The organism is Deltaproteobacteria bacterium, assembly GCA_019912665.1.
Lineage (GTDB): Bacteria > Desulfobacterota > GWC2-55-46 > GWC2-55-46 > GWC2-55-46 > UBA5799.
Map to the genome: position 1 here is coordinate 1 of JAIOIE010000018.1, position 57302 is coordinate 57302.

Sequence of the window (57302 nt, forward strand, 5' to 3'; positions counted from 1 at the left end):
TTCGCGGAGATCGAAAAGCCAGAGCTTGCCGCCGCGGTCTCGGGCCGCATAGATTCCCTCTTCGAAAACTCCCTTGCAGAAACATTGACGGAGACGGAGCGCTCCTTCCAGATGAGCTTCGTAAGCATGACAGAGGCCATCATGTCCGCCATCCAGCTCGTCTCGGTGGTCGTCATCGTCATAATCATGGCGGTCGTGGCGAACACCATGGCAATGTCCGTAAGGGAGCGCATGGGCGAGTTCGCGGTCATGAAGGCGCTGGGCTTCGGAAGCTGGCATGTAACCCTCCTCGTGTTCGGAGAGTCGCTTGCCATAACCGCTCTCGGCGCGGCCATCGGGGCCGCACTCACCTTCCCGGCGGCCGCTCTTTTCAGGGCCGAGCTCGGGCAATACTTTCCGGTATTCATAATAAAGCCGACGACTTTCTGGCTGGACGCGGCAGCCGCATTAATAGTCGCCGTCTCGTCTTCCGTCATCCCTTCATACAGGGCCTCGACAGTCCCCATAACTACGGCGTTAAGAAGGGTGGTATAGCGTATGCCGGTCCCGCTCTCATACAGCCTGAGGTCGCTTTTAGCAAGGAAGCTCACGACGGCCCTCACGGCAGGCGGCATGGCCCTCGTAGTCTTCGTCTTCGCGGCCATAACAATGCTCGCCGAGGGGCTCGAAGCCACCCTTGTCGACACCGGCTCAAGAGAGAACATGATAGTCGTAAGGAAAGGCGCGCCCTCAGAGGTACAGAGCACCATAAGCCGGGACCAGGCGGCCATAATCGAGACATACCCGGGCGTGGCGTCCGGACCCGGCGGCAGCAGGCTCGCCGCAAAAGAAATAGTTGTCCTCATCTCCCTTAAGAAGCGCGGCACCGAAAGCCCGTCGAACGTCGTAATAAGGGGGATATCGCCCGCGTCCCTTGAACTCAGGCCCCAGGCAAGGCTCATTGAAGGCAGGATGCCAAGGGCTGGCACTTACGAGATAATATCCGGAAAGGCGGTATCAGGGAGGTTCGAGGGGGCAGGCACGGGAGAAAAGCTCTCATTCGCCATGAGGGAATGGACAGTCGTCGGCATATTCGACGCGGGCGCGACCGGGTTCTCCTCCGAGATATGGGGCGACGCCGACTCACTAATGCAGGCCTTCAGGAGGCCCGTCTACTCTTCCGTGGTCTTCAGGATGGAAGACCCTGAAAAGCTCGATTCAATCAGGAGCGCTATAGAGGACGACCCGAGGCTCAGCCTCGACGCCAAGCGGGAGACGGATTTCTACTCGGAACAGTCCAGGGCCCTTTCCCTCTTCCTCCGCGTCCTGGGGACGAGCCTCACCGCCATATTCTCGATAGGCGCGATAATCGGGGCCATGATAACCATGTACTCGGCTGTCGCCGGGAGGGTCGGCGAGATTGGGACTCTACGCGCCCTCGGCTTCGGCAGGGGAAGCATACTGGCGGCCTTCCTCGCCGAGTCCCTTGTCACAGGCCTCGCAGGCGGGGCGGCAGGCCTCACCGCGGCCTCGTTCCTCCGCTTTCTCTCATTCTCGACCCTCAACTTCCAAACCTTCTCGGAGCTCGCATTCTCGTTCACCCTCACCCTGAAGACAGCCGTTCTCTCCATAACCGTCGCTCTCCTCATGGGACTCGCAGGAGGGCTCCTCCCGGCGCTAAAGGCCTCAAGAATGAAGATAACGGACGCGCTCAGGACCGGATAGGCCGGCTGAAAACTTGAGAGGGCCTTTTTTGTAAAAAAGGTCCTCTCAAACTCTCTCCAAAAACTTTTAGTTCTTCCTGAGAGAACCCCCTTAAAAAGGGGGTTCTCTCAGGAACTTAAAGTCTTTGAAGGGGGTTTGGGGGAAACTTTCTACAGAAAGGGTCCCCCAAGCTTTTAGTCCCGGCCTATCGGCCGGTGCTTCCGAATCCGTTTTCGCCCCGTGTTGAGGTTGAGAGGTCTTCGGCGAGCTCGATTGTTACCTGGGGGACCGGGAGGAATACCATCTGTGCGACTTTGTCGCCTGGCCTGAAGGTGAACGCAGCGCCGTCCGGGGAGGCGTTGCCGTTTACTGCCACAACGCCTATCTCGCCCCTGTAGGAGCTGTCCACGACGCCTGCCGTCACGATGAAGCCTTTTGCGCCGAGGCCGCTTCTGGATTTTATCTGGCCATACCAGCCGTGCGGTATCTGCATGGCTATGCCGGTTTTTATGACCTTTGTGCCGCCGGGGGGTATGGCCGCCTCCTCGGATGCGAAGAGGTCCCAGCCCGCGTCGCCGTCGTGCGACTTGCACGGCGCCTTGGCAAGCGGGGACAGGAGCTTTATCCTGACCATGAGTGTGGCTTTTTCCATTTTTTCTCCTCTCAGGGTCTAAATTGATATCATATCTGCGTGACCGGGCGCAAAAGTATTTGTAATCGGTCCGCGCTTATAATAAAATACCGGGACTATGGAAAACAAGAAGACAAAGACGCGGCAAGAGCTTGAGGCTTATCTTAAATCACTTCTGCAGTTCATGCTGAAATCCGGACAGGCTTATGACATGGGCTTCGAGGGCGAGGCCCAGAGGCTTGCGGTCGCGCTGAAGGCGGTCCTCGACGACAAAGATGGAAAAGGCTCCCTTTTAGACAGGCTCGGACTTGACCTCTACTTCTACGACAACTGCCCGGACTACGACGAGAGGCTCGCGCTGCCCATGAGCGGACTAGCGCTCTTTGCGCCATCGAGCAAGGAAAAGAACAGGTACGTCCCGCGCCTCGGCAGGAACCCTGGTGTGGCAATGAACAAAGCCAGTTTCAGCGAATGGTGGAGCAAGCCGGTCATCGTGGACAATGAAAAAGGCGTCCGCCTCACAAGGAAGGACATCGTAAACGCCGTCTCAAATACCGAGGCCAAGGGCGCGAGGCCGGTCCTTAACGAGGACTTCAACAAGCTCCTGAAGGAGAACCCCATAGGCTGGGTAGACGATAAGGCCGGGCTCAAGAAAGAGCCCCTTCTGGGGATGGAGTTCGCCAGCGCCCGCCATATCGCGTTTGAGGTGCTCATCTCATTCGAGGAACAGCTCCCCCATTACTTCGAGGGACTGTACCCGAACTGACCCGCATTATCCAATTTACAGACTAGCCATATAAAAAAGGGGAGCTTCTTTCGAAGTTCCCCTTTTTTATATGCGAGCATTTTTATCCACGTACTACGCAGATAGAGGCTGCCTATCTATCCGGGATGCCTCAGGACTTTTTGAGGAACTTAAGGAAGCGCTTGAGAAGCCCGGCCTTCTCTTCCTTCTGGGCCGGCTGCCCCTTGGCGGGCTCAGAGGCTTTAGGCCCTTTTTCCTGCCTCGCGAGTGCCATAGCGGCTGCTTCGACCTGCCTGGTATTATATTGCCTGCCCCCAAACGGCCTCTTCGTGTTTTCCTGGCCGGCGGGCTTGGAGCCCTGTTCCGTTTTCCTGGGCGGCCTCTGTCTCCTGCCCTGGCCCTGTGGTTTACCCGGCTCGGTTGCGGTCAGGGCATGAGGTTTACCCGGAGTATTTTCTTTCTGAGGGGCTCCCGGCGGGCGGCTTCCTTTCCTGCGGTTTCTTGGTCGGCTCCTTTTCGGACGGTCGCCTGGCGGACGGCTCCCGGGCTGTTCCGGCTGGCCCTCTGGCTGAAGCGCCTTTTCAATTTCAACGGCCTTCACATCGGCCGCAGGGCCTGCGGCTGCCTTCTCATGAATGCGCTGCTGCGGAGGGCCTTTCCTTTCATGGCGCTTATCCGGTCTCTTTCCGTCCCTCTGGAAGGACCTGTCGCGTCCGCCCGAGCCCGGCCTTTTTCCGCCGCCCCCTGCCCTCTCGGGCTGCCTCTCCCTTCTCGGCCTCTCCTTAAGGACGAAGTCCTTGACCATTTCCTCTTCGTCTATCCATTCGGTCTCGAGTTTGCGCTCAATGTACTTCTCTATTTCCGGGAGGTTCAGGACATGGTCCTCGCAGGCGAGGCTGTATGCCTTGCCGCTTTTGCCCGCCCTCGCGGTCCTGCCGATGCGGTGGACGTAATTAGCCGCGTCGTCCGGGAGGTCGTAGTTTATGACGTGGGTTACTCCCTCTATGTGGAGGCCGCGCGCGGCGACGTCCGTCGCAACGAGTACGTTTATCTTCCCGGCCTTAATGCCCTCTATTATCTTCTCGCGCCGGGCCTGGGTCACGTCCCCGGTAAGCACCTTGGCAGGGATGCCGTTCGCCACGAGGTTTATGCCGACCTTCTCGGCGGTCGATTTCATGTTCGTGAATATGATGGCGCGCTCGACATCGGGACGCTTGAGGAGCGCGAAGAGGACCGGGAGCTTTTCCTCGTTCGAGACGTAGATTATCTTCTGATCTATCGCGCTTACGGTCACCTGCTCGGGCTCTATCTCGACCATGACCGGGTCGGGTTTCATGTAGCGCGACGCGAGCCTTCTTACGTTCGAGTCGATGGTCGCGGAGAAGAGCATGGTCTGGCGCGGCTTGCTTCTGGGGAGCTTGCTCGCTATGTACATGATGTCCGGGGCGAAGCCCATGTCGAACATACGGTCCGCCTCGTCTATGACGAATATCTCTATGGAATCTAGCGAGAGGGTCCTGGACTTATAGAGGTCTATCATGCGGCCCGGTGTGGCGACGACCAGCTCGACACCTTCCTTAAGCGCGTTCACCTGTTTGCCGTACTCGACTCCGCCGTAGACGGCGACCGACCTGAACGGCAGATGCTTGCCGAGCTTCTCGGCGTCGTCGATTATCTGGCTGGCAAGCTCGCGGGTGGGGGCCATGACAAGGGCCCTTGGCTGCCCGGTCGTATTGGGGCCGGCTGCCATGATCCTGCTGAATATCGTGAGGAGGAAGACCGCGGTCTTTCCTGTGCCGGTCTGGGACTGGGCGATGACGTCCTGTCCTGTAAGGCACTTGGGAAGGGATTGCTCCTGAATGGGGGTGCAGTGCTCGAATCCGGCATCGCTAATCCCTCTAAGGATGTCCGGGTGCAGAGCTAAACTTTCAAATTTCATCCGTTCTTTTCAAATCTCCTTTTGCTCGGCGCATTGGTGTCCGCCGGTCTGACTGCATAAAACAATATAATATTACACCATTTTAAGCGTATTGGAGTCAAGGATTAGTTTCAGGGTAGGATAGGCGGCCTAACAGCTTGCTGGAAACTCCGTTTTATCCAGGCTGCTCCGGATGCGAGGCCCAGTTGGAACAGGGGAGCAAGGAATGAGGCGTACTTTTAGTCTACGCCGGAGTGTCAAGCGACGTAGCCTACGACGCAGATGGACTTTTTCAGCAGCCTGCTAAAAATGAAAAAGCCGGCCCGGAAACTCCGGGCCGGCTTTATTTCGAATCTGGAGCGGGCGATGGGAATCGAACCCACGTCTAAAGCTTGGGAAGCTTTCATTCTACCATTGAACTACGCCCGCGGGATTTCGCTAATAAAAATACATCATGCCTGCCATCGAGTCAAGCCCATTTCCGAGCGCACGGCTCTTATTTTCACCACCACTTCTGTTCGCATTCCTCGCCGTCGCCGGGCTGCTGGACGAAGGTCGTTTCCACCAGCTTGCCGCTCACCCAGCCGACCTGCCCGCCCTGCTCATCGGACGATTTGATCTTGACGAAACCCTCGCTCTTTTCGAGCACCTGCACCAGCGCGCCGGGCCTGAGAGTGCCTACTATCTTAACCATGCCCGGCGAGTCCCACATGAGGATCGAGACCCTGCCCTGGACCCAGCTCGTCGAGAAGAAATCCATGTCGCGGATAACACCGTGCTCAACGCAGGCAAAGGCCCCTGTGGACATAATTACGCTCAGGACTATCGAGAGGACGACTTTTTTCATGATGTGTTCTCGCCGTAGCCGACCCAGAAGCCTCAGCCCGAATCTTTCTCAATTGTAACTATTATAACATTCTTACATTTTTTTACCTCATTTGTCCACTGTTTCCCGAAAATTCGAGGATTTTGATGCTCCCCGGTTGCTTGCCCGTAATTTTCAGCTCTGATATACTCAACTGGATTCCAGGTATTCACAGGAAAGGTCAATAGGTATGCCCCCTGAATTCCTGAACCTCATAGGCGGAAAATGGTCGGCCGCCACGTCGGGGAGGACCATCGAAAGCGTAAACCCTGCCGACACCGGCGATACAGTCGGCCTTGTCCCGGCTTCCGGAAAAGGGGAGGTCGACAGGGCGGTGGCGGCGGCAAGGGGGGCCTACGCGGGATGGCGCCTTACCCCGGCCCCGAAACGCGGGGAGATACTCTTCAGGACCGCAGAGCTCCTTCTTAAGCACAAAAATGAGCTCGCCCGGGTCGTCACAAGGGAGATGGGGAAGATACTCCCCGAGGGCATGGGGGACGTGCAGGAGGCCATAGACATGGCCTACTACATGGCAGGGGAAGGTAGAAGGCTATCAGGCGAGACCGTCCCTTCCGAGCTATTCGCGAAAGACTGCAAGTCGCTCCGCGTCCCCATAGGCGTATTCGCGCTCATAACCCCCTGGAACTTTCCCACGGCCATTCCCGCGTGGAAGATATTCCCCTGCCTGATAGCCGGCAATACAGCCGTATTCAAGCCGTCGAGCTACACGCCGATCGCCGCGGGAAGGCTTGTTGAGCTAATAGCCGAATCCGGCCTTCCGCCAGGGGTCCTTAACCTCGTCCACGGGACCGGGGATGAAACGGGAGAGTACCTTGCCACCCACCCCGGCATTGACGGGGTATCGTTCACAGGTTCGTCCGCCGTGGGCGAGAGGCTTGCGAAACTCTGTAGCGGCCTTGAAAAAGAAATATCCTGCGAGATGGGCGGGAAAAACCCCATTATCATCATGGATGACGCGAGGCTCGATCTCGCGGTCGAGGGCGCGCTCTGGGGCGCCTTCGGCACCTCGGGGCAGAGGTGCACGGCGGCAAGCAGGCTGATCGTCCACGAGAGGGTTTATGACCGCTTCCTCGAGATGTTCCTCGATACTGCCCGGAGGCTCAAGATCGGGAGCGGGCTCGACCCCGTCACCCACATGGGGCCTGTCATAAACGAGGCGCAGATGAAGAAGGTCCTGGGCTATATAGAGATCGGCAAAAAAGAAGGGGCTAAGCTCGTGCTTGGCGGCAAGAGGCTAAGCGAAGGTGACTATGCTAAAGGCTTCTTCATAGAGCCCACCGTGTTCGCGGACGTGGACCCAGAGATGAGGATAGCCCAGGAGGAGATATTCGGCCCGGTCGCATCGGTCATAAAGGCAAAGGACCTGAAGGACGCCATACGGATAGCCAACGGCGTGCAGTACGGCCTTTCGTCTTCGATATACACCCAGGACGTGAATAGCTCCGCCATAGCCGAGCGCGACCTCGACGCTGGGATAGTATACATAAACGCGCCTACCATCGGGGCCGAGGTGCAGCTCCCGTTCGGCGGGACGAAGAGGAGCGGGCTCGGCAGGAAGGAGGCGGGCGGAAGGGGCGGCTCGCTCGACATGTTCACTAAATGGAAGGTCATATACAGGGATTATAGCGGCCGCCTGCAGAAGGCCCAGATAGACAAGGAATGAGGCGGGCGGGGGCGGCAAAATGGCAATCCCCAGGCGGACGTATCCATTTTCTTAAACCTCTTCAACCACCTCCCCTTTTTTGCTATAATCCGAAAAAATCAGACTGGAGGGGGGGTATGGACCCGGTGCATTTCACAGGCAAGGAAGTTCTCGACATGGCTATCAGGATAGAGGAAAACGGGATGCGTTTCTACGCTGACGCGTCAAAGGGCGCAAGCACAAAGGAATTGAAGGCGCTCTTCAAGGCCCTTTCCGAGGAGGAAGGCACTCACATAAAGCTCTTCCTCGAGCTGAAGAAACTTTTGACCGAGGACACATCAAACGGGTTCGACCCCTACATCGAGGAGGCCCAGCAGTATCTGAAGACAATGGCCGACGGCGAGGTCTTCACGAACCCGGAAGCGGGCAAGGAGGCGGCAAGCTCCGTAAAGAGCGAGGAAGAGGCCCTGAGGATGGCGATAGACATGGAGAAGGATTCGCTCCTCTTCTATTACGAGCTTGAGAGGATGATAAGGGAGAAGGACAGGAAGGTAATAGATTCACTGATAGACCAGGAAAAGGAACACGTAAGAAAGCTTACCTCCATACAGGCGAGCCTCTTCGGGAGATAACCTGCTCTTTTTCAGGCAGGCCTTCTAACAGTTGCTGAAAAACTCATAATCACATTCAGGCTGCTCAAAAAGCTTAGGATTCAAGGAGTCGTAAAATGAGGGATGAGGCGTACTTTTATTGTACGCCGGAGTGTCCAATTTTGAAGACGACGCATTCAAGGCTTTTTCAGCAGCCTGCTAAACCACTTAAGGAGAGTTCGGATGGTACAATACGTTAAGACCTACTCCTGTCCCACATGCAGCGGGCTCGCAAGCGGCAGGGGCCACCTCTGCCATCCGAGGACAGAGGGCCTGCCGTTCCTGTGCGAGTTCTGCGGTAAGGAAACCTCGGACGCGAGGCACGTCTGCCCCAAGATGGTCGACGAGATCGAGTACATCTGCAAAAAATGCGGCAGGCTCGCCATCTACGATTCCCTCCTCTGCGAGCCCCAGCCGATAGACACGGAATGAAAGCAGGCCGGGTGCCTTGGCATCCGGCTTTTTTTCCTCTCCTTCCATAATACTGAGCACAATCCATGCGCGACAGGACCGCTTTTATTGATTAAGCGGGGGATCGGAGGCCCATGGGGAACGACCTTAAAGAGCGGGCGAAGAGACACATAACCCCCGCCCTTGTTTTCCACACCGATATAGAGGTCAAAAGGGCCGCAGGGCTCTATGTCGAATCGACAGAGGGGAAGCGGTACATGGACTTCTCATCGGGCCTTGCGACCGCAAACCTGGGGCACTGCCCTCCCGAGGTGCTCGAAGCCGCCAAGCGCCAGATGGACTCCCTCATCCATTCGGGCTGCATATTCAGGTACTCGTCGCAGGTGGAGCTTGCCGAGAGGCTAACGGAGATAACGCCCGGCGCAATCGACATGTTCTTTTTTTCCAATAGCGGCGCGGAAGCGATAGAAGGGGCCATAAAGCTCGCGCGCTATGCTACGGGCCGCCAGGGCATAATCAGTTTCGTCGGAGGGTTCCATGGGAGGACCATGGGCGCCCTGACACTTACGACCTCTGCCGCCAGGTACAGGCGCGGCTTCCACCCCCTTCTCCCGTCCGTCTACCACGCGCCCTACCCTTACTGCTACCGCTGCCTCCTTGGGCACGTCAGAAAAGACTGCTCTCTCGAATGCTACGAATATCTCGAGGGCATCCTCAGGCACCAGATATCGACGGAGGACGTGGCCTGCATGGTAATCGAGCCGGTCTTGGGCGAGGGGGGATATGCACCGCCGCCCACGGAGGTCATCTTCAGGTTGAGGGAACTCTGCTCAAGGCACGGCATCCTTCTCATAGCCGACGAGGTGCAGAGCGGCTTTGGCAGGACCGGCAGGTGGTTCGCTTCCGAGCACTTCGGCCTTGAGCCGGACATAATCGTCATGGCAAAGGGCATAGCCTCGGGTTTTCCGCTGAGCGCCTTCGGGGCTTCTGCAAGCCTCATGTCAAAGTGGCCCCCCGGCGCGCACGGCACCACCTTCGGCGGGAACCCGGTCTCGGCCGCTGCGGCTGTAGCTACAATAGACAGAATAAAAAAAGACGGCCTCCTTGAGAATTCCGCGAAAATGGGAGATTACGCCCTTTCCCGCCTGAACGAAATGAAAAAACGGCACACTATAATCGGCGACGTGCGCGGGCTCGGCCTCATGATAGGCATCGAGTTCGTAAAAGAGGACGGAAGCCCTGATAAAGATGGGCTCGAAAGGGTCATGGAGCGGTGCCTTGATAACGGGCTCGTGATAATCGAGTGCGGCCCCGGTAAGAACGTCGCCCGCCTCATGCCGCCGCTCACAGTGACAAGGGAAGAGATGGACGCGGCCCTTTCCATATTCGAGGAGGCCCTCCCTTGACCGGGAAGGCAAGAGGCCGGAGGAAGCGCATAATCATCCTGGGGGCCGCCGGAAGGGACTTCCATAACTTCAACGTCCTTTACAGGGACGACCCTTCGATAGAGGTCGTCGCCTTCACCGCCGCCCAGATACCATTCATAGAAAAAAGGACCTATCCCCCTTCCCTTTCAGGCCCGCTCTATCCCGAAGGCATAAGGATATATCCGGAAGACGAGCTTCCGGAGCTTATCAAAAGGCACAGGGCCGACGAGGTGGTCTTCTCATACAGCGACGTCTCGTACGAGTATGTCATGAGAAGGGCAGCGCTCGCCATATCGCTAGGAGCTGGCTTCATCCTGCCCTCGGCAGAGGCCGCGATGCTAAAGGCAAAAAAGCCGGTCATCTCGGTTTCTGCCGTGCGGACCGGGTGCGGCAAGAGCGGGGTGACGAGGTATATCGGTAAAAAAATCCTTCAAGCCGGTAAAAGGCCCGTTGCCATACGCCATCCCATGCCCTACGGCGACCTTGAAAGGCAGAGGCTGCAGAGGTTCGCGACCCGCGAGGATTTGATAGAGGCACAGTGCACGATTGAGGAGTTCGAGGAATACGAGCCGCTGATCGAATCCGGCCTCGTTGTATACGCAGGGGTCGACTACAGTGCGATCCTGGACGAGGCCGAAAAGGAAGGCGACATCATCCTCTGGGACGGCGGCAATAACGACCTCCCCTTTATCAGGCCGGATTTCGAGATAGTCGTCACGGACCCGCTCCGGCCAGGCCACGAGCTTCTTTATTACCCTGGAGAGGCGAACCTCCGGAGGGCCCATGTCGTTGTCATCAATAAGGCCGGGAGCGCGGGGGCGGACGTGGAGCTTGTCGCCTCGAACGCGAGGGCCGTAAACTCCCGCGCTACAATCTTGAGGACCGATTCGGCAATAACGGTCGAGGGAGAGATACGGGGGAAAAAGGCGCTGGTCGTAGAGGACGGCCCCACCCTCACCCACGGCGGCATGGCTTACGGAGCTGGAATGGCCGCGGCCAGGGCATTCGGGGCGGAACCCGTGGACCCGAGGCCCTATGCAGTCGGCACAATAAAGGAGACCTTCCGCAAATATCCGGTCCTTCAAAACCTCCTCCCCGCAATGGGCTATTCGGAGGGGCAAAAAAAGGAGCTTCAGGAGATAATAGAGAAGACCCCTGCGGACCTGGTGCTTATCGCGACCCCTATAGACCTTTCCCGTGTCATCCCGATAACGAAGCCCGCCGTGCGCGTCCGCTACGAGATAGAGGAAATGGACAGTCCCGGACTCTGGGACGAGGTGCGCGCCTTCCTTTCAAAGCTCGGATGAAGGATTTTCTGCTTATATTCGCCAGGAGATACATAGCAGGGACCGAAAGGCGGGACGCGATATACGCGGCAGCGGCTTTGAACGCGCTCGGGTTAAAGGCGACGATAGACAGCCTCGGCGAGAACGTAAAAACCATCGGCGAGGCCGAGCGCTCTGCCGAAGAATACCTGGCCCTCCTCGCCGACATAAAAAAATCCGGCGTAGACTCTCATGTCTCCCTCAAGCTCACGCATATGGGGCTCGGCCTCTCGACGGATATCGCATGGAAGAACACGGAGAGGGTTGTAAAGAAGGCCGCAGAGCTCGGGAACTTCGTCCGTATCGACATGGAGGGTTCTGCATTTACGCAGGCGACAATAGATATCTTTCTCGGACTAAGGGAGAAATACCCGAACGTCGGAGTCGCCATACAGAGCGCCCTTAAAAGGAGCGTGGAAGACGCAAGGCGGATTTCCGCTGCAGGCGGAAGCATCAGGCTCGTAAAGGGCGCGTACAAGGAGCCTCCCTCTATCGCCTTCGCCGACAAGAAAGACGTGGACAAGAGCTTCGAACTTATCATGAAAGAGCTCCTCATGACCCCTACCCGCCCCGCCATAGCCACCCATGATGAAAAGCTCATAGAGGAAGCCAAAAGGTTCGCCGAGGAAAAAGGCATCCCGAAGGGCTCTTTCGATTTTGAGATGCTTCTCGGCATTAAAAGGACGCTCCAGAAGAGGCTTTCTGGCGAGGGATATACCATGAGGGTCTATTTGCCCTATGGCAGGGACTGGCTCCCGTACATGCTGAGGAGGCTACGGGAAAGGAAGGAGAACGTCTGGTTCATGCTGAAAAATATTCTCGATTGAAATATCCGGATATCCGGCATATACTCTGGCATTTGGCGGTTTATTCGGATCAGCAGCTCAAGTGTTGGGTGATTTGTCAGAATGGAGCTGTTTTAATTTCTGGAGACTTTTTATAAATGAGAGAGATCACTGACTGGCTCTGCCGGGTCGAGGCTGCCGCAGCTGAAGCATACGGGCTCTCGGCCGCAGTGTTTTCGGAGGACGAGGAATTCGTCCACCTTCTCCTCAAGCTCAGGGCAGACGAGCTTGAGCATTACAAGGCCGCCAGAAAGGCTTCGGAGCTTATAGCGAACGGCGCGAGCCTGCCCTGCATACTATCCCTTGACCGCTCAGATATGGAATACGTAGAGGACTTCCTCCTCTTCCTCAAGGGCAGGATAAAGGCAGGCAAGATGTCGAAAGAAGGCCTGCTTCATTATATCATCACGATAGAAACCAAGGAATGCAATGACTTCATGCATTACGTAGTCAATTGGCTTTTCAGGGAAGGCCACCTGGACAGGAACGCGGAAGAGCTCGTGGTCGGGCACAGGAAGCAATTGGAGGAATACGTCGAGACCCTTAACTGGGACTCCCTCGTCCAGAGGCTTGACACGGGCCTCTCGCCGCTACGCGGCAAGAGGCTCCTAGTGGTCTCCCGCGACGGACTGCTCGAAGAGGGGATAAAGGCCATCTATTCGGGCGAGGAGGTAGTTTTCGACCGCGCCCTCGACGTGAAGGAGGCCCTGGAGAGCATCGGCAGGCACGGCTACTCCGCAGTAATGGCCGATGACGACGTATCCGGCCTTGACCTGAAGCTATTCTCAGCGGCCACAGGGCTCCGCCCGGAGCTGAAAGACAAATTGATCGTCCTTACGCGAAAACCGGCTTCAGACCCCTCGTTCATGTTAAGCGGGCTCCGGGTTCTTCGCAAACCTGCCAGGGTCCAGGAGATAAAAAACGCCCTGAGCGAAATAGTCTGAAGCCCACCCGCTCGCGTCCCGAGCCGATGCCATTTTCCCCTACTGCCTCCGGGTGTATGTCATCTCCATCATCTTCTCTTCCTTTCCTCCTACAGGCGTGCCGTACATCTCGAAAGTCACGGTATTGTCGTCCACGAGCCTGCATGTGGAACGCCATTCAGTCGGGCCCTTTACGGGGTCGTCGTAGCGGCTTCTCTGCGTGAATCCCTTGCCGTCTTTGTCGATAGGGCCCTCGAAGAAGTATATGGCCGTGCCCATCGAGTCCATCCAGGTGGAGACGAACTTCTTCGTGTTATTGTCGTATCCCGTAAAGCCTATGCCGTTGAAGGTGCCGCCCATCCACTCGCCCGTGGACTCCTGCTGCAGGAACCTTCCGCCCAGTATCATTTTCTGCTCGCTTGTGCCGCTCGTCTCCTCGGGCGGCATCCCCGGCTCCCATGTCTTCGACTTTACATTCCAGCTCCCGGCCATGCGGGAAAGCAACGCATGAGGCGCTCCGGGGGTGCCGAGCTTTATGTAAAGCTCCTTCATCGCCTCGGGGTCCATCTTCCTTTCAGGCTTTCTTTCGGTAGCCATAAGAGGCCTCCTTTCAATGCATACCTTCACATCATAATTTGAGGATAATGCGGGATGGGAGCGTGTCAAGACTGGGAACATATGTCATTCTGAGCGGAGCGAAAAATCTGGTGTGAGGGGATTTTTAGCTTTTGTAGTAGTTGTAGGGTGCGCTGTGCGCACTATGTCCTTTTTGAAATTTTCGACATGACATTAAAAGAAGTGGAGAGGCGGCTGGAAAAAAGGATTCAAATGGTGCGCACAGCGCACCCTACGGAATTATGAGATAGATTCCAAGCTTCCAAACAGTTCATCATCTGACTGCGCTGAAAAAGAAATACCTTTATTCTGGAAATAGGCTCTCCAACAACAACATTATTCATAAATGTGTGTAGTTGCAGAGCAGTCTCGTCCATCAATATTATTTCATAATCCGGGCAATTATCACGTCGTCGCAAATGTAGATTGTCAGTTTCATCTATATAAACGTCAACCATGGATGTTTGGGAATTTTTCACCTTTTTGGTTTTAGGTATTCGTTTTTGTTTCTTATTATCTCTCAAAACCAGATGCTTACTTGAGTTTGCTATTTCTGATGCTGCGACTAATTCTGAAACCAGATTCCAGACATCATGATGTAATTGCTTTTTGTCCATATCAGTTATTTTGAAATATTCAAAAATAAAATCTTTAATCGCATGAGAGGTGATACAAAAATTATATAAGTGATCAGCTTTATGCAGCGGATGCCTGGAATGGAAAGCCCTGTACCGCTCCCTCTCCAATTTAGCAAATAAATCGGATGGCGTCTTAAGTGTCGGAGTCAATGACATAATTAATCTATGATGGTTTAAGCCGCAGCGCTCTATTGATCGCAGATATACATCTCAACTCAAGCTACCCCCTCCCGCACTCCTCCTTGCTTCCTTTTATCTTCTCTATCGTGTGGTTTAGGGCGGGCATGACTACCGCGAGGTTTTCGCGGACGGCCCTGGGGCTTCCGGGGAGGTTAATTATGAGGGAGCATTTCCGTATCCCGCAGACCGCGCGGGATATCATTGCGTTGGGGGTCTTCTTGAGGCTCTCGGCGCGCATGGCCTCCGACATTCCGGGGAGCTCCCTTTCGATTACGGCCTTGGTGGCCTCGGGGGTCACGTCCCTGGGTGTCACTCCGGTGCCGCCGGTAGTGAGGATGAGGTCCAGATTCAAAACATCGGCGTATTCAATGAGCTTGGCCTTGATTATGTCCGTCTCGTCCGGGATGACCTCATAGGCCTTTACCTCGGCGGGGAGCGTCTTTATCATGCGCTCGATCTCAGCGCCGCTAAGGTCCTCCCTTTCGCCGCGCGAGCCCTTGTCGCTCATCGTGAGTATTCCGACTCTTACCATAAATCTCCTGATGTTGCTTAAAAACTCAACTCACACGCAGGCTGCTCAAAAAGCTCACGATGCAAGGAGTCGAAAAATGAGGAATGAGGCGTACTTTTTTGTACGCCGCAGTGACGAATTTTGAAGACGACACAGCAGATTGGGCTTTTTCAGCAGCCTGCTAAGGCGTCTCCGAGACCCAGACCTCGCCTTTTGAAGTCGTCTCGCTCTTCCAGATGGGGGTCGTCCTCTTAAGCTCGGTTATGGCCCACTCGCAGGCCATGAAGGCGTCGTTCCTGTGCGCGGACGCGGCCACGATAAGGACGATGTTCTCGCCTATGTCTATCTTCCCTATCCTGTGGACTATGCCCATCTCGATTATATTGAAGTTCTTTAGGGCCCTCTCCCTTATGTCCGCGAGCTTTTTCTCGGCCATCACCGGGTAATGCTCGAAGGAAAGGCCGGTTATGGTCTCGCCTTTCGAGAAGTCCCGCGCGGCGCCTAAAAAAGTCACTACCGCGCCTATGCCCTTTGAGGCGGCAGTTACGCGGCGCACCTCTTCATCAATCGAAAAGTCCTTTTCCTGTATCCTTACGAGTTCGGACATTTATTAAGCCCCGTTTCCGCTGTCATTGCGAGGAGATTTAGCTCCGACGGCAATCTCAAGGCGCTCCTTTTTACAAAGAACGAGATTGCTTCCCGCCACGCTTCGCTAGCGGCTTCGGCTCACATGCCGCAATGACAATACGAATATGAATGACCATGAATGAACCGGCTCTGGAACCTTTCAGGCATCACCTCGCCTGAAAAGCGCTCGAATGACAACTACCGGATTCTTCGCTTCGCTCAGAATGACAACCGGCGTCCTACCCGCCCGAGAAGGGCGGCAGGAAACTCACCTCGTCGCCGTCCTTCACAACCGCGCCTTTTTCAGCGAACTCCTGGTTTATGGAGACGAGCACCGAGCGGCTGTCAAGCAGCCCCTGAAGGGCCGGGAAGTCCCTTTTTATGATGGACTTGAGCTCCTCAAGCGGCAGAGGCGAGCTTATGTCGTATTCCTTTATCTCTGTCTTCGCAAGCCCCTTGAGCATGGCGAAGAACCTTACTGTCACCATTGCTGACCCAGTTCCTTGACTTCGGGTTCATGGACCCTGTTGAGGTCCAGCTTGATCCTGTTCGAGGCCTTTGAGAAGAGCTCCGTGAAAGAGTCGCCCTCTCTAGGGAAAGTCGCATACCCGTAGAGTATGTCCGCCCTGCCCTCTGAAAAGGCGCTCTTAAACGCCGGCTCGTTCGCAATGACCGCGGATATGGAATGGAGGAGCCTTGTTACCTTTTCGTCGGTATCGAGGAAAAGGAAGCCGAAGGTCTCCTCGTTAAGCCTTATGACGATGTCGAAGCTCCTGGTCTTTTTCCTTATCTCTCCTATGAGCTTCGTCTCGAAGTCGGATTTGCCGGGGCCCATGTCCTTGAGGCCCGCGACCCTTATCGTAGCAAGGACCAGCCCCCTGTCGAACCTCCTTGCGCGGTTAAGCTCCTGCTCGACCTTCTCCTCGAAGATGGTAAGGGGCGCAGGGCCCGTAGCCTCGGCCTCCTTTTTGGCCTCCTTCGGCGCCGGCGTGTGCATGTTTGCGAGCGACTTTTCGGCATACACGCAAAACCGGGCGAGTATCTCCAGGTCCTGCTTCGAGAAGGCGCACGCGAATATCGAGTTGTCCCCGGTCTTGTTGAAGAGCGAAAGCACGGCGATTATCTCGTCACCTATCATTATGGGCTTCGAGAGGACCGACCTTATGTACGGGCTCACCTCCTCGGAAAACTCGCGCATGACCGGCTCTCTCCTCCGTAGGACCTCCATCACCGTCTCCTTCTCGAACGGAAGGAAGTAGTCCCGGACGGCCGCGTCATCGAGTCCGTAGGTGGCGGCCGTCTGGAACCTCTTGGAGCCTGCCTGCTTTATCCGCAAGAGCGCGCCTTCCGCCCCGAGTATCGCCGCAGGGGTGGTTGCGATTATGGTGACGAGCTTCTTCGGGTCCTTCATGGATATCATCTCGAGGCCCGCCTCGTCCACCGCGAACATCTTCCTTGAGCGGAGCTTGTCTTTCTCGCTCTGCTTGTGCTTCCATATGCTCTCGGCAAGGAGGGTCCGTATGTCCTTCAAGAAGGACTCGTGGTAGACCGAAAGCCCGCCGTGGGATATTATCTGGCCGTTGAGCGTGCCCACGAGCCGCCCCTTTGTTATCATCGGCAGCGAAAGATAGACCTTCTTTATATGGCCGTGCTCGGTCCTGTCCACGAGGAAGGTGTCTACGATACCGTCGAGAGAGGCGCCCTCGATGCCCTCGCCCGGACGGAGCGTCAAGAGCCCCAGCCCCTTGGTGTCCCTTATGCTCGAGGCCTGGAGCATGAGCCTTCCGGAATCGTCGTCCAGGACGTAGATGAAGCAGGTAAGGCCCGGCACTATCTCCACAAGCCGCTTGCACACGGCGCTAAGGCGCTTCTCCATGGGCTGGTTGGAGGACATGAGCGAGTCCACTTCTTTCCAGAAGGTGAACTTGGCTGAGTCGACCCGGAGCTTCTCGTACTCGTTCGACCTCTGTATGACCTCGGCGGCAAGCCCGGCAAGGCTCGTGAGAAAGTTAAGGTCCTCCTCTGTAAAAACGTGCGTCGATTCGCTCGAGCTTACGTTTATGACCCCGATGACCTCGCCGTTTACGACGAGCGGGACGGACATGGCGCTCTTTACGTCGCTGCGGTCCATGGGCCGCGAGAACTGCCCGGACTTGGCCTTTCCACTCAAGAGCAACGGCTTTGCAGTGCCCGCCACCTTCCCGGAGACGCCCTCGCCCACCGAGACCCGTATCTTCCTCACGACCTCCTCGTCCATGCCCTTCGCGATCTCGACCCTGAGCATCTTCTCGTCGTTCATGAGCATAATCGAGCCGCGCTCGGCGCGGGTGGACTCGGTAGCGAGCTTCAGGATTACTGAAAGGAGCTCTTTCCTGTCTATGGTGAGCCTTACGGCGTCGACTATTTCGCGGAAAGAGGTGAGGAGGTTTGCCTGCTCGTGCACCTTGTCATGGTGGTGCCCTTCGTGGGCAGTCGAGGCCCTCACCCCCCATATGAGCCTGGTGGAAAGCGGCCCGAGCTTTTCGACGTCCCTGAACTCAGGGGCTTCGAGGAACTTCTCCGTCGCCTGGTCCTGGAGCGCGTTCACGATTACGTCGAGGTCGGGTATCCTTTTGAGGCTTTCGAGATCGGTCGTCGTCTCGACGTTGAACCTCGATGCTATGCGGTATCCGAGCTCCTTCAATTTAAAGAGCATGGCGTTCTTGTTCGGGTCGGCGATGAGGCGGATGCGGGTCCGCTGGTCCCCGAGAAGGATGGGCAGGAGCTTCAATCCTTCCTTGTTCGCGCCTATCAGGGCTATGTTCTTGACCTCGGCGGACATACTCAGGCCTTCTCCAGTATCTCAAGCTCTATGAGCCTGTTCATGAGCCTTATCGACTCCAGGTCCCCCACGTTCCCCCCGGCCCGCGTGTCCTTGCCCCTGGCCTCGTCAAGCCTCCGGAGGCCTTCGAGTATGAGCCCCTCCGAGGACTCGTTTATGGTCCTGTCGTGCGTGACCGCGTCAGGCTCCACCTCGAACTCCCCGTCTTTCCACGCAAGTAGCTGGAAAAAGCCGTCCGCGCCGATGGTGTCCCTGTAAACGGAGTGGACTATCTGTCCGTCCTTCAGATAGACCCTGCCGTAGCCGAGTTCCGAGCCCAAGTGTATCGCGACCGTCTTCCGCTCCGCGTTGAAGATCTGGATGATGTCAACGAGGCTCATGTCCCTGAGCCTGCCCTTAACGCCCACGCTCGCCTCCCGGTCCCGGACAGGACCCTTCTTCCCGGATTTATTTTACCTTAAAACCCTTATTTTTTCTACCCTTCGCGCCGGGGCCTATTCCCTTACCTGGCCTTCGCCGTAGATTATGAATTTGCGGGTAGTAAGCTCCTCAAGGCCCATTGGCCCGAAGGCGTGTATCTTGGTAGTGGATATGCCTATCTCCGCGCCGAGCCCGAGCTGGAAGCCGTCCGAGAACCTCGTGGAGGCGTTAACGAGCACTGTGGAGGAGTTGACCTCTCGCAAAAACCTCTGCGCGTTCCCGTAGTCCTTCGTAATGATGGACTCGGTATGAAGAGAGCCGTACCGGGCTATGTGCTTTATGGCCTCGTCCATGCCGTCGACCACCTTTACCGCGAGTATCAGGTCGAGGTACTCGGCTCCCCAGTCCTCTTCAGTTGCCGGGGTAGCGTCTTTCAAAATCTCCCTCGTCCTTTCGCAACCCCTCACTTCCACCCCGGCCGCTTTGTACTTCTCATACATGGCGGGAAGGAACTTCGGGGCTATCTCCTTATGGACAAGGAGCGTTTCCATTGCGTTGCAGACGCCGGGCCTCTGGACCTTGGCGTTGAAGGCTATTCTCTCGGCCATACCGAGGTCGGCCGATTCGTCGACAAAGACGTGGCAGACGCCTTTATAGTGCTTTATTACGGGTATCTTCGAGTTCTCGACGACGAACCTTATAAGCCCCTCTCCGCCCCGGGGTATTATGAGGTCTATTTCTTCCTCGAGCTTGAGCATCTCGAGGACGGCCTCCCTCTCGGTCGTGGGTATGACCTGTATCGCGCCCGAAGGCACGCCAGCTTCAGCGCAGGCCTCATTCAGGACCTTCGCGATGGCGTTATTGGAGTTTATGGCCTCGCTCCCGCCCCGGAGTATCACGGCGTTCCCGGACTTAAGGCAGAGCCCGGCTGCGTCGGCGGTCACGTTAGGCCTGGACTCGTATATTATGCCTATCACCCCTATGGGGATGCGCATCCTTCCGACCATGAGGCCGTTGGGCCTCTTCTGCATCCCGGTTATCTCTCCCACCGGGTCCGGCAGGGCCGCGACTTCCTTTAGCCCGGCCGCCATGGAACCGATGACCTTGTCAGAAAGGGTGAGTCTCTCGACCATGGCCTTCTGCAGGCCCTTGGCAGTGGCGGCCTCCACGTCCTTCCGGTTTTCCTTCTTTAAAAAATCCGAGGCGTTCAAAAGCCCCTCGGCCATTTTCACAAGGGCCCGGTTCTTTGTGGCCGTATCGAGCCTCGCAACACCGTAAGAGGCCTCTTTCGCGGCCCTTGCGATCCCCAGGACACCATCCTTTACAGACATGAAAATCTCCTTGAGAAAAGAAATGTAACCAGTTAATTTTTCTCCGGTTTTCCATTCCGCATGAGGGGCCCTGGAAGCGCAAGCACATAAATCGCGCTCTATGCCGTTACGATACTATCGGTAGGAACCCCTCAAAGGTTAAGGGAAAACACGAACTTAGTTTCAAAAGCCATTAATAGAGGCAGCAGGCAGCCTTCAGAGCACTACGAGGTTATCCCTGTGAATAACCTCATCATAGATCTTATAGCCGAGGATGTTTACCACCTCGGCGGTCTTGAGGCCCTTTATCCTCTTAATCTCGGATGAGCTGTAATTAGCGACCCCCCTCGCGAACTCCATCCCCTTTTGGTCCACGCAGTGGACGACCTCGCCGGATTCGAATGAGCCGTCGACCTCCCTTATTCCGGAAGGAAGCAGGCTTCTGCCCTTATTGAGGAGCGCATCCCTTGCGCCGTCGTCGACGAAGACCCGTCCGGTGGGCCTCGCGGAGAAGGCTATCCAGTGCTTTTTGCTCGTAAGCCTGTCCTCCTTGGGGAGAAAGAGCGTGCCCTCGTCCTCGCCGGCCATGACGCGGGAGATTACCTCGGGCTTGTTCCCGTTCGCGATGATCGTCGCGGCCCCGAAGTGGGCCGCAAGCCTCGCGGCCTCGCACTTGGACCTTATGCCGCCGGTTCCGAGCCGGTTCGTGGAATTTACCATTGAGTCGGTCCTCAAGGCGTCCACGTCCTCGACTACATGGACCTTGCTGGCATCCGGAAAGGCCTTTGGGTCCTTGTCATAGAGCCCGTCTATGTCGGATAAAATGAGCAGGAGGTCTGCCTCCACGAGGTTCGTGGCAAGGGCCGAAAGGGCGTCGTTGTCGCCGAACTTTATCTCCTCCACGGCAACGGTGTCGTTCTCGTTTATGACCGGGACGATGCCGAGCCTGAAAAGGGCCGTGAGGGTGTTACGGGCGTTAAGGAAGCGCTTCCGGCTCCCGAGGTCGTCATGGGTCAGGAGCACCTGGGCGGCCTTTTCGCCCACCCCGGAAAAGGCCGCGTCATACATGGCCATGAGCGAGCCCTGGCCCACGGCAGCGGCTGCCTGCCTCTCGGGGATGGCGACCGGCCTCTCCTTCATCCCGAGCCTCCTCATGCCGAGGGCGATGGCGCCTGAGCTGACCACAGCGGCTTCCCTCCCCGAGGACTTGAGTTCTTTTATTCCGGTTGCGAGCCTCGCGAATATCTCGATGCCGTCAACTGGCGGGGCGGCTATTACGGCGCTCCCAACCTTGATTACGACCCTGCGGGCCTTCTTTACTATCTTCTTTCTCAGGTCCTTCACTTTGCCTCGGATGCTACCCCGCCCTTCGAATCCGCTACCGCCTTACCCACAAAATTGACAAGCTCCTTGAGGCCCTTGCCCGTGGCGGCTGAGATGGAGAACACCTTTATACCCAAACCGTTAAAAAATTTCAATAACTCCGGGACCTTCTCTTCCGCCTCCGGCATGTCGGTCTTATTGAGCGCAACCACCTGGGGGCGCTCCGTAAGCTCGGCCTTGAAGGCCCTTAGCTCCCGGTTCACTATCTCGAAGTCATCTTTAGGGTCCCTGCCGGAAGCGGGAGAGAGGTCCAGCATATGGATGAATATGCTCGTGCGCTCGATGTGCTTCAAAAACCTCACGCCGAGACCTTTGCCCTCGTGCGCCCCCTCTATGAGGCCCGGGATGTCAGCCACGACGAACCCGCCGAAATCTCCGAATTTCACTATGCCGAGGTTCGGGACGAGGGTCGTGAAAGGGTAGTCGGCAATCCTCGGCTTTGCAGCCGAGATGTGAGAGATGAGGGTCGATTTCCCCGCGTTCGGGAAGCCTATTATGCCGACGTCGGCAAGGAGCTTGAGCTCGAGCTTAAGGTTCCTTTCCTCGCCGGGCTCCCCTGGCTGGGCGAACCTCGGCGTCTGGTGGGTGGAGGTCGCGAAATGGGCGTTCCCCTTGCCGCCCCTGCCGCCCCGCGAGACCAGGTACTCCTGGCCGTCCTCTACGAGATCAGCCAGCACCTCTTCGGTGTCCGCGTCCTTTACGACCGTGCCCACGGGCACATTTATCCTCAAGTCAAGCCCGTCCCTGCCGCTGCACATGCTGCCCATGCCGTGCTGGCCCCGCTCCGCCTTGTATTCGCGCTTGTACTTGAAATCAAGGAGGCTCGCAAGCCTGCCCTCGGCAATGAGGATGACGTCCCCGCCTCTTCCGCCGTTGCCGCCGTCAGGGCCGCCCTTTGGCACGTATTTCTCGCGCCTGAAGCTTACGCAGCCCCTTCCGCCGTCTCCGGCCTTTACATATATCTTTGCCTCATCGATGAACTTCATTTTTTATTCCGTTTTTGATCCCCTTCGGGATGATTACGATTTGCCGATATTCCCCGCCAAAGCTGGAAATCAAGAAGCGCCGAAATGCAAAAAGGGCGGATGGAAAGGCTGAAAAAGCCTCTCCTTTCCGCCCCTTGAATGATTTTCCAGTCGTCCTTTTACTGCGGAAGGATGTTTACGACCTTCTTGGCTCCCCTGTCCTCGAACTGGACTACCCCGCTTACCTTGGCGAATATGGTGAAGTCCCTGCCCATGCCGGCGTTCGAGCCGGGATATACCTTGCTCCCGACCTGCCTCACTATTATGGAGCCCGCGGAAACGGCCTGGCCCGAGAAGCGCTTTACGCCCCTTCTCTGGCCGTTCGAATCCCTTCCGTTCCTTGAGCTTCCGCCTGCCTTTTTATGAGCCACTGTAAAACCTCCTGAAAGCCTTTAAAATATCAAGACCTGATTTCCTGTATCTTTATGCTGGTGAAAGGCTGCCTGTGACCCTGGCGCTTATCGTAGCCCTTCCTCCTCTTCTTCTTGTAGATGATTACCTTCCTGTCCTTGTCATGGGTGAGTATCTCGGCGACGACTACCGCCCCTTCTACCCTCGGGGAGCCGACCTTTATGCTCTCTCCCTCGCCGACCGCAAGCACATCGGAAAGCTCGATTCTCGCACCGGGCTCTCCGGAGAGCTTCTCCACATTGAGGACGTCTCCTTCTGAGACCCTGTACTGCTTTCCGCCTGTTTTTATGACCGCATACATCTTCGAATGCCCTCCAGGAATCTATTCCAAACCATTTGAATGTTAAATAATAACGGTTTTGGAAAGCCGTGTCAAGCCCTTTGTCACGGAAGTTGCCGCCTTGCAAAATATCATAAAATCGGCAAGAATCACTGGTATGGACCGGGGCGGAGGAGAAAAAAAATACATCCTGGGGCTTAACCGGAACGTCTTCTATACCGGTGTCGTGAGCATGCTGATGGACGTCTCGTCCGAGATGGTCTACCCGCTGCTGCCGCTTTTCCTTACCACAGTCCTCGGCGCGACAAAGACAGCGGTCGGCATAATCGAGGGCATAGCCGAGACGACGGCCTCCATCCTGAAAATCTTCTCGGGCTGGCTCTCGGACAAGCTCGGCAAAAGAAAGCTCCTCATGGGCGCCGGCTACGGCATATCCGCCGTGAGCAGGCCGCTCATCGCGATCGCAACGGCATGGTCGCACGTCCTCGGGGCTCGGTTCATAGACAGGGTCGGAAAGGGCACGAGGACCGCCCCGCGGGACGCAATAATAGCGGACTCGACTGAACGGGAAAAGCTCGGCCTCGCGTTCGGATTCCACAGGTCGATGGATACCATAGGGGCCATAATAGGCCCTGGCATCGCGTTCCTTTTACTCCTTGTATTCGTAGGAAACCTGAGACTCGTATTCTTTCTCTCGACCATACCGGCCGTAATATCCGTCCTGGTCATAATATTCTTTATTACCGAAAAGAGGCGGGCACGGGAAGAGGCGGCAAGTCTCCCGAGGTTCTCAATTTCCGACTTCGACGGCCCGTTCAGACGCTACCTCGTCGTGGTGGGGGTTTTCTCGCTCGGTTACTTCGCGGACGCCTTCGTGATACTCAGGGCCGAAGACCTGGGCGTCAAGAGCGCCCTCATCCCCATAATCTATCTCGCGTTCAACATCGTATACGCGCTCTCCTCGACGCCGATGGGCGCGCTGGCTGACAGGATAGGCCTCCGTCGCATGGTGCTGGCGGGCTTCGTTTATTACTCCTTTATATTCGTCCTGATAGCCTTCTCTACCGAAGCTCTCCACATATGGATACTCTTTCCGCTCTACGGCATATACAAGGGCATGAGCGAGGGGACCCTCCGGGCCTATCTCGCTACTCTCGCCCCGCCGGAGCGGAAGGCCACGGCTTTCGGCGTGTATCATACGGTCGTCGGGCTCATGCTCCTCCCGGCGAGCGTAGTAGCAGGCTACCTCTGGGACACCGTGGGCCCGGAAGCTACGTTCCTTTACGGAAGCGGCATGTCAGCCTTAGCCGCCCTTATTTTCGTGGTATTCAGGCCTGGGAAAAGACAATAGGGCTGGATTGGCTGCGTTGGGAACAGGTTCAGTGCGGGAAAGGTTTACCTCGCGGAGCTTGCCTTTTACGTCGCCGAAGAGAAGCACTCCTTTTGCGACGGCCTGCACAGGCAGCATCCCGTTCGTGAAATTTATCTCTATCTCGCCGTTTTTGGATCCGAAGAGGTCCTTGTCTATCCGGGCATCCGCCAGGTAGTCGGAGGTCCTCCTTTTCCTTTTCTTCTTAAGCTCCTTTTCAGGCACTATCCTTATGCTTATCTCGGGGAAACGGCCGTCCCTGGGGAAGCTAGCGATATTATAGACTCGCCCTTCCTCTATCTTCCCGTAGGACCCGAACCTGAAGTTATAGAAGGCGGCTATCGGGTCGTCAACGAACATGCCCTCCGGTATGTCTGCCGACCCCTCCTTCTCCTTTTTCCCGCCCTTCCAATAGTCCCAGCTCACGGTCCTTTTCACGTAATCCACGGTATGGACCGCTCTTTTCTTGTCCTTCCCGTCTATCTCGACCTCTTTATCAAAGCTCTCGGTCACGAACCTTTTGCCGTCGTCGGCCATCCTCAGCGTGGCGATATACTTATCCCGCCTGTGGCGCAAAATCGTTCCTACGAAGCCGGAGGTCTGGGCCGTAAGGGTTGCGGTGTATAGGCCGCCTTCCCCTTCCTCTATCTTGAGCCTGCCTTCAGCGACGTCGTCGAATATCCAGAAACCTATTTCATAGACTAGCTCTTCGCCGGCAAACGCCTGGCCGATCGTCTTTTCGTTTCCGGATCCTGCATGCAGGGGGGCGGCTATCGAGGCCAGGAGAAGTATAAAGAAACTTAAACGGAAAAAGTATTTAATTGAATGACGCATGGGTTTTATTTTAAGGAATTTCAGAAGGTAAATCAAGCAAATACAAACACGAGCCCCGTCCGGGGTTGCGCTGGCCGGTTCTTGACATATAATTGTTGGAAGGGATGCTTCATTCCCATGCATTGGTATGGGAAATCCGCTTCCCGCCAACCTGACGTCAAAAAACCCGAACGAGGAGGAGAATGAGATGAAGAGGTCAACTCTAACAGCCGTAGCCGCATCGTTTTTCCTGACCGCATTCGCGGCAGTGCCGGTAATCTCAAACGCGCAGGAGATGGCCCAGCAGCAGCAGAGACAGCAGCAGATGCAGCAGCCTATGACCCAGCAGCAGGCCGTGCAGCAGACCCAGCAGGCGATAGACAACCTCAAATCGGCCCTCAGGACCTTCCAGCAGCAGCAACAGGCTGCCAAGGATGATGAGCACATCAAGGAGGCGGTGAGCAGCACTGAAGAGGCAATTGAGAAAGCCGAAAGCGCGCTCGAGCACGCCAGGCTCTACCAGCCCCAGGCAGGCCAGCAGCAACAGCAGCAGCCCCGCGCAACCCCCGGCTCGGAGCGCGGCACGACCGGCGGCGGGATGTAAAGGCGGCCACCGGCTTTGAATTCAGGGCGGCAGGATACGCCCTGAAGCAAGGCACCAACGGGCAATAATTTGAGGGGACGGGCAAAAAAACCCGTCCCTTTCTTTTTTCTAATCCCAAGGACTCAAAGCTGCCTGCCTTCTTCCAGACCGCAGAGGCCTGTTCCATCTGCAAATGGGCGCAGGCCTTAGCTCATCCCGGTCTTTCCCTAATGCCCCCGCTTCTTTAAAGAAATTTTGAGATTTTTCCCGCAATCAAGAAAGCGCAGGAATAAAAAGCGGAGCATATATGTGAATATGTGAGCATTTTTATGCACATCCTGACGCAGAGTCCGGGGAAAAGATCATTTTCAGAGGTTGCCTAAAATCATTTACATTACGGCATAAGTCATAGTATATTAAGCGTTATCCAGCCATGGCGCCCATCGTATCCATAGTCGGTAAATCCGGGAGCGGCAAGACAACGCTCCTAGAGAAGGTCATCTCCGAGCTTACACGGAGGGGCTACAGGGTCGGCGTATTGAAACACGACGCGCACGGCTTCGAGATAGACCACGAGGGCAAGGACTCCTGGAGGCACAAGCAGGCTGGCGCAAGGGTAGTCGCGCTCTCTTCTCCGGAGAAGTTCGCTGTAATAAAGGACGTCGAAAAGGAATGGCCGCCCGAGAGGCTCATCGCGTCCTATCTTTCCGGGGTGGACGTGGTCGTCCTCGAAGGCTTCAAGAAATCGCCCTTCCCCAAGATAGAGGTGGTGCGGAAGGCGAACTCGTCGAGGCCGGTCTGCGGAAAAGACAAGTTGCTAATGGCCTTTGCTTCGGACTTCAAGGTTAGCAGGCGGCTGCCGGTCTACAAGCTCAATGATTTCAAAGGTATATCCGACCTCATCGAGGAGAGGATAATAAAGGGGCACAGGGACCCAGGCGTAAGCCTTTTGGTTAACGGGGTCAAGGTTGAGCTTAAGCCCTTTATTGAGAACCTCTTGAGGGACGGAGTGACCGGCATGATAAAGAGCCTCAAGGGATGCGGCCAAGCCGATGAAATCGAAATAAAAATCACCGGGCGCGGCTCGTAGCGCCACTCGCCTTAAACAACTTACCTGAGGCAACCTCTAAAAATTAGAGATTTTTCCCGCTTTTCCCGGAAGGCCGGGAATAAAAAGCGGAGCATATATGAATCATATGTGAGCATTTTTATTCACGTAACTACCCAGAGTCCGGGGAAAAAATCAACTTTGGAGATTGACCTGAACCGCCCTTGAAGATAAAGATGACCGGAGCTATACTCGCTGGCGGCCAGAGCCGGCGCATGGGCTTCAACAAGGCCTTCATAGATACTCCCCAGGGGACTATAATAGAAAGGACCGTCCTCGTCGTGGAGTCGATCTTCGACCCCGTTTTCATAATCGCGAACGATATTGCCCTGTACGGCGGCCTGGGCCCCCTTGTGCACGAGGACATAATAAAGGGTGCCGGGAGCCTGGGCGGGATCTACACCGCCCTTTACCGTTCGGAATCGGAACACGCGTTCGTAACGGCCTGCGACATGCCTCATCTCGACGCGGGGTGCCTAATGGCGGTCGCGGAAAGGGCCTCGGAAGCGGATTGCGTTATACCTTTCATAGGCGGCATGCTCCACCCCATGCACGCGGCCTACTCCAAAAGGTGCATGTCGGCAATAGAAGAGATGGTAAGGGCCGGGAACCTGAGGATAAACGACCTCTTCGGAAAGGTAGATACTGTGAGGCTTACGGAAAAGGACTTTCCTGGACTCGACATATCCAAATCGGTCGAGAACGTGAACACCAGAGACGACCTCAAAAGGGCCGGGATAGATGAAAAGTAACGGGAAAGCGGATATCGGAAAGCTTGAAACCCTGATGGAGAGGCTACGGGCAGAGAACGGCTGCCCCTGGGACAGGGCGCAGTCCATGGATTCCCTCGTGCCTTTCATAATCGAGGAGGCCTACGAGGTCATTTGCGCCATAGACTCCGGTATTTCCGATGAAATCCGGGACGAGCTAGGAGACCTCCTATTTCAGGTCATATTCGTCTCACAAATAGCCCGGGAAAAAGGGGAATTCACGCTCGCGGAAGTGATCGACCGCTCGCACTCGAAGATGATAAGCCGCCACCCCCATGTGTTCGGAGAGGCCAGGGCCGAAACGCCTGAAGAGGTGCTCCGTCAATGGGCTGAAATAAAAAAGAAGGAGAAGAAAGGCAAGGAGCCTGGCGGACGCCTTGCCGGGGTCCCTGAAGTCCTGCCCGCCCTCTTGAGGGCGCACAAGATAAGCCAGAAGGCGGCAAAGGCGGGCTTTGACTGGGAGAACACCGAAGAGGTACTGGAAAAACTCGATGAGGAGCTTGATGAATTCAAGGAGGCGGTAAGGAAAGAAGAACCCCTTCAAATGGAAGAGGAGCTCGGTGACATGCTCTTCACCCTCGTCAACGTCGGGAGGTTCCTCGAGGTAAACCCCGAGGACGCTCTGAGAAAAACCGTCGCGAAGTTCATAACCCGCTTCCACCACATCGAAAGCGAGCTCCTTAAAAAGGGCCGCGACCTCTCATCCACCCCCATGGACGAGCTCGAACGCCTCTGGCAACAGGCAAAATCGCCGAAGAAACAGGATTAGCAGGCTACTGCAAAAACCTCTTGAGAGGACCTTTTTGTAAAAAGGTTTCAGAGCCGTTGGATGCACAAAGGGCTCAGGAGGCTAATTGCCTCATGAATCACATTCGCATCCATCGGACCTAACACTCTCTCCAAAAACTTTCAGTTCTTCCTGAGAGGACCCCCTAATGGGGGTCCTCTCAGGAACTAAAAGTCTTTGAAGGGGGCTTTGGGGGAAACTTTCTACAGAAAGTTTCCCCCGAGAAGTTTTTCCAGTACCCTGCTAAATCAAGGGCTTCAGGAGATTTCCCCACAAGCTGTGGATAAGCTGTTGAAAAGAGGGCATGTGCAAAAAACATGAAAACCGGATTATATGGGCGTTCTGAATGTTGCTCTTTTTTTAGGCACAAAATAGAACGAAAAAACAGCCGGTTGGGGCCATTCGCCCCTTTTTCATTTAACCCGCCTTTTTGCCCCTCCGAAATAAAAAACCTTTTAAAAACGCGAGCTCAGTCACGCCCATGAGCCTGGATGCAGCGATATAGGAGATAACGCCCAATCCGAGACAGGCGCTTAAGAGGACCGCCTTCCACATCCCTCCCGAAATATCTACGATGCCAAACGCCAGTAAATATACGAGGGCGCCCATGACGAGCGCAGCTCCTGTGGACCTAAGCCCTGAGACGAACATCCCGGTCACGCCGAAACGCCCGAACTTCATCCGGAGGACGACGAAGAGTATCGAGCAATTCACAAGAGCCGCGAGGGTCGTTGCCAGCGCGAGCCCGCCATGGCCGAGCGGGCCTATGAGTAGAAAGCAGAAGACCGCATTGAAAAGGAATGCTATGAGGGCTATCCAGACCGGGGTCATGGTGTCCTTGAGCGAATAGAAGACAGACGTGAGAATCCTGGCGATTGCCACGGGCACGAGGCCGAAGGCGTAGAAATATAGGGCGGTTGCGGTTCCGGCGGCGTCAACGGAGCTGAACTCCCCTCTCCTGAAAAGGAGCTCGATAATCGGATAGGAGAGTACCAGGAGGCCGATGGTCGCCGGTATCATGACAAAATTCACCATCCTTACGGCAAAGGAGATCGAGCCCTTGAAGCCTTCCCAGTCTTGCCTCGTCACCTGCTCCGAGAGGCTCGGGAGCACCGCGGTCGTTACAGACACACCGAATACTCCGAGCGGGAGTTCCATCAGCCTTCCGGCGTAATAGAGGTACGAGACCGCGCCCTCGGGTAGCCCGGAGGCGAACCACATGGTAACGAATATATTGAGCTGATAAACCCCTATGCCGAAGGCGGCAGGCCCCATGAGGGCGAAAATCTTCCTTATGGCGCTGTCCCTGAACCCGAAGGATGGCCTTGGGAGCATTCCGAACTTACCAAGGAAAGGTACCTGCAGAAGGAGCTGGAAAGCGCCGCCCACAAGCACCCCCACGACAAGGGCGTATACCGGGGAGGCGAGGTACGGGGCTACGGCGAAGATGCTCGCAATGATAGCTATATTAAAAAGGACCGGCGAAAGAGCCGGGGCCGTGAAATGCCTGTAGGAATTGAGGACCCCCATGGCGATGCCCATCAGGCCTACGAATAGCATGTAGGGGAACATCCATCTGGTGAGGGAAACCGTAAGCTCGAACTTCCCGGGTTCCGAGAGGAATCCCGGGGCCATGACCCAGACTATCTCCCTTGAGAAGATGATGCCGATTATGGTGAGGGCGGCAAGGATGAGGGCGAAAAGAGTGAAGACGCTCGAGGCGAGAGTCCTCAAGGAGTTCCTGTCCCTTCTGCTCATCTCGTCGGTGAATATGGGGATGAAGGAGGAGGTAAGGGCGCCCTCGCCAACGAGCCTCCTGAGAAGGTTCGATATCCTGAAGGCCATGAAGAAAGCGTCTGCAAGGAGGCCGGCGCCGAAGACGTAGGCAAGGGCCGCGTCCCTTAAATAACCGAGCACCCTGCTTGCCGCCGTAAGGGCGCTTATGACAGAGGCGGCCCCGGTGATCCTCCTTTCGTGGCTCACCCGGCGCTCCCAAAGGGCTTGACAAGGGGTCTAAAAACAAATATCATGTCTCTTTATCCGGAAGAGGCCGGACCGGTAGGTGGACGATTTCACCCCGAAGCCTGGCCAATTACAGAAGGTTAACAGATTAGCGCACTAAAAGGTAGCAGAAATTAAAGGGAAAGATACTTTCAGGAGGGGATCTTGGCCAATCACGCGTCGGCAATAAAGAGGCACAAGCAGAGCGAGAAGAGGAAGCAGAGGAACGCTTCCGTCAAGTCCTCGTTGAGGACAGCCGTAAAAAAGGTTAAAGAAGCGGTTTCGGCAGGAAAGGCCGATGAGGCGAAGGCGAACCTCAAGAGCGCGATAACCGAGCTTGACAAGGCCGCCTCCAAAGGCGTTCTCCACAGGAATAACGCCGCCAGAAGGGTATCGCGCCTTTCGAAGCTCGTGAACGAGAAGGCGAAATGAAGTAACTCGAAATAGAAGACCATCAAAGACCTCCGGGTATTGCCCGGAGGTCTTTTTTTTTGCGTTCAGCCCATCCCAAACGATTTTCTCTTCCAAAAGCTGGTTTGCACCCTTTGGGGTTCTCGGATAAGCTCTTTGTTGACTGAATCCCGAGCTATAGGAGAATCCATGAGAAGACGCCTTCCTGTCCATGACGAGGTCCGGAGGACCCTGATTCAAGGAGAAACCGGCCCGATACTGGCGCTTGCCGGGGAACTCCATACCGCCGACCTCGCGCATTACCTTAGCGAGCTCCTTCCAGAAAAGGCGGCGCACGCTCTGATGGCGCTCCCGGAAAGGAAACAGGCCGAGGTCTTAAGCTATTTTCCCTTCCACTACCAGCTCGCGCTCGTAAAAGAACTTGGCCCCGGAAGGCTCGGGCCGATAATGAATCTCATGTCGCACGACGACCGCGCCGACCTATTGAAGGCCCTCCCCGAGGACCTCCGCTATGACGTCCTTCATTCCATGGCAAAGGCGGAGCGCGAGGACATTATATTGCTCGGGTCCTACCCCGAGGGGAGCGCCGGGTCAATAATGACATCCGACTACGCGGTCCTCTACCCCGAGCTTACAGCCGGGGATTCGGTCGAGGCGTTAAGGAGGGAAGCGCCGGAGAAGGAGACCATCGACCGGGCGTTCGTAATAGATCCGGACCGCCGTCTACTCGGGACAGTGAGGCTCCAGGCCCTGGTCTTCGCAAAACCCGGCACGCTCGTGCGGGAGATCATGGAGGGGCTTACCCACGCCGTAAGGGCGCAAGATACCGCCGAACACGCGGCAAGGCAGATAGCACGCTACGACATACCGGCCTTACCGGTCGTTGACGATGAAAACAGGCTCGTCGGCATCATCACCCATGACGACGCAATGGACGTACTGCAGGCGGAGGCAACCGAAGACTTCCACAAGGCCGGGACCATAGGTAAACTTCCGGGAAACGTCCGGACCGCGAGCGCATGGCTCCTCTACAGGAAGCGGGTAGTATGGCTGGTCCTACTCGTATTCGGGAATATCTTTTCCGGCGCAGGCATCGCCTACTTCGAGGATACCATCGCCGCCTTCGTCACACTGGTATTTTTCCTCCCTCTCCTCATTGACAGCGGCGGAAACGCTGGCTCGCAGGCCGCCACCCTGATGATACGCGCGCTCGCGACCGGAGACGTAGAGATAAAAGACTGGGGACGGATGCTCGGGCGCGAGATCTTCATCGCGCTCGCCCTCGGGCTAACGATGGCCGCGGCCGTCTCTCTCATAGGTATCGTGCGCGGCGGGCCGGGAATAGCGCTCGTCGTGTCGCTCTCGATGCTGGCGGTCGTGATCGTGGGGAGCCTTTTCGGCCTGAGCCTGCCCTTTATACTGAGCCGCCTCAAGATGGACCCCGCGGCCGCAAGCGCGCCCCTTATAACCTCGGTCGCCGACGCTTTGGGCATAGTCATTTATTTTCTGATAGCGAATGCGTTACTGATGAGGGGGGTTTAGGGGGGCCTTCGTCCTGAAGACATTTATGCGCGCTGCCGCGTTTTTTTGGCATAAGGCTCAGCTCGCTTACCGCCTCCGTCCTCCTCGCCTGGCCCTTAAGTCGCTCGGCCCCTTTTGGGGCCGAGCGACTGCTTCCTCGCCTCGCTCGCCTTTCCCCAAGTCCTATGCTCGTAACGTCTTATGCCCTGGGGTATTTTGAAACTAAAACGAAAATGTGGTGTGCTGTAATTCCTGAACCCCGGAGGGTAAGGCGAGACTAGCATAAGGGAAGCTGAGCGTGAACGGGCCGGGAGGTCGGGAGCGAAGCGACTTAGGAGCCCCCGTGCATGGGATGGGGGAGGCGGCGAGCAAGCGAGGCTTACCTTCAAAAACCGCGCGGAAGCGAGGCAAAGGCCTCTTTGCGCCAAGCTGAAATCCGCTATTTTCTTCCCTGTAGAGGGATTTAAATCCCTCTACTCCTCCCCTCCCTTTCTCCTCATCTTCTTTTTAGCACCCCTTACGGCCTTGGCCTTCAGGCGCCGTTCCTTTGACGCCGCAGTGGGTTTCGTCTTTCTCCTCCGCCTCGGCTTTTCCGCCGCGCGCGATAAAAGCTCTGTCAGCTTTTGAAGGGCTTCGTTTCTGTTCCGTTCCTGGCTCCTGGACTCCCGGGCCTCTATGACTACATCCCCTCCCGCAGTAAGCCTGTGCCCGGCAATTGACCTGAGCCTGTCCTTGACATCCTGAGGCAAAGAGGACGAGTCGACATTGAACCTGAGCTGCACTGCTGTCGAGGCCTTGTTTACGTGCTGCCCGCCCGGCCCCCCGGCGCGGACAAACTCCCACGAAAGCTCGCCCTCATGGAGCCATATCCTGTCTGTCACCTTGATCATCGGGTGAGTTTACACCAGCGCGTAATCCGGCACAAGGCGCAAAAAAAAAGCCGCGGAAGGCTTCCGCGGCTTAAGGGGTTCAGCGAGTTCCGGCCTTACTGCCCAATCGTCCATACCCTACCGTAATTGCCCGGTATCGGGAGCCTTATGTTCTCATTGGCCTGGATGTTCCAGAGGTTCACGTCAGCCCCTTCCCTGCCGTGGAGCTCCTCTATATAATTGCCGCTTACCGGGAAAGGAAAAGAGACCTCCTGGTCCTGGTCGCTGAAATTGAGCGCGGTAAGGCTGAAGACCCCGTCCGTCTTCCTTGAAAAGAGGAGGACGCCCTTCGATATGTACTGGTCGTCGTTGTAAAAGAAATGCTCGCCGCTCCTGAATTGGGCGCTTCTCCTTCGAAGGTCGAGGAGCTTCCTTACGAGCGCGACCATGTTCTTGCCGACCTCGTCGTAGAAATACTCCCAGCGCATGGGCCTGAAGAGCGCAACCCTGCCCCATCCCTGGTCGGGCACGTAGTAGTTCTCGCCGAACTCCTGCCCCTGCCAGAGCATGGGAATGCCCTTTGCCGTCAAAAGGCCGATGAGGTAGGGCTGCACCTTGTACCACATGGAGCGGTCGCCCTCGGCAAGGAGCTCGTTTCCGTTGAAGAAGGTCTTGAAGTTGCAGATGAAGCGGGCATGGTCGTGGTTCTCGATATATTGCACCGCGCTCTTTCTTATCCTGTCGCCGTTATAGGTGACGGCGTCCGGGTAGCCCATTAATCCGAACTGGAAACCTAGGCTCCGGAGGGCCTCGGTGCTCCCGCGCGTCACGTCCTCTGCCGCGCCGAGGGTCTCGTTCTGCCAGGTGCAGTTGGAATAGGTACCCTCGACTATCTCCCTGGGCTTTTCGAGCTGCTCGGCGCACTGCACGAGGTTTATCCCTTCCTCGGAGAAAAACCTCTGCCAATGGGTCAGCCAGTGCCCCTCGCCCTCCCTGCCCTGCACGGTCTTATAGGTCTCGTAGGTCAGGGCAGCATAGCCGCTCCCGAGCGGCCCGTCCCACCAGTCGGGCACGCAGTCGTAGCGGAAGCCGTCCACATGGTAGCAGTCGAGCCAGTGGTAGTTCACGGTGTAGAAGAAATCCCTGGTGAAGCCGCGCCTGAAATCCGTGCTCTCGCCGTAGTAGTCCTTCGCGAAGTGCCCTATGAACGGGTTCTCCTCGTACCCGAGCCTCTTGTATACGTACGAGTACGGGAAGTGCTCGCTCGTGTGCCCGTAAACGGAGTCGATGAGGACCGCCATGTCCTTCCTGTGCGCCTCCTCTATGAGCCTCTGCATGTCCCTTCTCTTCCCGAACCTCTCGTCGACCCCGAAATAGCCTATAGGGAGGTAGCCCCAGTCCACCTGGTTGGCGACGTTCGATACCGGCATGAGCTGTATGCAGTTTACTCCAAGGTCCCGGAGGTAATCGAGATGGGCTATGGTCCTTTCGACGTCGCCGCCGAACTCGCTTATTATGAGCTCGTAGAGGACGAGGTTATCGACCCTCGGCGTCTTCCAGCGTATCTCGTTGTCGTGCCACTTGTGGTGTTCGTACCCGAGGGTGAACGCCGAGAGCTTCCCGACCCCGAACTCCCTCGCAAAGGGGTCGATTATCCAGTCTATCTCGCGGCCGCGCGCGGAAGTTGCGTTCGGGTTTTCGAGGAAGTACCTGTAGACATAGCGGCCGGGCCTGCCCCACGCCGACTTCTCGACCGGCTTTGAATCCGGCGTTATCGTGACCTGGACGGACCAGTAGTCCCCGTACTCCGGGTCAGGCGCGTGGCTCATCTCGAACTGGAGAGGCTGTATATCCTGAATGAACTGGTCGTTTTCATGGATGATCTTTACCCACAACCTGTGCCCGTTCCCCGGCGTGACCCAGGGGAGGAATATTCCGAACTGGACCACCCCGTTCTCCAGTTCCCTGGTCCCGAGCTTCTCAAGAGGAAGTAGTTTCATGTTCGCTCTCCTTTCAGAAGGCGTCAAGCTGAATGAGTCGCTTTGAATTCCGGAGGGGACCGGCCAACGCTGCCCCGTACATCTCGCTGGCTAAGCCCCCGAATAATCGGGCTTTTTCAGAAAGGCGGGGACTTTGCGCCCGGTTTTAAAAATAAGTATAGCAGGGTTTTGGGGTGGCGCTGAAATACGTGAGGAAAGCGAAGGACCTGCAGGGGAAAATTCTATTATGCCTGGTTTCAAGGCAGGCTGTAATTGCGGATTTTTATAAAGGTCGATAAAGAAAGCTAGCCTTTTTCCATCATAGTAAGCTCCCATTCGTCCATGCCTTTGTCATATTTGATGATGTAAGTGCAGTCGTCGTCCGCCCTGAGCTTATAATACTCCTCTGCCTCCCCCTGCCACCTGTCGAGGATCTCCTCGATATTGAGGGTCTTCCCCCCGATGGTGAAAGAAACGGGTTTTTCCTCGGTTTCGTAGCCCGAGTATGTGTTGACCTTTATATTGATCCCGGTCATACGATAATTATACCTCATTTCCCGGACCTTTCGTTAAGGGGCTTAAAAATATCCGGCGGAAGGACGCGGCCGTGACTTGCCCGTATTATGGAAATTCTCTATCGTTTAAATAGGCACGTATCTCGGAAACACTCAAAGACTCAAAGGGGGTAAACGGAAATGGAAAGAGACCCCGTATGCGGCAACATGATAGACCCGGCATCGGCCAGGCACCTGAGCGAATACGGCGGAAAGGTCTACCGGTTCGACTCCTCCAAATGCAAGCACGATTTCGATTCCGACCCGGCAAAATACATATCCGGCGGCGGAGCCGAAAAAGCGGCAAAAGAGGTCCGCGAAGCCGGCAGGAAGACCGCGGCAAAATCCCGCTCGTTCGCCAGGAACGTCGTCTCCGGCAGGAAATCCCAGGCAGCGGACGTAATCGGGAGCGTATCGAATGCCCTGCACGACCTCTCGAGGTCCCTTGACGAGAAGGACAGGCACGAGCTCTCGCGCATGGTGGATAGGACGGCAAAAGAGGCGGACGCGGCCTCCTCGTATTTCAGGGACAGGGACGCGGACGACATAATCGAGCGGATCGAGGAGTTCGTTAATGACAGGCCAGGGCTCGCCATAGGGGGCGCGCTCGGCGCTGGTTTCCTTGCCGCGCGGCTCATTAAGGGCGACAGCGCCTGGAAAGAATGACCGCGCCCTGGGATCGAGCCGGGAGGCGCGGCCGGAGCACGGCTGAATTCCCGGCCGCCTCAGGCTCTTCCGGTCCAGGATTCACGACCGGGCTTACACCCGGCTCTATGAAGCCGGGCAGGAGGTTAAAATGGCTTACGTCAGGAAAGATGAGCGGACGCTCGGGGAATTGTTCTCCGACCTCTCCGATCAGATACAGGACATGGTAAGGAAAGAGTTCCTGCTTGCCAGGAACGAGATGGCTTCCAAGGTCTCCCGCGGCGCCGAGGATGCAAGGAGCGCCGCCATAGGCGGGGTGTTGATGCACACGGGCGCGCTTGCGGTGGCGGCCGCCGTGATACTTCTCCTCGGCCTCATAATACCGCTCTGGCTTTCAGCGCTCCTCGTAGGGCTTGGGGCGGCCTGGTTCGGGTACGGCCTCGTGCAAAAAGGCATTTCGGACCTTAAGCGGATCGACATAACGCCCCACCAAACCGTATCTACACTAAAGGAGAACAGACAATGGCTGAGAAGAAAAGCGCATTGACCGAAAGGGAGAGGGAAGTCCGGGCCGAGGCCCATAAAGAGCCCTACGGCCAGCGCCCGGAAAATGAAAGAGGCCCATACGAGCTCCGTGAGGATATAGCGCGCGACCGCGCCGAGATTTCGGATACCATAGACCTCATCGCAAGGAAGTTCTCCACGGAGCGCCTGAAGGGCATGGTCCGTGAGGAAGTGCGCGAGCTCGGAGGATACGACAGGGTAAGGGAGTTTACGGGCTCGGTCATGGAAACGATAAGGGAAAACCCCATACCAGCGGCGCTCGCCTCGGCTGGCCTTATCCTTCTCTTCGCAAGGGGAGAGGAACGGGTCAAGGCCGGAAGGGAAGAGCTTCGGGGAGAGAAAGAGGAGCTACGGGCCAGGGTCGAGGGGAAGAGGGCTGAGCTTGCCGGACGGGCCAGGGAAGCCAGGGAAGCGATATCCGGCAGGGCCGGGGCGGCCAAGGGCACTCTCCAGGAGGCCTTCCGGGGCAATATGCTGGCCGCGGTAGCGGCCGCATTCGCGATAGGCGCAGTTGCCGGGCTCGTCCTCCCGGAAACCAGAAAGGAAGAGGAGATCCTTGGCCAGGCAGCCGGGGAAATAAAGGAAGCTGCCAGGGAAGCTGAAGGCGAGGCAAAGAAAGCGGCCTGAGGGGAACTCTGCTCCGCCTTTCCCTTCCTTGTTCCATAAGCGCCGTCCTGACCCGAATGGCTTGCGGGTGTTCCCCGCGCCTTGAACGTACTCAGGTACGGGACTATACTCTGAACAAGAGTCGAGCCCGCGCTTTTTTTGTCCTGAGCCCACATTTTTCAGCTTCAATGAGGCACAAGGGCATCCGGCCAACACGAAAGGGAAAAGGAGGGCAGGTATGGAGAACAAGGAAATTGCGAAGGAGCTCATTTCTCTTTGCAAGATAGACATCGACGCGGTGCACGCATATAACCAGGCCTTGCGGCATCTCGATATAGCTGGCGTCAAGAACGAGATAGAGTCGTTCAGGGGCGACCACGAAAGGCATATCAAGGAACTCTCGGACGCAATCCGCACATTCGGCGAGAAGCCTCCGGAGTTCTCAAAGGACTTCAAGGGGTATCTGCTTGACGCGTTCACCCGTGTGCGGAGCCTTACAGGGGCCGAGGGCGCTCTCAAGGCGCTCAAGGGCGGCGAGGAAATGACCAACAGGAACTACTCTAACGCCGTTAAGATGGATTTTCCTACGCCCCTAAAGTCCCTTATTGAAAAGAACTACAGGGACGAGCAGCGGCACTTGAATTACATAGAGCAGGCCATCAGGGACCAGGTCTGGAAAAAGGCGGCCTGACGACCTCCCGCAGACATGGAAAAGCCGTAATCATCGATTACGGCTTTCTCTTGTCGCTCAGGCTGCATAAAAAAACTCCAGATGGGATGCGAGGCCCACATTGAAATAGGGGAGCTGGGAATGAGGCGTGTTTTTGCATACGCCGGAGTGTCCGGCGACGATGACAACGAAGCAGATGGACTGGCTTTTCCAGCAGCCTGTTAAGCGGATACGGCAGCGCCGCCGCTCAAGACGCGCACGAATATCAGGAAGGCCTCTTCCCCCTCCCAGATTATCTCGGAAGCGGTTATCTCGGCCCTGACCTCTTCCCCGCTCTTCCACTTAAGGACGGTCTCGTACTCGCAGACGTAAGGGGCCCGCCTTACAACGCTCCTGTAGAGCCTCAATGCCCTTGTCAGCTTATCGATGAATTCAGGCATGCGTCCGCTCTCCCCGGATAATTTCTCCGCCAGCGCGGCCATGCCGTGGTTTACGTATACCGTCCTGCCGGTGTGTACGGTAGCGACGAGCGCCCCCTCCCCTGGCATCCCCTCATCGGATTGGTCTATGCACCTGGGCGGTCCTACGACCGCCCTATGGACGACCCTCAAGCGGCCCGGCAATTCTAACAACCCCCCTTCCCGGAAAGCTCGAGCAGGCACTTCTCGAAGCTCGAAACCCCGCAGCCCCTGCACATGACGACAGGGACCCCGGCCGCCCTGCCCGTGGCCCTTGCGGCGTTGGCGATCTTGTGCGACGCCATGCACGAGAATACGATTATGGCGTCCACGCCGCCTATCCTCCTTTCAAGGCGCGGGCAGGACCTCAAGTAATGCTGCAGGCTCACCTTGTGCCTGCCTGCTATCTCCCGGTAGCCTGCGCTGAGTCTATCCATCCCTCCGACAAGGGCTATGCACATTTTGGCCCCTCCTAAATGAAAATGATTTTCATTTTCATTTATTATAGCAGAACCGCCATCCCTGTCAAGCAGGAACTCGGGCCGGAGATAAAAAAGCAGGGGGTCAGGCCAGGATTATCATGACGAGCTTCCTCACCCCCCGGAGCAGCCCCCTGCTGCTGCTGAAAAGGTCGGCTATCTGGTATGTGACGAGGAAAAAGAGCGGGTAGAAGACGGCAGGCCTTGAATCCAGCCATGAGTAAGCCGACATGAAGGAGCGCTTTCCGGCAAGGTACGGCACAACTATCCACCCGATGGCTATCCCCATTGCCGCGCCCGCAAGCACGTCCGTCGGGTAATGGAACCCGAGGTATACGCGCGGAAGCCCTATCAATACGGCGGAATACGCGAGCGCGAAAACTCCCGCCGGCCTCGAGAGATAGAGGAGCCCTGTAGCGATGGTGAAAAAGAGGACGGCGTGGTCGCTCGGAAAGGAACTCCAGCCGTCAAGCACGCTCTGGTCCACTCCGTGCGGGATAACGAACCCGGCGCCGGGCTCGTGCAGTGGGCGAAGCCTCATTGGCAGGGCGGCGGCAAGCCCTCTCGCCAGGGCTATGGCCGGGAAACATGCGAGGAGGGCCGCCAGGACGCGCTCGCGTCCAAGCTCGCGCGACCCGCCGTGCCTGAACCACAGCCACCATACGAGGGTCGCCAGGACGCCGCCCTTTAGGAGCGGGTTAATGGCTATCCAGCCGACCAGGTTGTCGAAGAAGACCGACTGCCTGGAGTAGGCGTTTATGAGGGCTATTATGGGTCCGTCGATAAAATTCATTCTCCCCAGGGCCCTCCCCTATTTATTATGGCAGGTCCGGCAAACGCCCGAGCCGCTATTCCCGCCCACTCTTCTCAAGAATAACCCGTTGGACTCGAACCTCTGGTTCTGCACGCTGACACCCCCGTATGTATAATCGATTTCGGTCCAGGACTTGTTATTGAAGTGAGGGTCGTGGCACGAGGTGCATTCCACCCTCAGCTGGCCGTTAGTGACCCGGAGAAGGTCCTGTATGGTAGCGGTATCCGATATGTAGCCCATCACGGCCCAGAGATTCCTGTCGAGGTTTCCGCTGTCGAATTGAAGCGCGCCGGTATTAAGCCCGTCGGCGAGGTCAATATCGCTTATGACAGTGTCCATAGGCCTCAAGCCGGCCGTGAACTCGGTGTAAGGGACCGAAATCGGATGGTCGTTGGAAAGGTCGCGGCCGATGTTAAGGCCAGGGTCGTTGATATAATCCGCGGTCTGGCCCGAGGAATCATAGAAGCTCCATCCCCTGTCAGTGCCTGCCAGGGTCACTCCGCCCTTGCCCGGAGCGTTCACGAGGCTGTCAAAGGTAACGATGCCGTCATGGCAGCTCAAACAGGCGAGCGAGGAGGAGCCGATGCTCGTTGAGACCGCGAACTCGTCTCCCATCGTCGGGCCGTAGGCCACAAATGACGAGGTGTTCGCGGAGAGCCTGTTCCAGAGGGGCTTTATCCCGTTCTCTCTGTTCGAGTGATGGGGCGTGTGGCAGAATACGCATATCTCTGTCGTATTGCCGGTCATCGTGAAAAAACCCGTTGCGCCGAGGTTGTGCCTTGACGAGGCTATGCCTGTAGCCGCGTCCCCGACCGTGTACGTATCGATCGCTTCAGCCGTGCCGATCGTCCAGAAGCAGGCTGAAATGACCGCCATCATGAAAGCGGTTAGTCTTTTCATTTCCGTGCTCCTTTCAGGTTGTCTTTCGCGGCGTGCGGAAACTGGAGAAAGGAAATAGCGTGGCCTCGCCCTTGGAAAGGCGCGGCTTATTCGTATCCTGCCAATTCGTATACTGATTATTCAGCTATTCGGTACGGAAGTGACCAGCAGCTTTCTGCTGCATGGAAGAGGGCTGCCCAGGCCCGGTAAGCGCCTACATAAAAAATTTTAGCAGAGAAATCGGCGCCCGCTCGCAGATTTGCGAAGGAGAAATCACCTGTAAAAAATCCTTCAGGATTGAAAAATTCTTTATGGCCGAAAGTAAACAGGATTTACACGTGGAGGTCTTCCGTCGTGGAAAAAAACGCATCAATGTCGCCCTTTTGAGAGTAAAGGGCGGCAGAGGCTCATTCGAGAAGCATGTCCGCTGTTAATTTCTTTTCCGGAGGAGGGCACAAAAAAAATTTCTGGTTTGGAGGCCGCAGGGGAAAGGATTCTGGTCCTTAGGTCTTTTTCAAGCCACGGGGCCGGGAGAGGGCTGTGGAAATTCAACACAGCCGCTCCCGGCCGCCCGTACCCGGTCTACTGAGGCTTGCTGCAGGATTTCTCGCTAAGAAGCAGAACGCTCGTCTCGCTCAAAAGGTAGTAGACGCCCGGCGGTATCGGAGGGTTCCCGTCCGCTCCGGACGCAGTCTCTTCAGCCGCTTTTTCCTCGGAAAGGCCCTTCTCAAAGGAAACGAACTCATTGAAGTTCATCCTCCTTGCCATATTTCCTCTCCTTGCGTTTATTTTGCGGCCTTTCCCAAGTATAGCAGATAAACCGGCTGACATGCCCGGGCCGGGTCAGCCGGGACAGATAATAGACCGGATGGCTCCGATATGATATCCTTATCCGAGGATGAGTGACCATAAGCTCATAATGTCCCTGATCGCAGCCCTTTTTACCCTCCTTGCGCTTTCAGGAAGCGTTGCTGCAGGCCCCCTCGTTCCCGAGCCTGTTACCCGGCATTCGCTCAAGGTGTCCGTGGACATCGCGTCTGGGACCGTGGAGGGCACGGACCTTATTACCCTGGCCAGAGACACGGATGAGGCGCGCTTCATCCTGAGGGCCGGGACAGAGGTGCTTCGGGCGCATGCGGAAGAGACCGAGCTTCCGTTCGAGCTTTCGGACCTCGGCGGCGGGTTATATGGGGTGGCAGTGAAGCTCCCTTCTGGTGAAAAGAGGCTTTCAATATCATTCAGGGGGAAATTCCAGTCACCGGCCGAGGCTTCTCAGCAGGTCAAAAAGGGAGTCGCCCATTTAAAGGACGGAGTGATCGGCGAGGAGGGGGTCTTTCTCCCGTCCTTTTCGTACTGGTTCCCGCAGGAGCCCGAAACCCTGATGGTCTTCGAGGCCGAGGTCGCCCTTTCATCGGGATACAAATCCGTCATGGAGGGCGAGCTAGTCTCAAGCAAAGAGAGAGACGGCCTCACAATCGAGACATGGAAGGAATGGAAGCCGGTCGACGGGGTCGACCTGGTGGCCGGCAGGTACTTCGTCGAAAAGGAGACCCATAACGGCATAGACATTTATACGTACTTCTTCTCGAATGACAAAGCCCTCTCGAGGACCTATATCGAAAAAACCAAGGGGCGCCTGGATTCATTGCAGTCACTTATAGGCCCCTACCCTTTCAAGAAGTTCGCGGTGGTCGAGAACTTCTTGCCCACAGGCTACGGGATGCCTTCCTTCACCCTCCTCGGCTCGACTGTCATAAGGCTCCCCTTCATACCCGACACCTCGCTCGGCCATGAGATAGCCCACAACTGGTGGGGCAATTCAGTATTCGTCGACCCCTCGGAGGGGAACTGGGTCGAGGCCATAACGACCTATGTGGCCGATTATTCATACGAGAGGGAGAAGGGGCCTAAAGAGGCGAGAGAGTTCCGCGCGGCCAAGCTCCGGGGTTTCAAGAACTACGCCGAGGGCTCCGGCATAGCGCTCAAGGATTTCGTCGACACCTCGGACTCGGCCTCAAGGGCAGTGGGCTACAACAAGGGTTTCATGGTATTCAACATGCTCGAAGAGATGCTCGGCGAGGAGGCGTTCAAGGCCGGGCTCAAGAAGCTCTATTCGGATAACGCTTTCGGGCGAGCGTCCTGGTCCAATGTCCGCAATGCCTTCGAAGCCGCCTCGGGCAGGGACTTGAAATGGTTTTTCAGCCAGTGGCTTGAACTGCCGGGCGGGCCGGTCCTTGCGCTTGATAACGCAAGCTATACCAAGAAGTCCGGAAGCCATGCGGTTTCGTTCACGCTCAGGCAGGCCTCACCGGCGTACGCTCTGGACCTGCCGGTCCTCATAAAAACCGATGCAGGTGAAGAGTGGGAGACCGTAAGGCTCGAAAAGGAATCAGAGGAGTTCACAATCGAGGTCAGCGCAAGACCCACATCCGTTGAAATCGACCCGGGGCTCCAAACGTTCAGGATACTCGACGACAGGGAGGTTCCGCCGACCATCTCGGGCCTCCTTGGAGACAAGGGCTCAAAGATAATCGTTCCGGAAAAGGCCGGGCAAAAATATCAGGGCGCGGCAACGCTCTTCTCCTCTGATTTCGGTCTTGAGGTGATCTCGGACGACGAGGCCGGAAGAACGGATTACCTTAAGGACAGCTCGCTACTTATCCTGGGCGGGCCGGGCGAGAACAGGTTCTACAGGCTTACGGGACAGCACTTCTCCCGCAATATAAAGATTACCGATACAGCCGTTGAGGTCAACGGAAAGAGCTTTCCGAGAAAGGGGACCACGCTTGCCGTTGCGGTCAAGAACCCGAACGACGCCACGAAGACCCTGGTCCTTCTCTTGGGCGAAGACGGAGCCGAAGGCATAAGCGCGGCTGCGCGAAGGGTCCGCCACCTGACTGATTTCAGCTACCTTGTCTTCACGTCTGACGGCAAGGTCGAGAAAGGGCATTTCGAGGGTGAAAAGACGCTTAAACATGCTTTCTGATATATTCCAAGCGTTCCCTTTCAAGGGGAAAGCTTGAGATGAACATCCCCCGCCCTCTTTAAGGAGGGCGCTCAAAGCATCTCGAATTTCACCTCCGGACGAACCCAAAGGAGGTAAGTATGTTAAAGGCATTAACCATCGCGATCATTCTCGTCATTTCCGCTATTCCGGCCATTCTCACCGCAGCAGAACAAGCCCCTGACAATGACGCAACCGAGATAAGCGCAATCGAGCTGAAATTACTAAGGAGCCTCGATCTCATCAAAGGGGCAAGAAAAGTTGTCGATGAAAGCGGCTCGCCCGAGGGTTCCGCCCTCATGGACGAGGCCGAGGCCGCGTCAAAAAAGGCTTCAAAGTTTTTCGAGGCAGGCGACTACGGTTCAGCCCGGAAGGCGGTCTTTGACTCGATCCATGCGGCCGTAAACGCGATAATCGCATCGAAGGGACCGGGCACCGGCGGGCTGCGTGACACGGCCATGAATGAAAAGGCTGTAAAGAAGGCCGAAAGGGATGAGGACCAGCAGGAAGCGAGGCTTCATAAGCTCTCCTCCGAGGTCGAGACCTTCCTCAAGGTGGCTGAAAGGCTTTCGGGCCGCCCGGACGCGAACGCGAGCATAGCCGAGGCAAAAAAGCTTCATCGCCTCTCGCTTGAGAGGTCGGCCGAGGGCGACCATGACGGGGCGCTAAGTGAGATGAAGGCCGCTTACAGGCTTGCCACTTCGGGGGTAAGGGAGATCAAGCGCTCGCGCGGCGAGGTCATAACATTTCCCCCGCCCGCGCTCTCCGACCCTAAAGAGCTTCTCGCGTACGAGCTTAAAAGAAACGAAACATACGCGTTCTTCACGTCGCAAATATTGAATGCGAAAGGCGGGGGCTTATCAGTCCCGCTTAAGGCGGCTTCTGCCGCGAGGGAGGATGCTTTGAAGTCGGTCCGCTCTGGCGACACGGAAAGGGCCCTGGAGCGCATCCGCAGGTCCACGGACCTCTACATAGACGCGATAAAGGCGGCAGGCAGGTAGTCTGCTAAAAACAGGTTGACAAGGATAGCCTCTGTATTATATCTTTCTAAGGATAATTTTCGATTGGTCCTATCGTCTAGAGGCCTAGGACGTGGCCCTCTCAAGGCTAAAACCGGGGTTCGAATCCCCGTAGGACCGCCAGAAAAATCAAGGGGTTACGCAATGCGTAGCCCCTTTTTCTTTTCCAGTGCCACCAAATTTCGTAACCGGTTTTGGCCTTGCAAAGCTAAAACTTGGGGTCGAATCTCCGTAGCCACAAAATAAAATCAAGGGGTTGCGTAGCCATTTTTAAACCGCCAGACTGCCCCCCCTTTCTGTTGGGGCCTTCTGGAGGTAAGCTGGAAACTTATTCGGTGTCTTTGCATGACACAGAAAAGCCATGTGCGTTTTTTGGGTGATTTTATTAGCTAAGCCCTGCCCTCGATAAATAAAGCCCCCCTCAGCGGGTCCCAACGAACTTCGGCGTCCATATCTATATTGGCTGCCCAGACGACCTTATCGCCGTTTATTACTCTTATGCTGCGCTCCTGCTGCGGCTCCTTGATCTCATCAAGGAGCGACTTTGCCTTATGTAAGACCATCTCAGCGTAATCCGCTTCAGTGCCGCCGCCGACCAAATCAGCCCCCCTGTCATTGGGACTTGATTTTTTATACTTATGGCCAACGCTAAACCCTATGCGGCCCCCATCCTGGAAGAAACGCCGTATGCTTTCAGCCAGGATGCGCGCAAGCTTTATCTGGCCCGCATCGCTTCTTATTATATCCGCATGGACAGGATTGCTGGCAAACAATGGTTCGAGCAATATCGCCGGCATCTTGGTGAACCTCAGATTGTAGTCGCCCCTGCCGTTGAAACCACCGACCTGTATGCCTTCTCTGCCGCCCACGGGAAGCCCAAACTCGGCAGCAATTGCGGAAGCGTACCATCGCCCCCAATTCTTGCTCGTCTGAGATGCATTGGCCCCTGTGATAACGACCGCGTAATTAACCTTCGGGTCGGTACAGCTGTTAAAGTGATGCTCGATGTAGGCATTACAATTATCCGCATTTGCTTTTTGCTGTCTTTCGAGATAGTCGCCTGAGTAGAATCTGATATCGTACATAGCACCTCCGCATTTTACTGGTTCAATCGCAACGGCATTTAAGCGTATCTAAATTAGCCTGATTCCTGGTAGAGGCTTTTTTTAAAGGTTCAGAAAATAATTGCAATCTCGTTAGAGGCTCTGAAGCCTGCAATCCTGCCCGCGTGATCAACCTGTAAATGCCTGTAATAGGGTGGTGCTGCGTCCTTCTGACCCGGCACTCCGCAAGCCGCTGTCTGGACGATTATGCAGCTGTTCCCTTCCCAGCCGAAAGGCCTGTTTGGGTCATGCTCTAGGCTGTAGTCATCGTGATATATCCTGATCTCATGGTTAATATCCTTTGCTATGCGGAACTCTATGTTCTGGTGGGCATGGCCCGAAAAAACCATATCGATCGGTTTTACGCCTTTGCCGACAAAGTTTTTCGAGCCGCCGTGCTTTGTACAACTATCGCATAGACTGGCTATTTTTCTTCTAAAGAACCCGAGTCCATGCGTATCGCAGTGCGCTTCGCTGCAAGGGAATATTCTATTTAAATATTTTCTGACCAAACCCAACTTAGGCCCTGGTATCTCCGCCTCCCTGTAGCCGAGACAAAGATTAAAAAACTGGCTCAGGTAATGATTGACGGTGCCGTATGTCATTACGCATTCTCTTTTCGAGATCCATTTTCGGGCACTGCGGGCGCTCTCCCTCATGCTCATGGGGTCGAAAGACTTCTCATCAGGATTTATCGGCGGTGAATGGAAAAAAGCAAATGTCCTGGACCTCCCCTGCTTTAGGCAGTACAGCACCTTTTCAAGCCAGACGATCTGACTCCAGTTATAATGCTTTTGCTCGGAATCAAACCCTTTTGAATCCGGCGAACCACCGAAAATGTTATCTTTTAGACTCAGTTTTTTAAGGCTTTTCGACTCCTTTCCATCCAGAAGCCGCGCTGTAAATGCATCGCTTCCGGAGTCCATAATGATAAAGGAATGGCCCGCATACGAGAAGGCGTAATCGAAGTAAGGGTTTATGCGTTTTAGATAATAATGAAGGGCTTCTGGACCGGCATGCAGCGGGTTTGCCGCAAGCATATCAGTTCCCCGCTTGAGCCAGCGTTTTGAGACCCAGGCACCCAGCCAGACAAGGAGCGGTACAATGATAAACAGCCATCCGGTTGCGCCTGCGGCAAAATTCAGGAAACCTGCGAATACCGTCGTCACAACTTTGTTATTCCATTTTAATATGGAGTTGACTATGATGTCGTTCACTATGAACGCTGGCAGACTATCAATGAAGGATGAAAAAACCGTGCTGATTGTACCGATCGCTATTAAAGCACTCAGACGGAAGCTCGAAATTCTGTGCAGGCTTATTTTCCTTGCCGAGTACCACAGCTTCTCCGCAAGCTCTTTTGACCGCCTGGCGCGCTCGTCCTCGGGATAATCCTCTGAATCATAGCACTTGTACTTATAATTCTTGAGCTCGTCTTTTTTTATTCCATATGTGTTATGGATGCACGGGTCATATGGGTAGAGCCGCCAATCGTGATTGCCCGTAGAAGTGAACAGAGCGACTTTCAAACCCTCATTCGGCGGCGTGCGCTCTTTTTCTCGGCCGCCGCCGGTTATTATGTTCTCGAAGGTCCTCCAATTATTCTCGTCGAAGTTTACCGAGCCTTCCCAGCCGAGAAAAGAGAAGTCGACGAGGTCCCCTGTCATCACCACGAAATCAAGCTCGCCGGAATCAGCAAGCCTGTTGGCCTGACGTATAAAGGACCTGACATTGTCGTTGAAGTTGACGTAATCGCGCCGGATATCATCCCGTTTTCTGTTGCATTTTGTTTTAAGCACCTCGTCCAGTATTTCATCATTCCTTTTGGCGACGTGCAGGTCTGTAGCATGGATGAAACTGCAGGCCGGGTTTCCCTCAATTACCTGCACTGAATGGAAATTTACCCTCTCCTCCCCCGATTCATAATTCAGGAAAACTATGTCATAAAGGCATGGAAGAAGCCTGCCGTCACGATTCCTTAGAAGCCTCTTATTGTCTTCTCCGTACTGAAATTCAGGAAAGGCCTTTATCTTCCAATACCTTGTGCCCTCGCCCAGTACCTTGTAGTGCAGCTCGCTATTGATAATCGTCCGCGTCTCATCCAGGTCGCTGAAATCGTGAAGACGGTTCCACTCCTTTATTTCCTCGCAGCCGCGCAAGGTCAATTTTATTTCGGCTTCCGAGCCAGTCTCTGCATAAGATATCCTCAGGAAAAGCCTGTCTTTGAACAGCCTCTCATATGCGAGATTGGCACCATCGGAGCGGCTTGCCACGATAAGCGTTAAATCCGAGCCGCTGGCCAGATCTTTGACTGAAACTATAACGGGACACCCCAGATTAGGGCTGATTATGATGGGAAGTTCTGATGTGCCTGAACCCTGTTTTGCCATAAGAAGAACCTCTCAGCTTAAAATCAAACTTTGGAATTCCCTATGTTTACAGGAAGGGCGGATTTGAAAAAGTGAGTAATAAGCCTCCAACAGATATGATATTTTAGGCTGTACAAAATAGCTGCAGCTCTAAAGAAATAGGGGTATTAGGAATACTATTTTGATTTCTCAAAGGTGGTATAGCAATATACTATTCTCAATAATTTATTTCAACATTTTAATAATTTATAAAAAATGGCATACACTTGCCGTATGCTTGCCTTTAATCCCTAAAATTTCCGTTTAGCACGTTAGGTCTCATTTGCGTGCGGGAAGCGCATTTTTGTTCCCATTACACGACTTTTCCCTCTTTTATGTATTCGCGCATGATAGCGGCTTCAAGCCGCCTTAATTCAAGGCGATTCGTTTGAGCGGCCAATATCTCCAGGGCGCAATATTGGGCAACATTCATTATGCTAGCGCCGGCGAGCTCGAAGCGCGCCGAAACCTGTTGCCAATCTATGTCCTGGGCCATCTCGATCTGAGAAGGAAATGCTTTACGCCATATCTCGCGCCTTTCTTCCGGGCCAGGCATCGGAAAATGAATGATGCTCTGGAAACGCCTGATAAAAGCTTCGTCCATATTGCCGCGTTGATTGGTGGCCAATATCACAAGGCAGTTATAACCCTCGATTCGCTGCAGAAGGTACGCGATTTCCTGGTTGGCGTACTTGTCATGGGCGTCGCGTATATCCGTTCTCCTTCCGAAGAGGGCATCGGCCTCGTCGAAAAACAATATCCAGTTCTTGTTCTCGGCCTTATCGAACAACCTCGAAAGGTTTTTCTCGGTCTCTCCAATGTATTTCGATACCACCCTGGACAGGTCGATCCGGTAGACGTCCCTTCCGGTGTACTTGCCAAGCAGAGTAGCTGTAAGCGTCTTTCCTGTGCCCGGCGGTCCGTAAAACAGCGCTCGGTAACCAGGCCTAATCTTGTTGCCCATGCCCCAGTCGTGCAGGAGAGTACCGCTGTGGGTGATCCAGTTTTGGATCTCGCGTATCTGAGATAGCGTGTCCGGGTGGAGGACCAGATCGCCCCATTCCAGTTCCGTATGTATGTGCTTCGCCGGAAACTCCATGCTGAACCGGGGCCTGCTCATCGGGCCCAAGGTAAGCTGCTCTAGAAATTCCGGGTCAAGGACTAGACGGCCGCTCATGAACGGCTCGCCTTCCCGCACAGGCTCAACCCAGAGTATCTGCTTCTGGGCAAACCAATGCGCGCCGCTTAATATGCGCTGGACCTCCAGCCGTTTTCCAAGGTCGTTCCCGGCGATTATGAACAGCGCGGTTTCGCCGGTTGGGAGAATGCCGCGCTGATTTACGGACCTGATTCCGCCGAATTCCGGAAGTTCGCCGCCTTCGGGAAGATGCTCGGCTATGATCTTCCCGAGGAAATCAGGCCTCAGATGCGGCGCCAGAGCGAGGACCAATATCAGGAACTCTTCGAACGAAGGTCCGTGCGTCTTCAGGAATTCAGACAGCGCTGAATCATCACTATAGAATTCAAGCGGGCCAACCTCAAGGTCCTCATCCTCACCGAGATGCACCTTCATGCGGCTCGCAAGGACGCCCGACAGCCAATCTAAGGCCAGTTGAAGGTTGGCGAAGTTATCTCCCATGCACGATTCCTTTTAGGGCGCAAGGCTCGTCCCCCGCCCTTGCAGGATTATTTTTTTTGGTCCAGTGTAATGCGATCTTTGATATTGAGCGCTTTGCGATGAAAGAGCAAAGGGCAAAACACATTATTTTAAAGCCACTTTAAAGAAAAATTTCCTTGGAGTACCATCAGGCTGCTTTACCTTCTTAAGCCAGTCGATGGTGACTATTTGCCCATCCAACATAACTTTTTCCTTGGATAATCTCGGTCCTGCGCTCCTATTTTTGCTCGACTTAAGAGGCCAAAGGTTTTGCAATTCATCTTCGCCGCCGACCTGAATCTCGAGCACATGATCGCAGTCCATATCTTTACCATCCATATCTTTACCATTCCAGCCATATTTAACGAGTCTATCCCTGAGTTCCTTTCCGCCCTTCGTTTCCTCCTGGGATAATGGGCCAACTTCATGACCATCTATCACCCTAAAGTTCCCCATTATGCCAATCTTCTTGATTTCTTGAGGAACCTTCTCATTAGGCGCACCTTCTTCTTTATGGACACCATCAGGATTCAATTGCCAAACGAGCTTGCCCACCCCCCTTATCTTTTTTTTGGAAGTTATTCTCCATTTATTACCATCGGGCTGTTTTGCATTGTGATATAGGTACAAAGGTGGATACTCATTATAGGCAGGCTTGTGCCAGGGTAAGGAAATCCGGTTGTTCCTCGTGCCGCTTTTGAAGCCCGCAAGTACTATGCCGAGATATTTCCCGATTTCATTATTGCTATTATCAATATCCTGAAGGAGGCCTGCGACAGCCTTTTTGTCAGACGCATTCTTAGCCTGCCTCAATTTACGAAGTTTCTCACGAAGAAACTCCGGCTTACTTTTAATTCTATTCAATGCCTTCATCTTCTTGGTATTTCCGGTAATCATCTCGTTACTAAAAGCCTCTTTGATAAAGTCCTCTAGTCTCTTCGGATTACTGGCGACCATTGGTTCCGCATAGTCTTCCTCGCCCTGGAAATAAAAACAGTGCTTTTCATCGCCTGCGTCGATGGTAATCTTTTTCTTCCACCACTGGAACAATGATACTGAAGCCTCCTTGACCGAGGAGCCGATTTTTTTAAGCGTATTCCCCAGCCAGCCCACGGCCTTGTCCATGGCTTTCTCGACCGGCTGACGTATTTTCCTTGCTATGCCAATGACCTTGTCGGGAATGCCATCGAGGCCTGCGAATTTCGCAAGGAAGGCAAGCACCAGGGTCAATGTCCGCGTTATTGTTTGCTCTACTTTCTGAGCCGCGCTATCTACCTGGCCGGCGGCTATTTCGGAAATGGATTCGATAAAGGAGCCGACAACGGCGGCGATTTGGCTGATCTTCTGAACAAAAAAGGAGATTGTGCTATGGATGGACATGATAGCCTGAATCACGGCGCCCGCAGGGCTCAAAATGGCGGCCAACTTCAAGACAGCCGCCTTTACTATCTCGGACGAGACCATGCTGGTAACTTTAGCGATAAGCTCTCCTTTCAGCTCGCTTAATTCGGCTCTCATCCGCTCCCACAGGGCTACCGGCCCGTTCTTAATTAACGCGACCAGGATGTCCGCTGTTTTTTCCATGGAGGCAAGCACCGGATCAGGTATCGTCTTCACAAGTTTGGCGCGGATACTCCGCCATGTCACTCCGAGGACCGATAGCATCAGCTTGAATATCTCCGGCAGGCTAAACGACTTCGGGATATACGCTCCAGCCTCTGCCAAAGGCCCGGCAAGCCATTTAATCAAAGCGGTTTTCAAGTGCTCAACGATTTTACCCGCGAACCTCTCGAAACCCAATCTGCCGGCCCGCACAAGGTTCCACGCGAATGTGATCGGATTTTTTAAAATAGTCAGAAAGGCCGCCTGGGTCTTCTTGATATAGGGCCTGACTCCGGGCGCCACGACAGAAAAAAGAATATCCAGAAGGCTGAAGACCTGCTTAACTCCCCAGCTGACGAATTCAGTAACGATATTGGCAAACGCACCGGCGATCTTTCCGAAAGCCCCTGAGACGGTAATGAGGTCCTGAAAAGTAAGGGCTGCAACCGCGTCAAGGATTTTGCGCGGTATGGCCCGAACGAAGCCCATCAAGCCTGCGAGCGACCCCTGGAACCAGGCCCATGCCATTGCAACTGCGTTGCCTTTCTTTATATTCTCCCACAAGTCCTCCCGCCCTATAAGCTTCAGGAATCCACCGATCAGGCTTTCGGGATTGCGCGGCACTGCTTCGCCGGTTATCGGGTCCTCACCTAATACGGCTTTAAGCAGGTCGTAGCCGCGCGTCCCATGCGCCATTGAGGCCAAGGGCTTGAGAATGGCGTCCTTGACCATCTTCAATATGTCGATTACAACTGAGCTTCCAAATGCGATCAGCCGCGAAATGGGGCCGGTAAAGATAACCTTTGCGCGTTCCCAGACACCTCCCAAATCGAGAATATCGCTCCATTTCAGGGTACCGATGAAGCTCCTCAGGCCATGTGTTATCTCGATGCCGATGTTTCCGAATACCGCCATCCTTTGCTCGACCCAGACGGCGGCCTTATTGATGGCGCCGTGATTATCAAGCGCCTGCGATATTGAGGCCCCGCCGGGGAGGACTTCTATCAAAGCACGTAACAGGCCGGCGGCATTGCGCTCCGTGCCGCGATTGTTTACCGGGTTAAAGCCCAACAAGAGAGTCAAAAGCCTGAATCCAGGGATATTGAATGCCCATTCGGAAACTTTATCCAGGGCGTCCTGCTTCCCCCACCGCTGCACCGCAGGCGCCGACGAGGTAGAAGTCACTTCCGGGCTGCGCTGAACAGCGTGCCCCTGCTGAATGGTATGCGTCAGCTCATGCGCCAGAAGCCGCCTGCCTTCGCTTGAGCCGGGCTGGTACTGGTCGCGGGAAAAAAAGATATGGTTTCGATAGGTGAACGCGCGGGCTCCCAGTCTACTGCTCAATCCGGCGGCATCGGAATCGGTATGGATACGGACACGGCCGAAGTTCGCATTAAAACGCGGCTCCATGTCCTGGCGGACGCCGCTGGAGAGCGGCTGCCCCTCTGAAGTCTTGCTTTGTATTTCAGATTGCGTTCCTGCTGTGACTACAGGCGCATCGCCGCTTCCGGCGCGCTGGATGCTTTCGCTGTCGCGAGGGGCTTTTTCCTTCTTCTCCTCTTTCTTTTGCAACCCGTCGCGTGACTGGCGCTCTTGCAGTTCCTCTTTGCTCGATAATGCCGGGCCGGGCGACCGCATTGCCTTATCAGCCATCCTGTCGGCTTCCTGCTCGAATTTATCGCCCGGCTTATTAACAGCCAGTTTCGGCTGTATTGAGTTCGCCGGAGTTGGTTTAGGCACTGTTAAAAAATCCCCTGCTCCGGCCTTTTTGAAAAAAGGCAGGTTCGAGGCAGGCGCTGCGGTCGATGTCGTTTTAGAGGATTTTTCCGCGCCGGCTTTCATTGCCAACCCCATCCATACAGGCAGAAATTTTTATTGCCATTCCACCCATAACATTCTCCTCATCCACGGTAGCCTTATCATTGAAATACCCCAGGGCAAGCGGTCAAACAGGATATCGAAGGCTTTGGATTCTACCTGCAGCAGCCATTCTCCATTACGCTCCGATAGCTTTCCTGCGCGAAGCAAAAAGGTCCCGCGTAAGCCGTCAGGGTTGGTGCTGCGCAATGCATCCCAGTGCCGTATGACTGCCTCAAGCATGGAGGTAGCCTCGTCCATATCGCCTGCTGTCAATCCACAGTCAGGCTCTACTGGTGTCTCCAGGGGGATATTGCAGAGTATTTTTGGCAAAACCAATTCATATTCTGGCGCAACCGCCTGACCGGTTGCCAGGAAATGCAGCAGGCAGACGGCGCGTTCCGGCTTAAAGAGCTTATCTTCCGATGCAACGCTGAGCGCCGTAAAGAAACGGGGCAAAAAGGGATGTAGTAAGACCAGACCCGCATTGCCAATAAAGATGCCCTCTGTTGTTTCTGAGTCGCGGGATTCATCCGGGAATAGCTTTCGACCAATGTTCTCGTTATCGTGGAATGCCGATGGCTCTTCAGTTGAGACCGGCCAGTTGCGCTCCAGCACCTCTTTCAACGCAGAATATCCCGGCGCGTCCGCCGGCGTACTGCCCCAGGCATCACTTACCAGATCCTTCGGATTCAGGACGACTCCTTTCGATACTGCTTGAAATGCGGCGTCCCATAATCGTTGTTCGAAAAGACGCTTAGGAAACTGCTCAGTCGAAGTGTTCAGGGCCTGTAAAACCTCATCCATTGTTCTCTTCCAATCTGAAGAAAAAAAAGAGAGCAGTTTTTCCAGAAATACAGTCGAGAATTGCAGAGTCAGGCGCTTCCTGGCTGAGCAGTCCGCAAACAACTGGATGAGCGATTCATTCCCGGCGAATGGCCCGTTTCCTGATTTCGCCTCATTCAGCCAAGAGAGGAAAACCTGCTCCAGAATTGCTCCATCAGGGAGATGAAAAGACCATGGAAGTCGTCCGTTTCTCAGAAAATATGCAAACACATCCTTGATATGATTTTCTGCGGATTTGTGCAAGCCATTTTGGAAAATTGGTATTCCAGAGGCATCCTCAGCATATGAAAAACGGCAGCCATTTATCGATTCTAATATCGCCTTGACTACGAATTCGGACAATTCATATTCCAAACGTCCATGGAACACTGTGCCGGCGTCTATTTCCAGCCGCTCGAGATAGAGGTGCCCCCCCTTCGGCGGCTCGCAATATGCGAGTGCCCGTTCGATTGCGCTTATCAACCAATCGCATCCTTGCAATCGGCGCCGCAGAGCATAACCCTCGGATTCCGTGCCGTTGAACATGACATCAAGATATAATGTCCTGATATTATGGCTGGCAGAATCAGGCATATTAATTATGCAAAAGTCAGTTCAGTTCGTACTTCACGACCACTCTGCATCCCTTTTCAGTGAATGCAGTCAGCTATATAGCCATCCGCCGAACTGTTTATCGGCTAAACCTAACACCATTTACTTCTATAAAGGCTGGGGCTCCATTCTGCATTTCCAAAAGTAATGAAATGTCAGTTCGCGAGATGGAGAGAGCTCAGCATAGCCGCTTAACTCGGCTTTGCTTCAGGCAAAACATCTCGATCAGTCTGAAAATTGGACACGATATACGGCAGAAAGAAATCCGCGATCACCGTGCCCTCCTTCAGTCCGTTTACGGCCGCTTTTATATCGTCATCATCTGTTACCTTACTGGCAGCAATAGGTGGGAGGGTAATGTCAGATATAGTGGGATATGTCTCCTCAATAATTGCAGCCACTCGTGATTGCAATTCATCGGGATTAAAATTTCCGAATCTCTCTCTGATCTTTTTGATTATTACTTCTGATAGCACAGCAGACCTGGTTTCCGGCTCACTTGAGTGATTATTCAGTATCCTATGTTTTGCATTATTTTTGGGAACTGCATTCTTGGAAGAGCTGTGATAAACGATTATAAAAGTACCGCCCAATGGGACGCCAGCCTTGTGCTGAATGCCAGGGTTTTCCCGAAGAAAAGCGCCAAAAGACATTTTTTTTCTGGTCTCGCTCATTAGTTGGGCGTACTCCGAGCTAAGTGCCTGTACCGTTTCAAGTTTGAAGGAAGAAAAAATCTCGCTGATATGATCGATCAGGTCCTTCTGCGGCTTGAATTCTTTTCTTTTTTCGAGCGCATTGCCACGGAGAAAACGGATTAATTCGAGCATATCCCGATACTTTAAAGCAAAGTCGTTGAAGTCAAGTGAATTCAGACCGTCCGGCAAAGCTTCGGCGACCCTTGTGAAATGATGGATAAGTATTACATGTACATAATACTTAGGCTCAAGCTTGGGTGTTGTGTCCTTCAGTAACGAGCTATAAGCTTTCTCTAACTTGTCCGTATCGGCAATTTCAGTATAAGGCAGTGCTTCGAGATAATCCAAATTCTTCTCATACCAGGCGCCAACGGTTCCTTGTCCGTAACGATAAGTCGACGACGACTCGAATAAGGGAAACTTCGCCGTTCCTGCGGTCAGGCTTGAGTCATTAATCTTAACCTCATACAAAGTCGCTACAACTTTTCGTATTTCGCCCAGCATCCACGTCCGGAGCACGTTATAACGCTCCTCCAGGTCCTCATACCTGTAGGTCTCATTACCGGAGGGGAGAGCTATGAGCCCGATGGGCAAACGGTAGTCGCTTCTCATGGCGAGCAGCGTGTTGAGCACATCTTGATAGTTCTTGCCCAAATGCCCTTCTATGCGCAGGAAATTATAGGATTCAAGATCATAAAGCAACGGGTCTTTCACGAATTCCTCAGTTGACTGCCCATACTTCCCGGACTGGTAGCTTAGATTCTGACTGCTCCGGCCGCGGCGGGTCCTTTCGGGATTCCAGAGATCATGCAATGGAGGCTTGCCATTTTGATTGTAATAGTAAGGAATCGCCCTATCCGCTAACGCCACGTCACCTGATCTGCTTGGTGTAATGCGAATCTGCTTGTCGATTTCGGCAGAAGACGGTGAAGGCTCCGGCAAAAGGGGAGTATTAGTAAAACTGGCCGTCATCTCAACAAGCCGCCTGAATAGCTGCAAGGCTTCATTTGATTTTTCGGCATATCCGCCGATTGCAGGCGACGGTATGAGGTTATTCCTGCAGACGCCTGACTGTTTTGCGTTTTTAGTATCCAGCATGCCGATAGCCAGGTGCCTGCGAAACAGAGCTTCAGGTGGGGCACAGGCGCATATCAAATCCGACCCCTTCCAGCGGAACTCGTCGTAAGCGCGGATCAAATCATCGAATAGATCGTAGTAATACTGCAGAAACCGTACCTGATCGGCAGTCATTGGTCCAGTATCGAAAATGTTGAAGTTCAAATTCGCGAACGGGTTTTTGTCATAGACCTTCTCAAGGAAAGGTTTGAACGCA

Annotated in this window: 55 protein-coding genes and 2 tRNA genes (1 of these 57 running past the window's edge); 25 read left to right on the plus strand and 32 right to left on the minus strand. The window is 55.0% G+C overall.

Features of this window, described 5'->3' with window-relative positions; all coding sequences use genetic code 11:
- A partial coding sequence (locus tag K8I01_04435) for an ABC transporter permease (protein ID MBZ0219662.1) occupies positions 1–534 on the plus strand: 534 nt, incomplete at its 5' end.
- 3 nt (positions 535–537) lie between these two features.
- Positions 538–1704 carry an ABC transporter permease gene (locus tag K8I01_04440; GenBank protein MBZ0219663.1) on the plus strand — a complete coding sequence of 389 codons (1167 nt, stop codon included), beginning with the start codon at positions 538–540 and terminating at the stop codon, positions 1702–1704.
- A 184-nt stretch (positions 1705–1888) separates the two neighbouring features.
- On the opposite strand, the gene dut is transcribed toward K8I01_04440, so the two are convergent.
- Positions 1889–2317 (minus strand): dUTP diphosphatase, encoded by a 429-nt coding sequence (gene dut, locus K8I01_04445; GenBank protein MBZ0219664.1) that lies wholly within the window; start codon positions 2315–2317, stop codon positions 1889–1891.
- A 115-nt stretch (positions 2318–2432) separates the two neighbouring features.
- Here dut and K8I01_04450 point away from each other — a divergent pair, with 115 nt between their 5' ends.
- Positions 2433–3080, plus strand: a complete 648-nt coding sequence (locus tag K8I01_04450) for a hypothetical protein (GenBank protein ID MBZ0219665.1) — start codon at positions 2433–2435, stop codon at positions 3078–3080.
- A gap of 130 nt (positions 3081–3210) precedes the next feature.
- On the opposite strand, the gene K8I01_04455 is transcribed toward K8I01_04450, so the two are convergent.
- The 3 genes from K8I01_04455 to K8I01_04465 all read right to left on the minus strand — a co-directional run bounded on the left by K8I01_04455 (position 3211) and on the right by K8I01_04465 (position 5824).
- Positions 3211–4998: a DEAD/DEAH box helicase gene (locus K8I01_04455; protein ID MBZ0219666.1), complete on the minus strand. Its 1788-nt coding sequence runs from the start codon at positions 4996–4998 to the stop codon at positions 3211–3213.
- A gap of 334 nt (positions 4999–5332) precedes the next feature.
- A tRNA-Gly gene (locus tag K8I01_04460) sits at positions 5333–5406 on the minus strand.
- A gap of 73 nt (positions 5407–5479) precedes the next feature.
- Positions 5480–5824: an SH3 domain-containing protein gene (locus K8I01_04465; protein MBZ0219667.1), complete on the minus strand. Its 345-nt coding sequence runs from the start codon at positions 5822–5824 to the stop codon at positions 5480–5482.
- 208 nt (positions 5825–6032) lie between these two features.
- Here K8I01_04465 and K8I01_04470 point away from each other — a divergent pair, with 208 nt between their 5' ends.
- The 7 genes from K8I01_04470 (at position 6033) to K8I01_04500 (ending at position 13107) form a co-directional block, all read left to right on the plus strand.
- Positions 6033–7526 (plus strand): aldehyde dehydrogenase family protein, encoded by a 1494-nt coding sequence (locus tag K8I01_04470; protein MBZ0219668.1) that lies wholly within the window; start codon positions 6033–6035, stop codon positions 7524–7526.
- A gap of 116 nt (positions 7527–7642) precedes the next feature.
- Positions 7643–8137, plus strand: a complete 495-nt coding sequence (locus tag K8I01_04475) for a ferritin family protein (GenBank protein ID MBZ0219669.1) — start codon at positions 7643–7645, stop codon at positions 8135–8137.
- A gap of 201 nt (positions 8138–8338) precedes the next feature.
- A complete protein-coding gene (locus tag K8I01_04480; GenBank protein ID MBZ0219670.1) occupies positions 8339–8587 on the plus strand; it encodes a hypothetical protein in 249 nt (82 codons plus the stop codon).
- Positions 8588–8700: 113 nt separating this feature from the next.
- Positions 8701–9972: an aspartate aminotransferase family protein gene (locus tag K8I01_04485; GenBank protein ID MBZ0219671.1), complete on the plus strand. Its 1272-nt coding sequence runs from the start codon at positions 8701–8703 to the stop codon at positions 9970–9972.
- Positions 9969–11300: a GTPase gene (locus tag K8I01_04490; protein ID MBZ0219672.1), complete on the plus strand. Its 1332-nt coding sequence runs from the start codon at positions 9969–9971 to the stop codon at positions 11298–11300. Before K8I01_04485 ends, K8I01_04490 begins: the two co-directional genes overlap by 4 nt.
- A complete protein-coding gene (locus K8I01_04495) occupies positions 11297–12145 on the plus strand; it encodes a proline dehydrogenase family protein (protein MBZ0219673.1) in 849 nt (282 codons plus the stop codon). The genes K8I01_04490 and K8I01_04495 overlap by 4 nt, the downstream gene beginning before the upstream one ends.
- Before the next feature lie 116 nt (positions 12146–12261).
- Entirely contained in the window at positions 12262–13107 is an 846-nt protein-coding gene (locus K8I01_04500; protein ID MBZ0219674.1) for a hypothetical protein, read from the plus strand.
- A gap of 39 nt (positions 13108–13146) precedes the next feature.
- On the opposite strand, the gene K8I01_04505 is transcribed toward K8I01_04500, so the two are convergent.
- The 12 genes from K8I01_04505 to rplU form a co-directional block, all read right to left on the minus strand.
- Positions 13147–13683, minus strand: coding sequence for a DUF1579 domain-containing protein (locus tag K8I01_04505; GenBank protein ID MBZ0219675.1), 537 nt, complete (start codon positions 13681–13683; stop codon positions 13147–13149).
- Positions 13684–13910: 227 nt separating this feature from the next.
- On the minus strand, positions 13911–14495 hold the full coding sequence (locus K8I01_04510) for a hypothetical protein (protein MBZ0219676.1): 585 nt from the start codon (positions 14493–14495) through the stop codon (positions 13911–13913).
- A 64-nt stretch (positions 14496–14559) separates the two neighbouring features.
- Positions 14560–15051 (minus strand): molybdopterin adenylyltransferase, encoded by a 492-nt coding sequence (gene mog / locus K8I01_04515; protein MBZ0219677.1) that lies wholly within the window; start codon positions 15049–15051, stop codon positions 14560–14562.
- A 160-nt stretch (positions 15052–15211) separates the two neighbouring features.
- A complete protein-coding gene (locus tag K8I01_04520) occupies positions 15212–15637 on the minus strand; it encodes a molybdenum cofactor biosynthesis protein MoaE (GenBank protein MBZ0219678.1) in 426 nt (141 codons plus the stop codon).
- A 259-nt stretch (positions 15638–15896) separates the two neighbouring features.
- Entirely contained in the window at positions 15897–16145 is a 249-nt protein-coding gene (locus K8I01_04525; GenBank protein ID MBZ0219679.1) for a MoaD/ThiS family protein, read from the minus strand.
- Positions 16139–18478 carry a GAF domain-containing protein gene (locus tag K8I01_04530; GenBank protein ID MBZ0219680.1) on the minus strand — a complete coding sequence of 780 codons (2340 nt, stop codon included), beginning with the start codon at positions 18476–18478 and terminating at the stop codon, positions 16139–16141. The genes K8I01_04525 and K8I01_04530 overlap by 7 nt, the downstream gene beginning before the upstream one ends.
- Before the next feature lie 2 nt (positions 18479–18480).
- Positions 18481–18885 (minus strand): DUF4388 domain-containing protein, encoded by a 405-nt coding sequence (locus tag K8I01_04535; protein MBZ0219681.1) that lies wholly within the window; start codon positions 18883–18885, stop codon positions 18481–18483.
- Positions 18886–18972: 87 nt separating this feature from the next.
- On the minus strand, positions 18973–20229 hold the full coding sequence (locus tag K8I01_04540; GenBank protein MBZ0219682.1) for a glutamate-5-semialdehyde dehydrogenase: 1257 nt from the start codon (positions 20227–20229) through the stop codon (positions 18973–18975).
- Positions 20230–20424: 195 nt separating this feature from the next.
- Entirely contained in the window at positions 20425–21543 is a 1119-nt protein-coding gene (gene proB / locus K8I01_04545; GenBank protein ID MBZ0219683.1) for a glutamate 5-kinase, read from the minus strand.
- Between the two features lie 5 nt (positions 21544–21548).
- On the minus strand, positions 21549–22577 hold the full coding sequence (gene obgE, locus K8I01_04550; GenBank protein ID MBZ0219684.1) for a GTPase ObgE: 1029 nt from the start codon (positions 22575–22577) through the stop codon (positions 21549–21551).
- Between the two features lie 158 nt (positions 22578–22735).
- Positions 22736–22987 (minus strand): 50S ribosomal protein L27, encoded by a 252-nt coding sequence (rpmA, locus tag K8I01_04555; GenBank protein ID MBZ0219685.1) that lies wholly within the window; start codon positions 22985–22987, stop codon positions 22736–22738.
- 29 nt (positions 22988–23016) lie between these two features.
- The gene (rplU, locus tag K8I01_04560; GenBank protein ID MBZ0219686.1) at positions 23017–23328 is read right to left on the minus strand and encodes a 50S ribosomal protein L21; all 312 of its coding nucleotides are present in this window, start codon (positions 23326–23328) and stop codon (positions 23017–23019) included.
- A 136-nt stretch (positions 23329–23464) separates the two neighbouring features.
- On the opposite strand from rplU, the gene K8I01_04565 reads away from it, so the two are divergent.
- On the plus strand, positions 23465–24658 hold the full coding sequence (locus tag K8I01_04565; GenBank protein ID MBZ0219687.1) for an MFS transporter: 1194 nt from the start codon (positions 23465–23467) through the stop codon (positions 24656–24658).
- On the opposite strand, the gene K8I01_04570 is transcribed toward K8I01_04565, so the two are convergent.
- The gene (locus K8I01_04570) at positions 24611–25510 is read right to left on the minus strand and encodes a DUF3108 domain-containing protein (protein ID MBZ0219688.1); all 900 of its coding nucleotides are present in this window, start codon (positions 25508–25510) and stop codon (positions 24611–24613) included. The two genes, K8I01_04565 and K8I01_04570, sit on opposite strands and share 48 nt — an antisense overlap.
- 187 nt (positions 25511–25697) lie before the next feature.
- Between K8I01_04570 and K8I01_04575 the strand changes: the two genes are divergently transcribed.
- The 4 genes from K8I01_04575 to mazG all read left to right on the plus strand — a co-directional run bounded on the left by K8I01_04575 (position 25698) and on the right by mazG (position 28719).
- Positions 25698–26093: a hypothetical protein gene (locus tag K8I01_04575; protein ID MBZ0219689.1), complete on the plus strand. Its 396-nt coding sequence runs from the start codon at positions 25698–25700 to the stop codon at positions 26091–26093.
- A 412-nt stretch (positions 26094–26505) separates the two neighbouring features.
- Positions 26506–27162 (plus strand): molybdopterin-guanine dinucleotide biosynthesis protein B, encoded by a 657-nt coding sequence (mobB, locus tag K8I01_04580; protein ID MBZ0219690.1) that lies wholly within the window; start codon positions 26506–26508, stop codon positions 27160–27162.
- 194 nt (positions 27163–27356) lie between these two features.
- The gene (locus K8I01_04585; GenBank protein MBZ0219691.1) at positions 27357–27932 is read left to right on the plus strand and encodes a molybdenum cofactor guanylyltransferase; all 576 of its coding nucleotides are present in this window, start codon (positions 27357–27359) and stop codon (positions 27930–27932) included.
- A complete protein-coding gene (gene mazG, locus K8I01_04590) occupies positions 27922–28719 on the plus strand; it encodes a nucleoside triphosphate pyrophosphohydrolase (GenBank protein MBZ0219692.1) in 798 nt (265 codons plus the stop codon). The genes K8I01_04585 and mazG overlap by 11 nt, the downstream gene beginning before the upstream one ends.
- Before the next feature lie 435 nt (positions 28720–29154).
- Here mazG and murJ read toward each other — a convergent pair whose 3' ends face one another.
- Complete coding sequence (murJ, locus tag K8I01_04595; protein ID MBZ0219693.1) at positions 29155–30720, minus strand: murein biosynthesis integral membrane protein MurJ; 1566 nt, start codon at positions 30718–30720, stop codon at positions 29155–29157.
- 183 nt (positions 30721–30903) lie between these two features.
- Between murJ and rpsT the strand changes: the two genes are divergently transcribed.
- Positions 30904–31170 (plus strand): 30S ribosomal protein S20, encoded by a 267-nt coding sequence (gene rpsT / locus K8I01_04600; GenBank protein MBZ0219694.1) that lies wholly within the window; start codon positions 30904–30906, stop codon positions 31168–31170.
- Between the two features lie 168 nt (positions 31171–31338).
- On the plus strand, positions 31339–32691 hold the full coding sequence (gene mgtE / locus K8I01_04605) for a magnesium transporter (protein MBZ0219695.1): 1353 nt from the start codon (positions 31339–31341) through the stop codon (positions 32689–32691).
- A gap of 452 nt (positions 32692–33143) precedes the next feature.
- On the opposite strand, the gene arfB is transcribed toward mgtE, so the two are convergent.
- The 3 genes from arfB to K8I01_04620 form a co-directional block, all read right to left on the minus strand.
- Positions 33144–33560: an aminoacyl-tRNA hydrolase gene (gene arfB, locus K8I01_04610; GenBank protein ID MBZ0219696.1), complete on the minus strand. Its 417-nt coding sequence runs from the start codon at positions 33558–33560 to the stop codon at positions 33144–33146.
- Between the two features lie 95 nt (positions 33561–33655).
- On the minus strand, positions 33656–35539 hold the full coding sequence (locus tag K8I01_04615; protein MBZ0219697.1) for an alpha-amylase: 1884 nt from the start codon (positions 35537–35539) through the stop codon (positions 33656–33658).
- A 284-nt stretch (positions 35540–35823) separates the two neighbouring features.
- Positions 35824–36054, minus strand: a complete 231-nt coding sequence (locus tag K8I01_04620; GenBank protein ID MBZ0219698.1) for a hypothetical protein — start codon at positions 36052–36054, stop codon at positions 35824–35826.
- A 159-nt stretch (positions 36055–36213) separates the two neighbouring features.
- On the opposite strand from K8I01_04620, the gene K8I01_04625 reads away from it, so the two are divergent.
- The 4 genes from K8I01_04625 (at position 36214) to K8I01_04640 (ending at position 38578) form a co-directional block, all read left to right on the plus strand.
- Complete coding sequence (locus tag K8I01_04625) at positions 36214–36738, plus strand: YHS domain-containing protein (GenBank protein ID MBZ0219699.1); 525 nt, start codon at positions 36214–36216, stop codon at positions 36736–36738.
- 130 nt (positions 36739–36868) lie between these two features.
- Complete coding sequence (locus K8I01_04630) at positions 36869–37264, plus strand: phage holin family protein (protein MBZ0219700.1); 396 nt, start codon at positions 36869–36871, stop codon at positions 37262–37264.
- Positions 37240–37908 carry a hypothetical protein gene (locus K8I01_04635; GenBank protein ID MBZ0219701.1) on the plus strand — a complete coding sequence of 223 codons (669 nt, stop codon included), beginning with the start codon at positions 37240–37242 and terminating at the stop codon, positions 37906–37908. Before K8I01_04630 ends, K8I01_04635 begins: the two co-directional genes overlap by 25 nt.
- 217 nt (positions 37909–38125) lie before the next feature.
- On the plus strand, positions 38126–38578 hold the full coding sequence (locus K8I01_04640) for a ferritin-like domain-containing protein (protein ID MBZ0219702.1): 453 nt from the start codon (positions 38126–38128) through the stop codon (positions 38576–38578).
- Between the two features lie 200 nt (positions 38579–38778).
- On the opposite strand, the gene K8I01_04645 is transcribed toward K8I01_04640, so the two are convergent.
- The 4 genes from K8I01_04645 to K8I01_04660 form a co-directional block, all read right to left on the minus strand.
- Positions 38779–39189, minus strand: a complete 411-nt coding sequence (locus K8I01_04645; GenBank protein MBZ0219703.1) for a hypothetical protein — start codon at positions 39187–39189, stop codon at positions 38779–38781.
- Positions 39183–39476 carry a DUF2325 domain-containing protein gene (locus K8I01_04650; protein ID MBZ0219704.1) on the minus strand — a complete coding sequence of 98 codons (294 nt, stop codon included), beginning with the start codon at positions 39474–39476 and terminating at the stop codon, positions 39183–39185. Before K8I01_04650 ends, K8I01_04645 begins: the two co-directional genes overlap by 7 nt.
- 103 nt (positions 39477–39579) lie before the next feature.
- Positions 39580–40287, minus strand: coding sequence for a phosphatase PAP2 family protein (locus K8I01_04655; GenBank protein ID MBZ0219705.1), 708 nt, complete (start codon positions 40285–40287; stop codon positions 39580–39582).
- Between the two features lie 18 nt (positions 40288–40305).
- On the minus strand, positions 40306–41208 hold the full coding sequence (locus K8I01_04660) for a hypothetical protein (protein MBZ0219706.1): 903 nt from the start codon (positions 41206–41208) through the stop codon (positions 40306–40308).
- 161 nt (positions 41209–41369) lie between these two features.
- On the opposite strand from K8I01_04660, the gene K8I01_04665 reads away from it, so the two are divergent.
- The gene (locus K8I01_04665) at positions 41370–41621 is read left to right on the plus strand and encodes a hypothetical protein (protein ID MBZ0219707.1); all 252 of its coding nucleotides are present in this window, start codon (positions 41370–41372) and stop codon (positions 41619–41621) included.
- Between the two features lie 148 nt (positions 41622–41769).
- On the opposite strand, the gene K8I01_04670 is transcribed toward K8I01_04665, so the two are convergent.
- Positions 41770–41955 (minus strand): hypothetical protein, encoded by a 186-nt coding sequence (locus tag K8I01_04670; protein MBZ0219708.1) that lies wholly within the window; start codon positions 41953–41955, stop codon positions 41770–41772.
- Between the two features lie 130 nt (positions 41956–42085).
- On the opposite strand from K8I01_04670, the gene K8I01_04675 reads away from it, so the two are divergent.
- The 3 genes from K8I01_04675 (at position 42086) to K8I01_04685 (ending at position 45333) form a co-directional block, all read left to right on the plus strand.
- Positions 42086–44173 (plus strand): hypothetical protein, encoded by a 2088-nt coding sequence (locus K8I01_04675; protein MBZ0219709.1) that lies wholly within the window; start codon positions 42086–42088, stop codon positions 44171–44173.
- A gap of 119 nt (positions 44174–44292) precedes the next feature.
- Complete coding sequence (locus K8I01_04680) at positions 44293–45192, plus strand: hypothetical protein (protein ID MBZ0219710.1); 900 nt, start codon at positions 44293–44295, stop codon at positions 45190–45192.
- A 65-nt stretch (positions 45193–45257) separates the two neighbouring features.
- Positions 45258–45333 (plus strand) — tRNA-Glu (locus tag K8I01_04685).
- 266 nt (positions 45334–45599) lie between these two features.
- Here the strand turns inward: K8I01_04685 and K8I01_04690 are convergent.
- The 6 genes from K8I01_04690 to K8I01_04715 form a co-directional block, all read right to left on the minus strand.
- A complete protein-coding gene (locus tag K8I01_04690) occupies positions 45600–46295 on the minus strand; it encodes an N-acetylmuramoyl-L-alanine amidase (protein MBZ0219711.1) in 696 nt (231 codons plus the stop codon).
- 89 nt (positions 46296–46384) lie between these two features.
- Positions 46385–48703, minus strand: coding sequence for a metallophosphoesterase (locus K8I01_04695; GenBank protein ID MBZ0219712.1), 2319 nt, complete (start codon positions 48701–48703; stop codon positions 46385–46387).
- A 331-nt stretch (positions 48704–49034) separates the two neighbouring features.
- Positions 49035–50360: an ATP-binding protein gene (locus tag K8I01_04700; protein MBZ0219713.1), complete on the minus strand. Its 1326-nt coding sequence runs from the start codon at positions 50358–50360 to the stop codon at positions 49035–49037.
- 123 nt (positions 50361–50483) lie between these two features.
- Positions 50484–53822 carry a DUF4157 domain-containing protein gene (locus K8I01_04705; GenBank protein MBZ0219714.1) on the minus strand — a complete coding sequence of 1113 codons (3339 nt, stop codon included), beginning with the start codon at positions 53820–53822 and terminating at the stop codon, positions 50484–50486.
- Positions 53823–53852: 30 nt separating this feature from the next.
- Complete coding sequence (locus tag K8I01_04710; protein ID MBZ0219715.1) at positions 53853–55256, minus strand: hypothetical protein; 1404 nt, start codon at positions 55254–55256, stop codon at positions 53853–53855.
- Between the two features lie 209 nt (positions 55257–55465).
- Positions 55466–57302 carry the 3' portion of a hypothetical protein gene (locus K8I01_04715; protein ID MBZ0219716.1) on the minus strand. 716 nt of this gene lie beyond the right edge of the window, so 1837 of the gene's 2553 nt are visible here — the last part of the coding sequence; the start codon falls outside the window, past its right edge; it ends in the stop codon at positions 55466–55468.

Coding starts and splice junctions, on each gene's coding strand:
- K8I01_04570 (MBZ0219688.1), bottom strand. CDS start 25,510: ATGCGTCATTCAATTAAATACTTTTTCCGTTTAAGTTTCTTTATACTT.
- K8I01_04670 (MBZ0219708.1), bottom strand. CDS start 41,955: ATGGCAAGGAGGATGAACTTCAATGAGTTCGTTTCCTTTGAGAAGGGC.
- mobB (MBZ0219690.1), top strand. CDS start 26,506: ATGGCGCCCATCGTATCCATAGTCGGTAAATCCGGGAGCGGCAAGACA.
- obgE (MBZ0219684.1), bottom strand. CDS start 22,577: ATGAAGTTCATCGATGAGGCAAAGATATATGTAAAGGCCGGAGACGGC.
- K8I01_04565 (MBZ0219687.1), top strand. CDS start 23,465: ATGGACCGGGGCGGAGGAGAAAAAAAATACATCCTGGGGCTTAACCGG.
- K8I01_04615 (MBZ0219697.1), bottom strand. CDS start 35,539: ATGAAACTACTTCCTCTTGAGAAGCTCGGGACCAGGGAACTGGAGAAC.
- K8I01_04700 (MBZ0219713.1), bottom strand. CDS start 50,360: ATGGGAGATAACTTCGCCAACCTTCAACTGGCCTTAGATTGGCTGTCG.
- K8I01_04505 (MBZ0219675.1), bottom strand. CDS start 13,683: ATGGCTACCGAAAGAAAGCCTGAAAGGAAGATGGACCCCGAGGCGATG.
- K8I01_04640 (MBZ0219702.1), top strand. CDS start 38,126: ATGGAGAACAAGGAAATTGCGAAGGAGCTCATTTCTCTTTGCAAGATA.
- K8I01_04450 (MBZ0219665.1), top strand. CDS start 2,433: ATGGAAAACAAGAAGACAAAGACGCGGCAAGAGCTTGAGGCTTATCTT.
- K8I01_04625 (MBZ0219699.1), top strand. CDS start 36,214: ATGGAAAGAGACCCCGTATGCGGCAACATGATAGACCCGGCATCGGCC.
- K8I01_04660 (MBZ0219706.1), bottom strand. CDS start 41,208: ATGAAAAGACTAACCGCTTTCATGATGGCGGTCATTTCAGCCTGCTTC.
- rplU (MBZ0219686.1), bottom strand. CDS start 23,328: ATGTATGCGGTCATAAAAACAGGCGGAAAGCAGTACAGGGTCTCAGAA.
- K8I01_04495 (MBZ0219673.1), top strand. CDS start 11,297: ATGAAGGATTTTCTGCTTATATTCGCCAGGAGATACATAGCAGGGACC.
- mgtE (MBZ0219695.1), top strand. CDS start 31,339: ATGAGAAGACGCCTTCCTGTCCATGACGAGGTCCGGAGGACCCTGATT.
- K8I01_04465 (MBZ0219667.1), bottom strand. CDS start 5,824: ATGAAAAAAGTCGTCCTCTCGATAGTCCTGAGCGTAATTATGTCCACA.
- mog (MBZ0219677.1), bottom strand. CDS start 15,051: ATGGTAAGAGTCGGAATACTCACGATGAGCGACAAGGGCTCGCGCGGC.
- K8I01_04665 (MBZ0219707.1), top strand. CDS start 41,370: ATGGAAGAGGGCTGCCCAGGCCCGGTAAGCGCCTACATAAAAAATTTT.
- K8I01_04475 (MBZ0219669.1), top strand. CDS start 7,643: ATGGACCCGGTGCATTTCACAGGCAAGGAAGTTCTCGACATGGCTATC.
- K8I01_04480 (MBZ0219670.1), top strand. CDS start 8,339: ATGGTACAATACGTTAAGACCTACTCCTGTCCCACATGCAGCGGGCTC.
- K8I01_04540 (MBZ0219682.1), bottom strand. CDS start 20,229: ATGTCTGTAAAGGATGGTGTCCTGGGGATCGCAAGGGCCGCGAAAGAG.
- K8I01_04635 (MBZ0219701.1), top strand. CDS start 37,240: ATGGCTGAGAAGAAAAGCGCATTGACCGAAAGGGAGAGGGAAGTCCGG.
- K8I01_04655 (MBZ0219705.1), bottom strand. CDS start 40,287: ATGAATTTTATCGACGGACCCATAATAGCCCTCATAAACGCCTACTCC.
- K8I01_04575 (MBZ0219689.1), top strand. CDS start 25,698: ATGAAGAGGTCAACTCTAACAGCCGTAGCCGCATCGTTTTTCCTGACC.
- dut (MBZ0219664.1), bottom strand. CDS start 2,317: ATGGTCAGGATAAAGCTCCTGTCCCCGCTTGCCAAGGCGCCGTGCAAG.
- K8I01_04705 (MBZ0219714.1), bottom strand. CDS start 53,822: ATGAAAGCCGGCGCGGAAAAATCCTCTAAAACGACATCGACCGCAGCG.
- arfB (MBZ0219696.1), bottom strand. CDS start 33,560: ATGATCAAGGTGACAGACAGGATATGGCTCCATGAGGGCGAGCTTTCG.
- K8I01_04695 (MBZ0219712.1), bottom strand. CDS start 48,703: ATGGCAAAACAGGGTTCAGGCACATCAGAACTTCCCATCATAATCAGC.
- K8I01_04710 (MBZ0219715.1), bottom strand. CDS start 55,256: ATGCCTGATTCTGCCAGCCATAATATCAGGACATTATATCTTGATGTC.
- K8I01_04620 (MBZ0219698.1), bottom strand. CDS start 36,054: ATGACCGGGATCAATATAAAGGTCAACACATACTCGGGCTACGAAACC.
- K8I01_04525 (MBZ0219679.1), bottom strand. CDS start 16,145: ATGGTGACAGTAAGGTTCTTCGCCATGCTCAAGGGGCTTGCGAAGACA.
- K8I01_04520 (MBZ0219678.1), bottom strand. CDS start 15,637: ATGTCCGAACTCGTAAGGATACAGGAAAAGGACTTTTCGATTGATGAA.
- K8I01_04650 (MBZ0219704.1), bottom strand. CDS start 39,476: ATGTGCATAGCCCTTGTCGGAGGGATGGATAGACTCAGCGCAGGCTAC.
- K8I01_04690 (MBZ0219711.1), bottom strand. CDS start 46,295: ATGTACGATATCAGATTCTACTCAGGCGACTATCTCGAAAGACAGCAA.
- K8I01_04585 (MBZ0219691.1), top strand. CDS start 27,357: ATGACCGGAGCTATACTCGCTGGCGGCCAGAGCCGGCGCATGGGCTTC.
- K8I01_04675 (MBZ0219709.1), top strand. CDS start 42,086: ATGAGTGACCATAAGCTCATAATGTCCCTGATCGCAGCCCTTTTTACC.
- K8I01_04485 (MBZ0219671.1), top strand. CDS start 8,701: ATGGGGAACGACCTTAAAGAGCGGGCGAAGAGACACATAACCCCCGCC.
- K8I01_04510 (MBZ0219676.1), bottom strand. CDS start 14,495: ATGTCATTGACTCCGACACTTAAGACGCCATCCGATTTATTTGCTAAA.
- mazG (MBZ0219692.1), top strand. CDS start 27,922: ATGAAAAGTAACGGGAAAGCGGATATCGGAAAGCTTGAAACCCTGATG.
- K8I01_04680 (MBZ0219710.1), top strand. CDS start 44,293: ATGTTAAAGGCATTAACCATCGCGATCATTCTCGTCATTTCCGCTATT.
- K8I01_04440 (MBZ0219663.1), top strand. CDS start 538: ATGCCGGTCCCGCTCTCATACAGCCTGAGGTCGCTTTTAGCAAGGAAG.
- K8I01_04455 (MBZ0219666.1), bottom strand. CDS start 4,998: ATGAAATTTGAAAGTTTAGCTCTGCACCCGGACATCCTTAGAGGGATT.
- K8I01_04500 (MBZ0219674.1), top strand. CDS start 12,262: ATGAGAGAGATCACTGACTGGCTCTGCCGGGTCGAGGCTGCCGCAGCT.
- K8I01_04630 (MBZ0219700.1), top strand. CDS start 36,869: ATGGCTTACGTCAGGAAAGATGAGCGGACGCTCGGGGAATTGTTCTCC.
- K8I01_04470 (MBZ0219668.1), top strand. CDS start 6,033: ATGCCCCCTGAATTCCTGAACCTCATAGGCGGAAAATGGTCGGCCGCC.
- K8I01_04530 (MBZ0219680.1), bottom strand. CDS start 18,478: ATGTCCGCCGAGGTCAAGAACATAGCCCTGATAGGCGCGAACAAGGAA.